Origin of the sequence: Lyngbya confervoides BDU141951 (genome assembly GCF_000817775.3) — a bacterium.
Classification (GTDB): domain Bacteria; phylum Cyanobacteriota; class Cyanobacteriia; order Thermosynechococcales; family Thermosynechococcaceae; genus Lyngbya; species Lyngbya confervoides.
In genome coordinates this window covers 62,565-120,235 of record NZ_JTHE03000106.1, presented here as the reverse complement: position 1 = coordinate 120,235, position 57,671 = coordinate 62,565, and the positions used below count along the sequence as shown (strand labels likewise).

The window sequence follows — 57,671 nt, the reverse complement described above, 5'->3', positions numbered from 1 at the left end:
GCAGATCCATTTTTTGCGCTTCAATTTTAGAAAGGTCCAGGATATCATTAATCAAAGTGAGCAGATGAGTCCCGCACTGATTAATGATTTCAACCCCTTGACGCTCCTTTTTGCCTAGTTTGTCAGACTGTTTCATAATCTGGGCATAGCCTAAAATGCCGTTGAGCGGCGTTCGGAGTTCATGACTCATATTGGCTAGGAACTCACTCTTGGCATAATTCGCCGTATCCGCCGCTTCCTTGGCCTCCTGGAGTTCAGCGGTGCGCTCTTCTACCCGCAGTTCTAACTCCTCAAAGGAATTTTTGAGCTGGTTTGCCATGCGGTGAAATGAGTCGCTCAACACCTCCAGTTCATCAGCATCTTTACGGCCTAAGGTGGCCTTGAGCAGGGGTTGTTGGCATTCGTCAAGGGCTTCCCCTTCTCGTCCGGCCCGACGAGCATCCGTTTGCGAAAGCTTATGACATTCCTCTAGAATTGGCTTTAATCGATGATTGAGCCGTTGCACAAACAGATAAACCACGATGGCAAGAATGATGCCTGCCCCTAAGGCCCCTCCCACTGTGATGGACAAGACTGGCACCAGCACGACAGATTGGGGAACCGAGGCAATCATCATCCAGTTGGTGCCGCGAACGCGCTGATACACCCAATATCGCCCTGAAAAATTAACGACCCCCGATGCCTTGTCGCTCATCTGGGTCCAAACCCGATTGAGGTCAGGAACGTCTTGATAGGTGGCTAGGCGATCTGCCTTAGCCGGATTAGGCGGATAAACCAGCATTTTGCCCTCTTCGCTGAGAATGGCATAGTATCCACCCACCCATTGCTCTGGTGCCTGGGCACGGCTGGCCAGAGCCGTTGCGTTAATGTCCAGTCCCGCCACCCCGAGCAGTTGATGGTTGGTGTCATAAATCGGGGCAGTGGCCGTCGTCATGATAATGCCAGACCATTCGTAAGGCTCTAGCCAGAGAGGTTTTCCTGCATCGACGGGAATGTTGTAATAGTCTTGTTCCTGACAATCGAGATCCACTTCGCAAACATCGGCATAGCGCACCGCCTGATAGGGGGCTGGCAAGGGCTCTCCGATCTGATCGGGCGTTTTCTGATCTAGAAAGTAATAGGGCCAGAAGGTTTTGCGATCGGGGACGAGCTGATAGGGCGCCTGACCAAAATTAAGCGCCATGGTGAGCTTGGAACGGTTCTGGAACAGATTCAGCACGATTTTCTTGTAGCTGTCTGCGTCGGTAATCCCCATCTGATGCATGGTTTTTGTGGCCGCCACGACGCTGAGCATTGACTGTTCTGCCCGTGCTAGCTCTCCCTCAATCAAATGCACCTCTGTACTGAGATTGCCTTCAATTTCATCCAGGGATCGCTTCTCTAGGGCCTGGTAGAAAAAGTAAGACATTGCCGTTAAGCCCACTAAGGCCCCGCTTAAGACATTGAAAAATAGGCTTGAACCAATGGACTTACGGTAGCGACTAAGCATAGGGAAGGTGACTGCAGGAGGGAGTGAACAACATCAAAGGCCGGGTCAATCGGTTAAGAGGGGGTAGGCATTAAGGAGGGGGGAACCGGGGAGGCAGGAGCCGGAAGATACCCAGCCGCAATAAACTGCGACAGGTAACGCTGCAGAAACTCTGCATTCAGAGGGGGACAGGCGATCGCCTTCTGGGCAAGGATTTCCTGCGTTTTTTGGCAGTCCAACTCAAAGGCCCCGAGAGACTTGCGTACAAAGGGCTGGTTGGCAAAAATCATGGCCATAGGGGCCAATACGTTGTCCGTGAATGCATTTTCTGTTGATGCATTTTCTGCCGTAGGGGTTGCTGCTTTGCACAGTTCGCCATACCAGGCCTCGTAGGAAACAGTCGCTAGGTCATAGCCTGTCTGCCGAAGGATCTCCATGAACTCGCTCCAGTCCATGGGATGGGGGTTGGCAATGTGGAAGGCCGTGCCAACGGGTTTCACGGTTTGTCCAAGGAAGACAATGGCCTGAGCAACGTAGTCCACCGGCACCAGATTCAAAAGGACTTCGAGCGTCGGGGCCATTTTAAGCTGGATACAGCCCTTTAACATCTTTGAGACAAAGCTATTGATCGGCGATTCTCCCTGGGTGGCATCCCCGATCAGGTTACTAAATCGGTAGAGGCTCACGGGCAAGCCCCGATCTCCTGCGGCGACCACTAGCTGTTCAGCAATACATTTACTCTGGGCATAGCCACTGGCTAAGGCAGAGGCCGGACCAATCTGATCAGTTTCGCGAATCCTTTGAATTTGGTCCGCTGCCTGGAGGGCAAACACATCCACGGTCGAAATGTAGTGCAGGGGCTTAATCCTGGTCTGGCTTGCAAGACGCAGGACCTCCTGAGTTCCCAGCACGTTGGAGGCCTTGAGGGTGAGGTAGGGATAGATCATATTGACCCAGGCCCCACAGTGATAAATAATATCGATCTTCTCCGCCAGACGCGTAAAGGTTTCTGCCTCAATCCCCAGACGGGGCTGACTCAGGTCTCCCAGCACGAGCTTGATGCGACTTCGATCACTTTCCTGCCAGAGGCCGTAGCGATTTAAGCAGCCTTCTATGCGGGCCTGGGCTTCGGCAAAACTGCTGGCACGAATGAGACAGTGCACATCGGCTCGGGTTTGTTTGAGCAGCTCGTGGAGCAGGTAGGTTCCGAGAAACCCGGTGGCCCCGGTCAAGAATATTTCGGGGACGGGTTCTGTCAAACTGTCTGGAGGCACGATACAAGCGTCTAAAATCGCCTCTTTTTCCAGGTCTAGTGGAGCGATCTCTTGTGCCCCAGAGTCCTGGAGCTGCTGAATCTGCGAGGCTATTCCTTCAACGGTGGGCTGAGCCAGAAAGTTTTCCAGGGGCAGCTGGACTTGAAAGGTCTCATTAATTTGGTAAACCAGTTGTACCGCTAACAGAGAGTGGCCTCCCAGGTCGCAAAAGCGATCGCGGATACCAATCTGTTCGGCCTTGATCCTCAGAAGCTGGCCCAGGATTTCCGTGAGCTGAAACTCCATGGGAGTTCGTGGAGCCTGGTAGGACCCATCTTTAACCTGGTTCCAGGTGGGAATCGGTAGGGCACGCCGGTCAATTTTGCCGCTTGGCGTCATTGGGAAGGCATCCAGGCTGACGATCGCAGAGGGGAGCATATACTCCGGCAGCTGCGATCGCAGGTAGTGACGCAGCTGCCCCACGCGAGTCGCCTCATTGCCCTGGGCCGTTGCGGGTGCCACAAAGTACGCCACTAGCCGCTTATCCCCAGGGACATATTCCCTGGCCAGCACCACGGCTTCTTGCACCTCAGGGTGACGCTCCAGGACTCCTTCAACCTCACCGGGTTCAATGCGAAATCCACGAATTTTTACCTGCTGGTCAATGCGACCTAGATATTCAAGGGATTGATCCGGTAAAAATCGGGCCAAGTCGCCGGTTTTATAGAGCCGATCGCCACTGCTTTTTTCCGAAAATGGGTGGACCATAAATCGCTCTGCCGTCAGGTCAGGACGGTGCAAATACCCCCGAGCCAAACAGGCGCCACCCAGATAAAGCTCACCAGCCACCCCTGGCGCCACAGGCTGTAAGCGCTCATTGAGAATATAGACCTCTGTGCCAGTGATGGGTTGTCCAATGGGAGGCAGGGTGGGCCAGTGTTTGGGATCGCCTTTTAAGGTCTGCGCGGTCACCACATGGGTTTCAGAGGGGCCATAGTGATTGTGCAGCGTGCAGTGGGGCATCCGCTCAAACCAGCGCACAATCGCCTCCGTAATGCGCAGCTGCTCGCCTGCGGTATAAATCTCTTTCATTGCCAGCGGAATTTCAGCTTCCTGCTCGGCAATTTCTGACAGCTGACGCAGGGCCACAAAGGGTAGAAACAGACGCTCAATTTCAGCTTCCCGCAGAAATCGCATCAGATCAATGGGATTGCGACGCAGCTGATCGGGCACCAGTACCAAGGTGCCGCCAGCGGCGAGGGTGGCGAAGATTTCCTGAAAAGAGACATCAAAGCTAATGGGCGTAAACTGTAGCGTTCGCCCTCCCAGGCCAACCGTTGAAACCTTGACCTGCCAGTCAATGAGCTGGCACAGCGGCCCGTGGGGCATGGCGACGCCCTTTGGCTGTCCCGTAGATCCCGATGTATAGATGACGTAGGCCAAGTCCGTCGGCTGTAGGTCCAGATCTAAATTATCCTGGGCATATTCAGCTAGCGCCAGCTGATCAATCGCCAGAATGTCCAGGGGATGATCTTCAAAATCTGTTTCCAGGCTCTGTTGCGTGAGTAAGATGGGCGCTTGAGCGTGGTTGATCATATAGCGCAGACGATCGGGTGGATAGGACAAATCCAGGGGTAAATAGGCCCCTCCCGCCTTAAGAATCGCCAGGAGGGCAATGATCATCTCCAGCGATCGATCCAGGTAAACCCCCACCACAACGTCCGCGGTCACGCCTTTTTCCCGCAGTAGTCTCGCCAGCTGATTTGATTGTTGATTCAGTTGAGCATAGGTCAACTCCTGGCCTTGAAAGGTTACGGCTACCGCATCAGGATAAAGCGAAACTTGATTTTCAAAGAAATCCTGGACGGTCTGTTTTGCGGTCAAATCAAGCATTGGTCTGAACAACAAGGTAAAACAAAAAAATCTAAAACCCCGACTCAATGAGTGAATTCTTTAGGCTACTGAAACGATCAAGCGAGCTTGTGTAAATTCCGGATCAACCTTCTGATTTGAGTCCTGCTTTACTGCCAGCAAACCCTAAAGCATCTCGGTTCTTTTCAGGTATAATCGGTGACTATCATGGCCGGGATCGGTGGTATTACCGAATAATGTTTTTTAGAAGAAAAATAGATGCTAGTCCGCGTTCTCAAGTTTTTTTGCAGCAAAAACTATCCCCTCCCAGGGGGATCGAGGCTGTTCACATCGAGAACGATCCAGATGCGCCCCCCCCCCCTCAGGGTTGCCTATCCGGGGCTGACTCCCGTGCGCCAGCCCCCGCTCATGAGGCCGCTCCTGGCGCTCCTGAGGGGCGGAATACCTCGCCACAAAAAATCTGAGCTGCGGTTCTGCTGCAGCTCCAGATGTTGGCCCTAGGTCAAACTATGGGCCAGACGGTCTATGGAGTGAGAGTGTCAGGCTGGGATTAGGTTGAAGCTGTCCAGGTATTGTCCACGGTAATCGAGGCCCCATTCACAAAACTGGCATCCTCACTGGCTAAAAAGACAGCCACACCGGCAATCTCCTCAGGTTCACAGAACCGTCCCTGCCTCTGCACAATATCGTCGTTGGAGAAATCAATGCCGAGCCGGACGCATTCCTCCATTTCTCGAAGCCCGTGGGGGGTGCGAATAAAGCCTGGAGAGATTGCATTGCAGCGAATGCCCTGATCTCGAAACTCAACGGCAATGGCGCGGGTCAACTGCAAAATTGCACCTTTGGTCGTGCAGTAGGCACTTTCCATGGCAGAGGCGGAAAACCCCGAAATTGAGGCCGTGTTGATGATGACGCCCTTCCCCTTCTCAATCATGCCCGGCAGCACCGCTTGCGTCATGAGAAACATGCTCTTCACGTTGATCGCCATGAGGCGGTCCCAGTCGGCTTCGGTGGTTTCGAGAAAGGGTTTAACGATGACGGTTCCGGCATGATTAAACAGAATATTGATTTCGCCAAAATAAGCCAGGGCTTGCTGGACTGCAGACTGCACCGCCGCTGCTTGCGACACATCCCCAGGGATAAACAGCGCTTTACGCCCAGAGGCCTCAATCTCTTCGACCAGGGAACGTCCGGCGTCCAGTTGAACATCTACAATTGCTACCTGGGCGCCCTCGGCAGCAAAGCGGCGCGAGGCGGCGCGGCCAGCCCCACCAGCCCCACCGCTAATCAAAACCACCTGATTGTTGAATCGTCCTGTTGTCATCGAAGTCTACGGGTATACACCAAGATTGAAGGGAAAGGCGATCGCTAGGGTTTATTTGCGTCTGTCTAACAGATATTCTCTATCCCTGTGTTTTGAAGATACCCAAAGCGCTTCACAAGATTACAGAGTTGGGGTCTCCTCCTAGGCTGGGCTGGCCCTATGGGTTCCGGGGAGAGGATCTTCGAAGTGCCCCAGACTCTAGTGTTGGTATGTGAGACAGGGGATGAAAGCCCTAGACCAGAATAAGGAGCGGGCACCACAGTGTTATCGTGATCAAACCCTCTCTTGATCCAGAAGAGTCCAGCGCAAAAGCATAAGAAATTTCCCGATGGCAATGTCAACTTCTAGACGTTGTCGGGGCATCTTAAGACTAGATTCATCATTTGATTGATGGGTATCTAAGGCAGAATTAAGACAGAAAAATTGGGATAACGCCCCTCCTTGCGTCTGAAAACTGAAGGTGAATGAGAACCTAATTTTAAGTACCTCAGTTTCTCCCTGAAAACAACGTTCATGCGCAATTTTGCTTTTGGGGTCTGCCACCTTTTTGCTCTAGATTCTTTGCCGATCCATTGCCGTCCATTTCCTCTGATCAATGTGTGAGAAAGTGAAACGTATTGCTTCCCCTAGATTCTCTCTGCTCACCAGCGCCGTTGCCCTCGTTCCTGCCGTTGCGATCGCCCTTCCTTCCCAGGCCATCGACCAGGATCCGATCTCGGTCGTTTCCCCCGAAGCTGTGGAGAAGGTCGGTGTCAGTCCTAAAATCCCCCCCGCCCCCTTAGCAGATATCAGCCTCACCCGCTTAACGTCTAATGTGCAAGATCTGCTGTCTGAAACAGAGTCCATGGGCGTCGTCAATTCCGTGTCTCAGCTCTCCGACGTGCAGCCCACGGACTGGGCCTATCAGGCCCTACAGTCCTTAGTGGAGCGCTATGGCTGTCTTGCGGGCTACCCAGAGGGAACCTTTCGGGGCAATCGTGCGGCCACACGCTACGAAATGGCGGCCCTCGTCAATGCCTGCCTGGATAACCTCAGCGATCAGGTTGCAACGCCAGCAGAGTTGGATCAGCTTCGTGCGCTCCAGGAGGAGTTTAAGGCTGAGTTATCAACGCTGCGGGGACAGGTAGATGGGCTCGAAGCAAGAACGGCTCAGCTCGAAGCCAATGAGTTTTCCACCACCACCAAGTTGAACGGACTGGCCGTCTTTCAGACCCAGTTTGGCGATCTCACTCGGGATGGCTTGATTAACCCTGAAACCGGTGCTGCGGTTCCCACTGGCACCACTCGTCCCTCCGTTATTGCCGTCTCTATTCTCAACTTTGACACCAGCTTTACTGGAACTGACCTTCTGCAAACCGCTCTGGCAGCCGGAAATAACGGCCAGGATGCTGCCACTGGCTTGGGCATGACGCTCTACCCTAATGCCTCCGGCAACGCGGGTCAGCCCTACTTTGTCACCCGCGGCACCAGTGCTCTGACGCAATATCCCAATAGCTTTTATCTATTTCGCCTTGCCTATACCTTCCAACCCACCGATAATCTTTCCCTCACGGTCGGGCCTCAGCTTTATCCGGGCGATTTTCTAGATTTTAATAGCTACGCCAACAATCCCTTTAGCGATTTTAATTCCTACTTCTTTACGAATAATCCCTTAATCATTCCCTTTTCCCAAAACTTCCTGGGCGGAGCTGGTGGCGGCTTGAACTGGAACATTGAGGGGGGGCCGGTGAGCCTTCGGGCCGCCTACGTTGCGGCAAATCCGGCGACGGCAACGGCAACGACCAATGGGGGGGGACTATTTGGCGATCCATACCAGGCAAGTGCCGAGGTCGAGTACGCGGACACCTTCGGGGAAAGCGAGAAAAATAACTTTGCAGTCCGGCTGCAGTACACCCATTCAAAAACCTTTGATGTGGAGCAAAATGCGGTTGGGGTCAACGCAGAGATGACTCTGGGCCAGTTGGGCCTCTTTGGCCGCTATGGCTACTCCGATGCCTCGGCCGATGGAACTGCCACGGCTCCGGGTGGACCGATCAATTTCACCGCCCATACCTGGATGGCGGGGGCTGGGGTGACCGATCTAGTCAAGCCCGGATCTCTTCTGGCCGTTGCAGTGGGGCAGCCCTTCATTCATGATTTACCCGCAACCGCTTCCTTTGGACCGAATAACGCGACTCAGACCAACTATGAGGGGTTTTTCCGGCTGCCGATTAATGACAATATTTCTATCACCCCAGGGCTGATGGTGATTACCGAAACCAACAATACCGCCAATCAGCCCTCCCTATTTCAAGGGTATATTCGCACCACCTTCTCTTTCTAGCTAGCCCCCTCCTCAAATCTCAGAATTGTCTTGGTATTCTCAGCATCTAGAATTTCCAAGGCAATGGGACTAGCCTGCAAGTCTTGGGCAACCCATAGGGCCGTGGGATGACTGACAATGTGAGAGAAACTCAGGGTCTCAAGCCCTGCAGAGATCACAATGTCGTCCCCTTTTTGCAGTGGGTCACAGGTGATGGAACTCAACGTCGCATGTTTGGCTAAGGTCTGTACCCCCATGTCTGCGTTACAAATTTCCAGCGTGTAGCGACGACCACGGGACTGCTGGGTCAGCTGATTAAAAAAGTCGACCCAGTGTGATCTTGGGATTTCTTGAGTATTGGCGATTGTCTGATTTAACATGGCACTCCCATCGTGAACCGACTTGAATCACAGAAGAGTCCCCGCCTGTCCTCGGAGCCTTGGGCTATGTTCAACGGCTCATTGCACAGGTCTTGAGCACAAGGTCTTGAGCACAATAGGATGGCTCCGAGTGGACAGAGGCTGGCGGTTCTATTGACACGGTCCTACTCACAATACAGACGCTGTAAAAATCATCTCTATGAGGATAAAGACAATTAGGACAGCGAGAACCCCCAGGACAAAATCGCGATAATCTTTGGGATCAATCAGAGTATGACGCATTCTGATCACCTCGCTGGGCACTCCCCTCTGACTTTATTCTCAGATAAGGGCTGGAGGATGCGTCGAAAAAGACATATAGCTTAAAATTTTGAGCCCAAACTCGCCAAGGAGTTCTGCTGAACCAGCAGGAGATCGAAAGGCGCGCTACGGTGACCGTAGCAGGATATTGCGTTTACTTTTCCTGGGCTTGCAGATCTCCTGAGTAAACTTCAGTAACTAAACCGGAGAGAGGGGGGGTGAGGGTTTCTATAATAATCATGTATTCATGGTTCTGGAGTTTTCAACGATGTCAAAGGAGAACTTCTTTCGGTTCTTGTCTAAGGCTTCAAAGGACGAACAGTTGCAAGAAAAGATTAGCGGTACCGCCAATCCAGAGGATCTCGTCGGCATTGCCCAAGCGGAAGGCTATGACTTTTCCTCTGAACATATTGACGAGGGGCTGTCTGAGTTACAGCAGAAGCCGGGCTTTTTCAGTGCTCTTGCGGCAGCCGTCTTCAAGATTTTTAGCCCTCCCCACGACGACTATCCTGTTACGGGGGTGCAGCCCTTCAGCGGTGACCCGAATCCCAATCCCTAAATTTCCCAATCCCTAAATTTCTGGGAAGTTTAATCCTCTTTTTCGTGGTTTAAGGCTTCCAGTCCGGAAATAATAGTCAATAGCTCTTCCGTAATCGTATTTTGGCGATGTTGATGAAACTGGCGCTGTAGATCGGTTAGATGCTCTGTGATATTGCTTTGAGCCTGCTGCATTGAAACCAGACGACTCATGTTTTCACTAATTAGCGACTCCACGCAGGCCCGGTAGAGGGTGACGAAAAAGTGCTGCCGGAACAGGGCGGAAAATAAGGGTTGACGATCTAGAAAAACCTGGGGACGACAATGGGAGGGCCAGCGCCGAGCGCTGAGGTCTTGAAGGTATGCCAAATCCAGTGGGAACACCGTCTGTTGCCATGGAAAATAGCGATCGCCCTGGCTGGGACGATGGTGAAAGAGCAAAATCTGACCCACCTGATGGGCCTCTCGCCACTGTTCAACCTGGACCACGACGGCTTGCACCATGGCGGCAATACCCTCCACGGAAACCGGTCCCTCAACGCTCGTTTCGATGTCCAGGTTCTTTTCCTGAAGGGCATTTTGAATTCTTGCCCCCACCGCTAAGATGATCGGGGTTTGATCGATAAGCTGGGGCGATCGCCCCACAAATTCCGCCATCTGTTCATTAAATCGACCACACAGACCCTGATCAGACCCAAACACAATCGTCCCGATCCGGGGTTGGGTGGTGAGGGTTAAATCCTGAAGCAAGGTCGGGTGCTGGAGGAGGAGAATCTGCATCCCCAACTCCAGCGTTTGATGATAGTTGTGCAAAGATTCGATGGCTTGGTCATATTGATGGATATTGACCGCCGCCAGGGTTTTCATGGTCTTGACAATGGTGGAAAACTCCTGCGCGCTGCGAATGTCGCGCTTCAACTGTTCAGGATCGAGCATTACCGGTCCTCTTGCGGGGGAGGTGGATCGAGCTCCAGGGCCTTAGGGAGTTGCTGGGACAGCGCCTGCAGCAGTTGCTGTTGATCGGCAGCGGTCAGCGATTTGCCCTGTTGAATGTGATCACACAGGCTGGAAAACTCCTGGACCATCACCCTTCGAATTGTTTCCTGGGCGAGGGCCATCTGCTCCAGGGGAATGGGATCTAAGAGGCCCTGGTTAACGGCCAGGAGAACCGCCACCTGCTCCGCCACGGGAACGGGGGCAAACTGCGGCTGCTGTAAAATGGCCCGCACCCGTCGTCCTCGCTCCAGGGTCTGTTGGGTGGACGCCTCCAGGCGTGTCCCAAAGCGGGCAAAGGATTCCAACTCTTCAAACTGGGAGTAGGTGAGGCGAAGGTCTCCTGTGATCGCTTTGTAAGCTGGGCGTTGGGCCTTTCCTCCCACCCGCGACACGGATTTCCCCACGTCCACCGCTGGGAAGATGCCCTTTTGAAACAACTTTGGCGTTAGATAAATTTGCCCATCGGTGATGGACACAAGATTGGTGGGAATGTAAGCCGCGAGGTTTTGCGCCTCGGTCTCCACAATTGGCAGCGCTGTTAAGGTTCCTCCGCCCAGGTGCGATCGCAGATGGGTGGCTCGTTCTAACAGCCGAGCATGGATGTAAAAAATATCCCCTGGAAAGGCCTCGCGCCCTGGAGGACGTCGCAATAGTAAGGAGAGTTCGCGGTAGGCGCGGGCGTGCTGGGTGAGATCGTCATAGATAATGAGCACATCGCGCCCCTGTTCCATGAAATATTCCGCCATGGTTGTGGCAGCGTAGGGAGTGATGTATTGGAGGCCGGGCGTGGTGTCTCCCCCGGCAACTACGACCACGCAGTTGTCCATGGCCTGGCGCTGGCGCAGTTCCTGGATGAGCTTTGCCGTGGCAGAAATCCGCTGACCGATGGCGCAGTAGACACAAACAACGTTCTTCCCCCGCTGATTCAAAATGGTGTCCACCGCTATGGCTGTTTTCCCGGTTTGGCGATCGCCTAAAATCAACATTCGCTGGCCTCGCCCCACGGGAATCAGCGCATCAATGACCTTAATGCCCGTTTGCAGTGGTTCGGTGACCGGCGCCCGATCCATAATGGCTGGGGCCTCTCGCTCAATGGGACGCCTTTGGGAGAAGGCCACTGCTCCCTGATGATCTAGGGGCCTTCCGGTGGCGTCCAGGACCCGTCCTAGGAGGGCTTCTCCCACGGGGGCATCAAACACCTGCCCGGTGCGCTGCACCTCGCAACCTGCCTGGAGGTCTTGACTGTCCCGGAGGAGAATAATACCCACTTCCGTTGGGTCTAGATTGAAGGCCATGCCCTGATGCTGATGGGGCAACAGCACCCGCTCTTCGGACTGAACATGGGTCAGACCGCTACAGCGGGCAATGCCCTGTCCCAAATAGGTGACGCGTCCCACCTCCTGACTGCGCAGATCAAAGGGATAGTCCCTGGGCGCCTGGCGATAGGCCTGGGTGACATCCTCCCACAGGGGCAGCAGAAAACTAGGAAGACCACTCATGGGTTGAGGCCGATGCATCTGTTAAGGGGAGGGAGAGATCTTGCTGATCGAGAAGCTGGGCGATGGTTTCTTCAAGGTGGTCCAGGTAAGCATCCACCGTCCAGGCTAATTTATAGCCGGGAAGCACCAGCTCTAGCCCGCAGAGGCATTGGGACTGCTGCTTGAATTGCAGGGAAGTCTGGACCTCCTGCAACGCCGGAACCTGGGAGAATAGGGCCTCCGCAATCTGAGCCTGTTGGTCGGGGGCGATCGCAAAGGTGGAGTAAACCACGGGGGGATGGGGCTGATCCAGGACCCGCTGGAGCCGGTCACGTTCCTCCGAGGGAAGCTGCCTGAGTCGTTCGGTAAAAACGTTGACCATTTGCGCTTCTAAATGGGCTTGGGCCAGATCCTGGAGAATCTGGCGCACCGTGTGCATCACCTGCAGCCCCAGTTGCTGACGCAGGGACTTGAGGACGCTGCGCTGCTCCCGCTGGAGGGCTGAGACCCATCTCCCTTTGCGCACCTCAACCTCCTGACGGGCCTCCCGCAGGAGGGATTGTCGATAGGCCTCGGCTTCGAGTTGGGCATGGTGCTCCAGACTGGCCTGCTGGTCAGCAAATTCCTGCTGAAGCTGACGGTAACGGCTGGCCTCTGCCTGGGCGATGGCCTGATCTTGCGCCGCCGCTTGCAATTGTCCATGAATAGCCTGCTCGCGTTTTTGCATGGCCTGCAGAATCGGAGCATAGAGAAATCGCTTCAGCAGGGCCACTAAAACAACAAAATTGACAATTTGAGCAAAGGTCGTGATGGGATCAATTAACACCCGCTAGCCCCCTGCCCCCTGCTCAACCACATAGTTCCAGAAGGGATTGGCAAATAGCAAAATCAGCGTAATCACAAAGCAGTAAATGGCCGTAGATTCCACCAGAGCCATGCCGACAAACAAAACGCGAGTAATCGTATTGGCCTCATCCGGCTGCTGGGCCAGGGCGCTTAAGGCCTGGGATAGGGCTCGGCCTTCCCCTAGCGCCGGGCCAATGGAGCCAATGGCCGTCGTTAAGCCTCCCACCACAATGGAGGCCATGCCAATCAGTGCGATGTTATCCATGCCATTTTTCCTGATCGCCTTGGGGGTTGGACTGTTGAACTTGAGTGACCGCAGCAATGAAAACCATCGCCAAAATTGCAAAGATATAGGCCTGAATTAACCCCGTTAAGAGTCCCATCATCTGCATCACCACCGGCAGGAATAGCGGCATCACTGATAGCAAAATGCCCACAATCATGGTGCCACTCATGACATTTCCAAACAGGCGCACTGCCAGGGCAATAATGCGTGAAATTTCCCCCACGATATTAAAGGGTAACAGGAGGGGGGTCGGCTGCAGGTATTGCATTAAATAGCCTTTCAGACCCTGGTGACGAATCCCATAGAGGGGAACGGCAAAAAACACGCAGAGGGCTAGGGCGGTGGTTGTGGACAACGATCCGGTGGGGGGCTGATATCCCGGAATCACGCTTAACAGATTAGAAGTTGCGATAAAAATAAACAGCGTGCCCACAAAGGGGAGGTAGGGCTCGGGGTTCTGGTTACTAACGTCGCGAATTTGCTCACAGATCCCTAAAACTAGAACCTCTAGGAGATTCTGTCCTCGCCGGATGCGGGGAGATCCGCTCAGATTGCGCGTGATCAAGATTGCTCCGAAGACCAGTAGGGCCATTACCATCCAGGTAAATAGAAGGGTGGCATTCAGCCGCAAGGCTCTCCATTGCCAGAGGATGATTTGATCCGGGGTCACATTCATGGTGCTGACGCGGCGATCGCCTGAATAACCTGGGAGGGAAATATCGTCTCCAAAGTTGAAGGCTATTCTCCCACAGGTCTCTAAGGGGCTAAAGAGAACTCAACAACTTGTCAAGTTTCAAGGGGTCAAGTTTCAAGGAGTCAAGTTTTAAGGAGTCAAGTTTTAAGGAGTCAAGTTTTTGGGCGATCCCGAGGACGAAGGGCTTGAATCAGCAGGGTACGACTGCCTAGAAACCCGACAAAGCTGAGGAGCAACAGGGGCAGAATCTGGGGCGACTCTGCCCGCTGTAAAATCAGGTGAAACCCACCAAGGACGGCTCCCAAACGCAGCAGATAACTCACGGCGACCCGCAGGAAGGGACGTTTGGCCCGATGAATCTCTCGTACCGTCCACCAAAGACCCCCAAAGTACAGTAGTCCCAACAGTCCGCCCCAAACGAGGGTGAGTATCAGCGGAATGGGCAGATGAATCATAGTGCAGTCTCATTCCGCCTCACTCGTGGCGGCTTTCCTTCTGAATCCAGTACCAGGCGTTCCAGCAGCCTAACCCAATCCCAAGCACCAGCAGCATCAGCGTCCAGGAATAGCGACTGGGTAAATGATGATCTAGCCAACGGCCCAGGGCAAGGCCCAAGAGGGTCGGAATCGTCACAGACCAGCCCACCAACCCAAACAGGCCCAACCCAAACCAGACTCGCTTTCTGCCCTGGCGCGCCCGGTGCTTACGATCGGCCTTGTGGGTCACCGTTTGCTGAAAGGAATCTTCGTCGGGGGGACGAGAGGGGAATTGAGACATGGCAGCGCTCCGTTCACGAGCTCACGGTGAGACAGCCTAGTAGCCGACTCCTGAGACAGCCTGCTAGGACAGATCGGTGATAAAGTGTCGCACCAGACCTGCCTCTAATTTTGCCAGGGCCGCGCGAGTTCGTCGTTCTTGTTCATCTAAAGTTTGGAAATGTTGACGAACCTGTCGCTGTAGATCCAGCAGATCCTGACCTTGAATGCCGTGGCGGGTAGAGACTCGCACCTGCTCTCCGCACTTCACCAAAATCCCCTCGTCAATGGCCAAAAACTTCTCCGATCCCTCTGGCGTCAGGTAGGTTAACAGGCCGGGGACTAAAACCGTCAGGCAGTCAATATGACGGGGCAGTAAACAAAATAAACCGTGGGCAGATTCTGCGGTGACCTTGACCACCCCAGTCTGGATGAGAATCTTTTGGGGTAAGCAAACCGTAAGCTGCATGGCAAAGGAAAGACCCAAAGGACGTTATCCGAGAAGGTTCAGGGGAAAGAAGGGTTCAGGTGGAACGAGACTGCGCCTCTTGAATGCGACCAATCAGGTACAGATCCTGCTCTGGAACCTGGGAAAATTCATCGGCCAGGATGCGCTCGCAGCCCTCTAGGGTGTCCTGCAGGGACACCAACCGCCCTGGAACGCCGGTAAATTGCTCCGTCGTAAAAAAGGGCTGGGTTAAAAAGCGCTCCAATCGTCTGGCTCGATACACCGTCTGGCGCTCCTGTTGGGCCAGCTCCTCTAACCCTAGCATGGCAATGATGTCCTTGAGATCTTCGTATTCAGCCAGAGTTCTGCGCACGGCCTGGGCAATTTGATAGTGGCGATCGCCCACCACGCTCGGCGACAGCATTTTTGAAGCAGACTGGAGCGGATCCACGGCGGGGTACAGCCCCTCGCTGGTCCGTTTTCGTGACAGGACAATGGAGGCCGAAAGGTGCGAGAAGATATGCACCGCTGCCGGGTCCGTCAGGTCATCGGCTGGCACATAGACTGCCTGCACGGAGGTGATGGCTCCGCGATCGGTACTGCAGATTCGTTCTTCCAGTTCTGCGAGCTCCGTGGCCAGGGTCGGCTGATATCCGACCCGCGAGGGGATCTGCCCCATCAGTCCCGAAACCTCTGCACCAGCCTGGATAAAGCGGAACACGTTATCAATCATCAGCAGCACATCTCGATGGGCCTGATCTCGAAAATATTCTGCCATGGTCAAGGCCGCATAGCCCACCCGAAACCGCGATCCGGGTGGCTCATTCATCTGGCCAAACACCATGACAGTATTCTCCAAAACCCCGGCCTCCTGCATTTCGCGGTAAAGCTCCTCGCCCTCGCGCGATCGCTCACCAATCCCGCAGAAAATGCTGACGCCTTGATAGCGACTCACGATGTTGTGAATCATCTCGGTGATCAATACGGTTTTGCCGACCCCCGCCCCCCCAAACAGCCCGGCCTTACTGCCTCGCTCCAGGGGAGCCAGCAGATCAATGGCCTTAATCCCCGTGACTAAAATTTCAGTGGTGGTGCTGCGTTGACTGAGGGGCACCGAGCGAGCGTAGATCGACTGACTCTCTCCCTCTAGGGGAGGTTGGTTATCAATGGTGTCTCCAAACACATTGAAGACTCGCCCCAGCAGTTGAGGGCCGATGGGAACCTGGATCGGGTGGCCTGTGTTTATGACGCGATCGCCCCTGGCAATGCCTTGGGTTGGGGTCAGGGCAATACTTCGCACCACCGTCGCACTCAAATAGGTCATCACTTCTAAGGCCATCTTTGGTGCCCGCGCCAGACGAAGCAGATGATGATGTTTCGGCAACGCTTGGGGAAACGACACATCAATGACGCTGCCCCTAACCGCCAAAACAATCCCCTGGCCAGTTTGATCTGGGGATAATCTTTGCGCCTTTGGCCTGTTTGCGGGGGATGGCATTTAAAAAAGTAAACCCGCTTTAAAGGAGACCCCCTTGAGGAGACCCCATTTTAAGGGTGAACCGACCCATCGGGCATCACCGCTCCGGTTAAAGTGGTCTCGCTGGTTTCGGTCATCTCCATACTGGCCCGATTCAGATTGGCTTCACAGAGATTGGCGTCGCATAAATCTGCGCCATTGAGAATGGCTTGGTGCAAGTTGGCCTTCCAAAGTCGTGCCCCACACATTTTAGCGCCCGTCAAATTGGCACCGCGCATATCCGCCTCCGATAGACAGGTGAGGTGCAGCAGGGTATTGCTCATCTCCGCTTCAAGCAGTAGGGACCCGCTGAGATCGGCTTCCCCTAAATGCGCCCCGGTCAAAATGGTGCGACTCAAGGTGGATCCACTGATCGATGCACCTGCCAGGTTTGTCTCGCTCAAATTTGCTTCGCTCAGATTCACTTCACTGAGATTTGCGCCGCGAAGGGAAGCCTGGGAAAAGTTAACCCCTTGGAGTTCGGAACGGCTTAAGTCAATGCCACTCAAGCAAACACCGCTCAAGTCGGAGCCAGATAAGAGGCAAATGCCCCGAAAATCTCGTTCTCCTGCCCGGTAGCGATCTATTAACTCCGTAGCCGTAATGGATACCTTGTCCGATGACGGAATTGCATTCATGAATCAAATCCTGCACGATGCCTCAAGATTCACGCTCTAAGTTAAACCCCTAGGAGGTCACCCCCCCTACATCCCCCTGACTGCTTAGGCGAGTTTTTATTTTAAAGGCTAATCCTTGGGGCGGACTTCTTCGGCTGCGCGTTCGAGCATGGATTGCTCTAGTTGCTTTTCATGGAGACGCTTCTCCGCCAGGATTTCGCGCGCCTGTTCCGCCAGGGTTTCCTCCTCTATCTCGTGGGGTTCCGATTGTGCCCGACTGACCATATTCTCATGGAGATGTTCTTCCTGTTTTCGGTCTTGGGTCAACCGCTCCCGCGCTTGTTTCTTAACATTCATCGTTGACTCTTGGAACTTTTGAGACTACTGGATCAAACTATACCGTTGCCAATTTAAGATTGACATGAAACCCCGTAAAAATGTGATAAACGATACAGAAGTCAATCTTCTCAAGAAAGCTTGACTTGGGGCAGACCCTGGTTGTGAACCGGGGGGATTCCCTAAGCTTGGTAAGCTAGATTTACGGTTGTATTTACGGAAAGCTATGACGATGCCACAACAGGAGGCGGTTTCCCTGAACACAGACTCGCTGAACCTATTTTCAGCTAAATCTATGAAATTTTGGGGATTAGGCGGCACTGCTTTAGCTGGCCTCCTGCTGTTTCCCCATGGACCTGGCGGATCCCTGGTGACTGAGCTTTCTGTTTTGGGCCTGGGAGCCTTTTTAATCTGGAATCGGTTTCGGCCTCGGCCCCTTCCGCTGGCGCAGCGCCCCGATGTGCTGACCCAGGACCATCTTAGCCACCAATGGATGGCCCTGGAATCCTCGCTTGCCACCCTGGAAGCTGAGGCTGGGAGTCCCCTCGCCCTGACCCAGCCCTTTCGGGCAGCAGTGGCGCAGCTCAAGGCAGAGTGCGATCGCACGGTGGTGCGGATTGTCGTAGTGGGAGAACAGGGCGTGGGCAAAACAACCCTGGTGCGCCATTTGCAAACCCATTGGCTCCCCCAGCAGTCTCAAGCCTATGTCCTCAGCGAGGGCGGAACGGGTGACTGTTCTGAAGCCCCGCTGCCAGTGGATCTGGCCCAGGCGGATCTCATCCTGTTCATGACCCAGGGAGATCTCACTGAAGCTGAGCAACGTCGGATTCAGGCCCTGCGATCGCACCGCAAACCCCTGCTGCTGCTGTTGAACAAGGGCGATCAATTTCTGCCCCCGCAGCAAGAGGCTCTGTTACAACAGTTACGGCAGAACCTCCAGGGCAGCGTGGCTGCAGCCCATGTCATGACCGTGGCCGTTCAGCCTCATCCAATTTTGGTGCGACGCCATGGTGCGGAGGGCCAGGTCCAGGAAGTCTCTGAGCAGCCTTGCCCCCAACTCCAGCCCCTCTGGGAGGCGTTCGCCGAACAGTTTCAAGCCGAGTCGCGTCAGCAGATCATCTGGCAACAGATCTACGGATCGGCCCAGCAGCTTCAGCAGGAGATCCAGCGATGCTTGAACTCGCTGCGGCGTCAGCGCGCCCTGCCCCTTCTGGAAAAGTATCAGTGGATTTCCGCCTCAGCGGCCTTTGCCAGCCCGCTGCCCTCCACGGATATGATTGCCGCCGCGGCGATTACGGGGAAGCTGGTGACCGATTTAGGTGCGCTGTACGGGCATCAATTTAGCCTCGACGAAGCTCAAAATATTGCTGCCATTTTGGCCCAAACGCTGCTCAAGCTGGGCCTAATTGAGCTATCGAGTCAACTGCTGGGGGCCGTCCTCAAAAGTCACGCGGCTACCTACGTGGCGGGGGGCTTTATTCAGGGCCTCAGTATTGCCTACCTGACGCAGATTGCTGGACTGAGCTTGATTGAGCATTTTGAAGCGATGAGTCTGCAGGGGGAACAGGGACCCTCGGGTCGCTTCTGCCTTTCCCAGATCAGCCAGATTGTTGAGCGAATTTTTGCCCAACATCAGCGGGGTGATTTTTTAAAGGGACTGGTAACCCAGGGTCTCCGTAAGATCCAACCTGCAGCGGTATGACAGAGGCCCCTCTGCCTGGGGTGGCCTCGCCCCTGCGCGATCGCACCCTGTATTGTTTGCAGCAGTGTCTCGGGCAGTACGAAGATGGCCTACAGGTTGCGCTGAATCCGGATCTGCAGCCCCATGTGGCACAGCTGAAAACCCTTCGCCATAAGGTGGGAAAGGGCCTCTTACAGGTTGCCGTCTTTGGCTATGTCAGCCGGGGAAAGTCTGCCCTGCTCAATGCCCTGCTGGGGGAGCCCCTCTTGCCGATTGGGGCGCTCAACGGTGTCACCCAATGGCCTCGGTCAGTGCGCTGGCAGCCCTTTCCAGAGGAGTTCGCTTGGGCCGAATGGCACATTGAACTGGTGGATACTCCCGGCCTTGGAGAAATTGAGGGGGCCACGCGGGCACAGATGGCGATGGAGATTGCCCAAACGGCCGATGTCCTTCTGTTTGTGATTGCCGGAAAGCCCAACGCCTCGGAGTTAGCGTCCCTGGCACAGCTGCAGATCACGGAGAAGCCCTTGCTGCTGGTGTCTAATAAATCGGACCTCTATCCCCAGTTGACGCCGCTGCAGATCTGGGACGCCTTAAGGCCGGTGTCTCTCCAGCATTGGATCCGCCCTGCGGATATCCTGTGCGCAGCTGCTAACCCAGCCCCCCAACAGGTTCGCAACGAGTGGCCCGACGGTCGAATTACGGAGGAATGGCGAATCCCCCCGCCTCAGGTGGAGGAATTACGGCAGCGACTAATTCACTTTTTACAGCAGGAGGGGGTCCAAAGTCTTCTGAAAAATACGCTGCAGCAGGCGGAAGTGGCCCAGCGGGCGATGGCGCAATCCATTCTTAAACAGCAGGAAGCGGCTGCCCAGGATCTGCAACTGCGGTTTGCCCTCCTCAAGGCTGGTGCGGTGGCCCTGATCCCACTGGCGTGGATCGATGTGCCCCTGAGCCTACTGCTGGATCTGCTGCTCGTGCGATCGCTGGTGAGACTCTACAACCTGCCCACGGCCCGGCAAAATGTGGAAGCGCTGTGGCGAACCCTCTTTTTTAGTGGATTTGGGCTGCTTTTATGCGAGTTAGGCTCGGGTCTGCTGTTGGGATTGGGCCATGCCGTGGCCGGAGATCTGACCAATCTGAGCGGGGCCTTGCTGTGGGCCAGCACCGCCATGGTGCAGGGACTGGCGGCCCTGTATGGTACGCAAAGGGTGGGGGCTGCCACCCAGCATTATTTGCGCGAGGGCTGTACCTGGATGCCCTGGGGAGCCAGTGAACTGCTGGCCCAACTGGGCCAGATCGCCCCGGCTGAGGCCTCCCCCAACACCCCAAATCCGGTCGCTTCACCTGCAGACTCCTGTGACGGAGATCACCTTTGAGGGGGAACGACGCTCACAGGATTCTCACCTTTGCCATGGGATAGTATCGATAGCTCAGTTAACCCTGAGCATTCAATGGGGAACACACTTCAACCGACAAGCTCTTTTGGGTTTGTCGGCTTTATTATGGACCGACTTTAATGAATTTTTGACTCAAGACGCCACTGGATTCATTAACGCTGAAACTCGGTCAATTAATTCTGTGGTCGAAAATCCCTTGGTGAGATAGGCCGTGGCCCCCACCCGCAGGGCCTCTTTGCTCCATTCCTCCGAAAGCCGTGAGGAGGACACCAAAATGGGAAAGACCATCGCCGCCTTCCGGCAGTGATCGACCAGGGTAAACCCGTCCATCTGGGGCATCTCAATGTCCGTAATCATCAGCCCCGGTTGTCCGTTTGCCTGCAGCCAGTTCCAGGCTTCCAGGCCATCGCGGCAGGTGTGAACCTGGTAGCCATAGTTCATCAAACTCACCTCCAAGCGGCGCCGCAGAAGCGCTGCATCGTCGACCACCAAAATTAGATTTGAGGCGCTGGCCTGGGGCACTGCCCCCGATCCCTGTGCCTCAGCGGCCAGGGTCAACTGGTCAGCCGCTGAAGACAGCAGCAGCGTGGCTAATTGCTGCGCTTCAATCACGGCGATGACTTCTCCAGTGGGCAACACAGTGGTTCCCATCAGACCCGCCGGAGGAGCCAAGGGACTGGGAATCGGGTTGATCAGCAGTTCAAGTTCCTCGATGAGATCGTCGATGACCAGCCAGAGCGCGCCACTGGAGGAGCTGCTAGCGGGATTGGGAATCCGCAAACAGATGAGGGTGTCCATTTTTTCTGCCGACATCGAAGCTGGCGGATACTGGGCCTGCCAATATTGAAGCAGGGGCAGCATCGGCTCTGGCTCTCCTGCGGAGACTCTCCGCCAGGGCGCAGCGGTGTTCTCGGTGACTGGGGTCATCTCACAGGTCTCATCCCAAAGCTGCATGGTTTGAATGTTGTCCATGGGAATGGCAAAGGTCCTTTCCCCGGCTTTGGCCACCAGGCAGGGAACCAGGAGGTGGGGGACAGGCACCTTTAAGTCAAAGGTGGTTCCCTGGCCAAGACGCGTTGTCAGCGTCAGGCTGCCGCCCAGGTCGCGCACCTGATGCAGCACGACATCCATCCCCACGCCGCGACCAGAAACGGCACTCACGTTTTCCTGGGAGCTAAATCCACTCTGGCACAGCACTGCGAGAAGTTGAGCATCACTGGTGGTATCGGTGAGGGGCAACCCCTTTTTCTGGGCAATGGCGCTAATTTTTTGGCGATCAATTCCCCGACCGTTGTCCGTTAAGGAGAGCAGGTAGTGGTTCCCCTGGCGCTGGAGTGAAAGGGTCAAGGTGGGATCGTCGGTTTTCCCAGCTTGAACTCGCTCCTGGGGGGAGTCCAGGCCATGGTCATAGGCGTTGCGGATCAGGTGCAGCAGCGCTGGCTCCAGAGCCTGAACGGTTCCGGCATCTAGGGTCTGACTTTCTCCCTGGATGATCAAGGTGGCGGGTTTGCCCATGCGGTTTATGAGGTCTCGTACCACGGCCCGCAGCCGGAAGGCCACAGACTTAAAGGACACCAGGCGGCTTTCCTCAATGGAATGCTGAAGAGCCTTAATGTTGAGATCAAGGTGCTCAAACTCCTGGCGTGTTTGTTGGGCGATGGAGGCAGCCTCCGCCCCCAGTTCTCCCAAACGCAGGCTGTTTTCCAGAAGGCGATTGATCGCGGTGTAACCGTTGCGATAGGTTTCCACCTTTGGCCCCTGTTGGTTCGACGTTTGGCGCAGATCGCGCATGAGGGCATAGTCGTCCTGAAGGGCGCGCAGTTGGGTAATGTAGCCCGCACTTTCCTCCGCGAGCTGCACCATGTTCGCAATTTGCTGATACAAAGACTGATAGCGTCCCTGGGCGGATCGGGCAGAGAGCAAAATATCCACCAGGGTTTGGGCGGATCGGTCGAGGCGCTCTAGGGGCACGGGAATTTGGGGGAGCTTACTGGCACTGGCAGGTTGGGCCAATGCGCGCTCAGGCGTCTGGGCAACCGCTGGGGCCGGCATCGCTGGGGCCGCTGGCTCAATTACCCACTCTGGCAGATCCTCGTCTGGTTTGGTGTCGCCTGAGGCCTGCTGGGTCAACCCCGGCGTTGCTGGATCTGCCAGGATCGTCTCTGGCTCTAGCATCGCTGGGTCTTGAGGATCCGAAACGCCCTGATCTGGCGACGCTAGCGGTAGGGAAGACCCCTCAAACTGCTGCAGGGCTGCTTCCAGCAGTTGCCCATCTTTCCAGAGGGTGGACTCTTCCAGGGCCGGTTCTGCAAGGGAGATAAGATTCTCCTCGTCAGGGTCTGAGGTCTCGGATAATCCAGGCTCCTCGGTCAGGGTTAGCGCTTCCTCTGCCAGGGCGACAATCCAATCAAATTCCCCGGAGGGGTCATCGGTCAGCGCTGCCGCAGCCGAGTCTTGGGCGGCTTCGACATTCTCTGGCAAATCGAGGTCCCAAGGCGCTGCCGGGGCTTCTGTGGAGGCCAGATCAGCCTCCCAAAGATCAAACATCTCCAGATCGGCCCCCAGGGGTGACTCTGCCGGGGGAGTCGTCACCAGATTTGCGTTGCTCAGTGCCTCTTGGGCTGCCTCGGACAGATCGCCAGCGGCCAGGGCACATTGCTTCAGTAGGGGTAAGAAGGTCTGACAGCGCGATCGCCAGATCGGAGCGTCCGATTCCAGGAGCAGTTGATAGAGCGGCTCTAGCAACTGCTGCCATCCAGATCCCATCTCTAAATTTTTGCCGACGCCCGCTAACCCTGCGAGGACCTGAGTGGCGATGTCCGCCAGATTGCCAGGCACCCCGCCGACCTCTGGCAGTTGCTCAACGGCCATCTCTAGATCGAGCACCATCAGATCGAATCCCTGGTTGGCAAAATCCTGACAAAGCTGTTGATGCTCATCCACCTGTTCCAGGTAGAGCTGTTTGACCTGATCGTGCAGCTGCTGGAGACGATCTAAAGAGGTTTGCAGGGCGGCCTGCCCTTCGTGATTGGAGAGGAGAAGGCTGCTAGTGACCACTTCTCCGGCTTCGGCCAAGATACGGCTAAGCTTGCCGTCGGCAAGCTCAGGTGCGGTTTGCAGATATCGTAAATCTGACAGTAAATCTTCCAGTTGCGTGGTGGTAGCAAGGACGGCGTCTGCCCCCACCGTTACGGCCCCTCCCTTAATGGTGTGAATACTGCGATAGATCTCTTGAATATCCTCGCGCCAGCGATGGGGGGTGAGGTTCTGGGTCAGATGCAGGTAGGATTGCAGGTATGTTTGAGTATCCACCTCAAACATGCTGCGTAGCTCTTGCTGAAGAGCTTCCTCCGCGAGATTAATCTCGACGTCAGCGGCAGGGATGAAATCTGGCATGGTGAAACGGTAAGGTCAAGGGGGCAAGAACTAGGCAGTTATCAGGGGCTGTTCAGCTTCAAAGCCAGCCACAGGGGAATAATCGGCATCGGCATCCAGGAGGTTCACCGTATCTTCAGCGGCCGGGGTCGCTGCGCTCAGCGGGGCAATCCAGGGCGTAGCGGCGGTGGACTCGGCATTCAGGGTGAAGAACTGCATCCGATCTAGCAGTTGCTGAGCAATTTTCTCCATTTTTTGAGCCTGTTGCTGGGTTAAACGGGACTGCTGCTCTGTTTTCGTACCGTCTCCTTGAATGTCTTCGATCGATTGCAGCGTGCGTGCGGCAGCACTGGCGATCGCCTCGCTGGACTGGGTGACCTGCTGACCCAACTGGGTCATTTGCTGGGTCACCCGCTTTAGATTGGTGAAGGAGTGGCTGGATCGATCCACCCGCTGGGTAAACTGGTCCACCAGCTGGTTAATCTCCTGGGTATCGTCTTGAATGCCAGAAACCGCCGATTGAATTTGCTGGGTCCGCTGCTGGAGCGTTTCCAGACTCTGGTTGGTCTGGGCGGCCAGATCGTTAACCTGACCGGCAATGGCCTCAAACTCTCGGGCAACGGTGGCAAACTGCTCCGGGTCGCGCTGTTCTGCAGCTCGGGAGGCCACCATGGAGGCATTGAAGGCCAGAACGCGCGTCAGGGAAGCCACCCGCTTCTGGGCTTGGGCAAACTGGGTCGCCATTTCCACAAAGGCATTCAGCGAGGTGACGCGACGGGTAATTTGCTGCGTCCCGATCCGCAGGCTCTGGAACCCATCGGTCATGGCGGTCATTTCCGACTCGCCCTGTTCCACCTCTGCTTGGGCCACCTGGAATGATTCGCTGGAGACCTTGGCCTGCTCCAGGGTATCCTGGGACAGCCGGTTCACCGCTTCCATCAGCTGCTGCACCCGCTGCACCGACTCCACCTGCTGCTGCGCCAGCTGACTGGTGGCGGCCGCTAAGGCTTCCACATCGTTAGCTCCCAAGTTCACCTGATTGGCCGTGGCATTCACGGTGGCAATGACCCGCGACATTTCCTCAATAAATTGGTTCAGCATGTCCGCCACTAGGCCCGTGATGCGATCGCTCACCGCTGCTTGGGCCGTAAAATCCCCGGCTTCCAAGCTGGACACAATGTCCAGTAGATGCCCCACATCTTGCTCTAGCACCTGGTTGGTTTCCTGCGTGGATTGGGCCTGCTGGGCCAGATCTTGCTGGGTACTTTCCAGGGCCGCATAGGCCGACTGGAGCGATTGCTGGGAGGCTTTGAGTTCTGCCTCTGCTTCTTCCCGGCGTCGGATGTCCTGACGCACCACGTACAAAATAAAGGACCAGCCCGCCACCAGGAACACACAGCTAATGCCGGTAAAGGACACCGCCCACAGCAGGCGATTGCTATAGTCTGACAGCTCCTGATCAATACCCTGCCTCACTTCGGCAATGGTGTTCTGGATTGCGTTAGAGTAAATTTTCTTATTGTCTTGGTAGTCAGTTCCCAAGAGAAGCTGAAAGGCCTCTTCCTTCTGGCCCTGCTTAATTAATTGAAAGGCTTGCTCTTCAATCTGAATCAAGCGGTCGTTGGCCGCGTCGGTTTTTTCCGATTCGGCCTTGGACTGTCCTGTGGACATCTGGGTCACAATATCAAGGGCCTTGGAAAGCTTGGGTTCATTTTCCCAGTAACGCGCCTCCCACATGGGATCGCCGGTGCTGGCTGCCATGCGAGCCGACATGGTTAGCACTTCATCCAGATAGACCACCTCATCGCTGGTGCTGCGTAGCTGCACCTGATTGGTGACGGAATTCTTAAATCCTTGATAGGTGGTCCAGACATTCCAGGTGGAAGATCCCAGGAGAACCACACTCAGCGCAACAGAGGTGGCAACGGTTTCTACCACATGGGTTTTAATGGCGTGGGCAAGGGGGGTAGAGGACAATCTGGAGAACTGGGACTTCATAGGGATAGCATCAATAGGAGGATAGCGTCAGGCAGATAAGGGTACCGATTGAGCATGGGGAGGGTTCCAGGGATAGTTCAAGCGGCCCTGATTCTAAACCGGTACAGCCTCAGGGGAAGCCTCGGCCCCGCTGGGCTCCGCGGGGGGGACCAGCGCTTCTGGAGTCTCCGAGTCGGAGGCGGCTGGAAGCTGGAAGAATTGAACGGTCTCTAGCAGCTTTCTAGATCGCTGCTTCATCTCCAGGGATCGTTTCAGGGTGGAGGCCATACGAGCCGTGGCGCGCTCGGATCGCTCGGAGATCTCTTGCAGGGCGCTGCGGGTATTTTCCGTGGCGGTGATAATCTTTTCATTGCCCTGGGCAACGGCGTTCCCAGATTTTTCCACCTCGGATGCTTTGGTTTGCACCTCGGTGAAGGCATGGGTGGATTGGGATACGCCGGCACTAAATTCACTCACCAGGCCATTGAGGTTTTGCACTTCTCGATCCACTTCAGACACCACACCGTGGATGTGGGCTGTCCGTTGCTGAAGCGACTCAAGTCCCAGGTTGGTTTGCTGGGCTAACTGTCGTACCTGGTTGGCAATGGTTTCAAACTCCCGCGCCACCTGCTGGAACAACTCCGGATTTCGCTGCTCGGCTGCTTTGGCTGCTACCAGGGAGGCGTTCAGGGCCAGCACCTGGGTTAAGGAGGCGGTTTGGTTTTGCTCCTGCACAAATTCATCGGCAAGACTCACAAATTCTCCCAGGGTTTTGATCCGCTGCACCATGCGATCGCTGCCCACCTGAAGCACCTCAATGCCCTGGTTCATCTGGGCGATTGCCCCTTGACCTTCTTCCACCACGGCGCGCACATCCCCAAGGGTTTCCTGGGTTTGGGCCACCTGACCAAGGGATTGCTGTGCTAGATCCCAAACCTGCTCGAGCAGTCCCTGCATGGCCATAACGTCCTGGGCTTGCTTTTCAATATCCTGGGCTACGCTGGTGGCGTCGTTGGCCACGGTGGTGGCGCTTCCTGAGGTGGCCTGAGCGGTCTCAGAAACCTGCGAGAGGATTCGCACCAGGTTTTCAATCAGGCGATTGAGAGTATCAGAAATGAGGCCCGTTTCTCGATCGCTCACCTCCGCCTCTACGGTCAGGTTCCCCGCTTCAATATCCAGCACCACATCTAGAATGTGGCCAATATCCTGCTGGAGCTGTTGGGATTGCTCGATGGTGGCCTGCTCCTGTTCCGCAATGCGAGAGGACTGCTCCTGCACCAGCTGCATTTTGACCGAGAGTTCCTCATTGGTTTGCTGGAGAGAATCCTGGGATCTGCGCAGGGCCTGTTCGGCGCGCAGGCGATCGCTTAAGTAGGTGCGCAATAGCCAAACCACGATCGCGCCGCTGAGGAGCAACAGTGGCAAGCTCACCCCGGCAAAGATTAAAGACTGCTGCAGCTGTTGGCTGTAGTTGCGCTGGAGTGAGAGGATTTCGTCGGCCACAACCTCAATGGTTTTTTCCACGCCTTCGGAATAGATCTCCTTTTGGGTTTGGTATTCTGCACTCAGCAGTAGTTGAAAGGCTTCCTCCTTCCGTCCGGCCTTCACTAGCTCAAAGGCCTTCTCCTCCATGGCAATGAGCTTTTCGTTGGCAGCATCCGTTTGCTGGGTTTGGGATTGGGCGACCGCTGGCACCAGCTTCGAGACCTGCTCGATGGCATTGGTCAGCTCCGGCTCGTTTTCCCAATAGCGCTGTTCCCACTTCGGATCGGCGGTGCTGGCCGCCATCCGCGCCGACATGGTGAGAACCTCATCGTAATAGACGATTTTATCGCTGAGACGCTGCAGCGTAAATTCGCGATCGATGGTGGTTTGAAACCCCCGGTAGAGCTGCCAGACGTTCCAGGTGGAGGCCCCAAATAACAGAACAGCTCCGGTCACAGAGGTGGCAATCGCCCCGCGCAGATGACTCAAGACAAAGGCTTTGAGTGAGTTAGGCGAGGAACCCTTGGGACCTGAATCGGAGGCGATGGCCGGGTTCACGGATGGATAGTCAGCAGTCATAGGATAAACTCATCTTAAAAAGACTAGGGGCCGGGGGAGGCCATCGATATCAATGCCCTCAATGATCAATGCCCTCAATGATCAATGCCTTAAACGGGATGCCAACGCTGGGGCTGACAGTCCGCCAGGGGCAGATCCTGAAGCTGAAACACCTGCACCTGAGGTCGCTGTTGGAAATCGGTGTCGGTGAGGGTTCCCAAAATTCGATCCACCAGAACCGCCACGCCCTGAAACTGCTGGGCCTTATCGTTTAATCGAATGGCCCGCAGGGTGTCTTGCCCTCCCCAGGCTGCCGGTGAAGTTGTCGCAGTTGCGTTTGGCCCCGCCAAGGGACAGCTCAACAATGGCACCATCTCCCCGCGATGATTCACCAGTCCCAGGATATGGGGGCCATAAAAGGGCAACTTGAAGATCTGGCTGCGCGATAGGATGAGGACTTCGTCCACCCAGCTGCTTGGGAATACCACCTCCTGGGTCTGCACCTGGGTCAGAATGCCTTCCACGGGGGCTGCATCTGCCGGGGATTCGCCCACCAAAGCGGCAGGATTGCGAAGATTAGAAACAGCGGGTTGGTCCATGGGTCAGCCATTCTCAGGAACTTTAGCAGGGTTTAGCAGGGTATCAGGTCTGGAGACTAGGCCTCAGGAGAGTAGGTCTCTGGAGACTAGGCTGGTTGCAGCAGCGTTGCCAGCTTTTCCTTCGTGGCAGGCTTGACCATATAGTGGTTGGCACCAGATCGCTTCAGACCATAACTGACCTCCAGGGGAGTGCCTTTGCTGGAGTAAAGCACGACGCGCTGATTCGCGGTGGCTGGATTGGCCCGGAGCTCACGTAGAAACTTGTAGCCGTCCTGTTCCGGCATAACAATATCTAAAAACAGGTAGTCATAGGCTTGCTGAGACACCTGGTTGATTACGCCCTGGGTGCTGGAGTAGGCATCTACCTCGTAGCCAAGGGATTCAAGCAAACTTGTCAAATGGTGACGATCCACTGAGCTGTCATCAATAATCAGAACTTTCACAACAAGACTCCTGGTAGGGTTTTCAAGCAAGAGAGGGGAAATAAAAAAGCGGACAGAAACATTCAGGTTCGGACCTGAACTACACCAACAGATCGCTCGAAAGAGGAGCGAGCTCGCGGAGGATGTCCCGGAGCTCTTGACGAAATTCCGGCACATCCTCGGCGGATCGAGGTTTAGCTAAAAATTTGCAGCTCGCCCACTGAGCGCGCCACTGGTTCGAAACGGACTTCTCGGCGGTCAGCATCACCAGAGGAATCTGAGCCAGGTCGGGTTCGCGGCGAATCTTTTTAATCAAATCAAACCCGGACACCTCTGGCATGTTGATATCTAGAAAGATGACCCTGGGCACCACCTGCGCCAGTTGGCTGACCGCGTTTACGGATTCATGGGAGGCATGGACAATGTAGCCCCAATGCTCCAGAAGGGTGCGAAACTGACGCACCAACACAGGTGAATCATCCACGATATAGATCTCTGGAATTTCGCTGCTTCCCTGGACGATTCCAGAGGGGCGATCGCTCTTGCACCCCTGGACCTGGATAATGTCTTGCTGAATCAAGGCGGAAAAGGACTTAGCCACCATCAGGCTGTCCTTTCCCATGGATTGAGCAATTTCAACGATGTTATTCCCGTCCTGAATTAAATTCTTCAGGGTCTGCCACTGGTTCTCTTGCAGCTTTTTGCCAGGTCCCTCGCGATCGGCCAGGGTGAGGGTTGTACTCAGTGTTGGAATATATTGCCGATGGGTGGCCCATTCCACGCGGCGACGAATGGACTCCAGCAGCATTGAGTTCACTTCAAACCCGTCAAAGGGAATGTAATCCTCAAATTGAGGATAGGGCGTGAAGAAGGCGCTCCCGTCCGTAGAATCAAGCAAGTATTGATCTAGCACATTGAGAAAGTAGGTGTGAAACGCCTGCTCAATCTCCGCCAGGGTGACCACGCCGGCAACCACCAGCTGCCGCAGGGTCTGCTTCAGTTGGAGATCTTGGGGGAGGAGCCCGGCTGATTTCAGGGCCTTGAGATGGGGGCCTAGTTTCCCTTTGCGAAGTCCTGAGAAGCGCAGCATTACCTCGATAAAGTGCTGGCAGGTGGGAACTTCGGCCCCGGAAAAGACTAACTGCCCATTGAGAAGACAAAGCACCCATTGCGCTGCTTCTCGGTCATCAGCAGCCTCAAAGTGAATGGTCCAGTAGCCGGTCAAGGCTCTTTTCGTGGCTTGACGGAGGTGACTGGTGAGCTCAGCGGATTTAAAGTTAAACCTTAAATCCGCTGAGTCCAGATGATTGGTTGGTTGAGAAGCAGCAAGAGTCATAGGGGAATTTCTGAGCGTTCTTACTCATCAGTGCGCCATTTACGAAGGAACGTCGGTTGAAATACTTAAGTTCTGCAAACCTGGTGTTCCGAGGCCCATAGATTCATAATTCCCAGCGGGAAGGGAGATGTATCAAAGGGCCTGCTTTTGCTCCTGCTCTAGATCCTGGCCTGTAGGCTCCGTCAACAACCCTGGCCAGACCGGCAAAGGGAGGGTCGGGGGATGGGGGGAGATGCGGGATGGGGGGGATTCGGGCCCTCCAGGACTTGGAGGCATATCTTATCTGTTAGGCTACGACCATGACAGCGTTTCCAGCTCGACTCCATGTGTTGCTTGCCAGGGATGCCCCCCTCGGGGTGGTGATTCGCCGTGGGCCAGCGAAGCAGGTGGCGACGGTGTTGTGGGATCGGCGGGGCGATCGCTGGGATCTAGGCCAATGGATGAAAGGGCGCATCTACGAGCGGCGCTGCGATCTGTCGCCAGACGGGAAATACCTGATTTATTTTGCGATGAATGGGCATTGGCAATCGCCGACTCGAGGATCCTGGACGGCCATCTCCCGTGCGCCCTACCTGAAGGCGCTGGCGCTGTTTCCCCAGGGGCACTGTTGGCTTGGGGGAGGACTGTGGACCGGACCGCGTCGCTGCTGGCTCAATGGCTGCGGACTCCACGGGGCGATGGGGACCATGCCAGAGGGGGTAGAACAGGAGGCGGATCCGCCTGCGCATTCGGTGGGGGGAGAATGTTTAAGCGTGTATTTTCCCCGGCTGCATCGGGATGGCTGGCACTGGGTGGATCGCAGCCAGGCGGGACAGGTGGATCGGCGAGACATCTGGGAGAAGGCGCGAGGGGATCAGTGGCGGCTGCGAAAAATTGCCCACGCCCAGGTCAATCCAGGGCCGGGCCGGGGCTGCTACTGGGATGAGCATGAGCTGCTGCATCCGGCAACGGGGCAGTGGCTGGAGTTCCCGGATTGGGAATGGGCGGAATGGGATGGGCCTCGGTTGGTTTGGGCCAGCGGCGGAAAGCTGTGGACCGGAACCTTAGGGGAGGCCGGATTGGTGGGGGAGCGAGTGCTGTACGACTTCAATGGTATGAGCTTTGAGGCCCGTCAGGCACCTGATTAGTTGCGGCACTGGATAGGCCGGCACCTGATTTATGCAGATCCGCCAGACTAAACCGCTAGTCCCGTGGAGATGCGATGCCCTTGGGTTGTGCGACTCCCTAGCGACCTGAGCTGCCGCCACGAACCAGTGTGCCGCCCAGCCCTACTCCCAGGGCTAACCCCATCACGGTGCTAACGGAAATGAAAAATAGCGATCGCTGGCGCGGGATGGAAGCCTCCAGACGCTGCTCTAGATGGCGAACCGTTGCCAATAGAGTCTGGGGATCATTGCCCCCTAGCTGCGGGAATTCCTGTGTCGTTTCCGGGTGCAAACGGGGCACCGAATCAGGCGCTGGCCTCGGCGCCTGGGAGGGGGAGGCAGCGGGGGGGCGATCGCGGGTGAGGGGCTGGCGATCGCAGATCGCCGCCGCGATCTGCTGCTCTAGATCCTGTCGCTGCGCCTCTAGCTGCTGAATGGTGGTCCGGTGTTCATTCCCACGGGATATCTCCGCCGCCAGCTTGCGCTGTAGATCCTGCAGGCGGGCATCTAATTCGTGAACCAGCGTCATATACTGATCCTTCAGGGTCCTTTCCTGATCTAACAGGCTCTGGAGCTGACGGATGGTGGATCGGGGCGGGTCCAGATACCGCTTGCGTTTGAGAACCGTTAGATCTCTCACTTGATGGCTCGGACCAAACTCCGTGCGCAGGGGCTTGGGATTGTTTGATGACGGGGCCGGTTGAGGGAACGGATAGCCCTTTCGTTGCCGATTGACCTTGGCGGTGAAGCACACCTCATCCCCTGGCTTAAGATTGAGTACCGCCCATTCCTGCCGAAATCGGAACCACCAGTGGTCAGGAAACACATCGCGGTTGGTCTTGACGAGCCGTAAATTGCGAACACACACCGTCATGACGGCTCCCTGCTTGGAATCAAAGGAGCCAAAGCGATCGATGACTCCTTTAAACCGATGAACCTGCCCCCTTACCGTAGCCAGTGGTACTGTCGGCATCTGGTTTCCTCCTCAATATGACGCTTCAGGGGTCCTTTTTTAGTGGGTCCTGTTACAGACCAAACCGCCCCGTCGTCACAATAGGAGCCAGCCGTCACGACTCTCGGTCGATTCCGTCTGCAGTTCTCGTAGGATAGACAAGCTTACTGCAACTTAGCACAAGCTGCGGGACATTAAGCATCAATGTTTAACGTTTAAAGTATTGTAATATTTAGCCCTGCCCCCAAAAGTTATGGTTGCTCCCGTCCCTGAACAACCACAGCTACAGGACCTGCTCAGAGTCGCGCTCGAACAAATGAAATCGCTTTAGGTCAAAGAGAAGATCCAGCCGTTCACCGGAAGAAATCTGCGCCCTGGGGTCAATTCTAGCCACCAGTTCCTGGCCATCGGCCAGGGTGAAGTAAACAATGCGCTCATGGCCCATAGGCTCGACCACGCCAACGGTGGCGCCAACGGCAAACGGCTCAATTCCAGGGGGGAGATAGGCCGGATGGTAGATGCTCTCAGGGCGAATCCCAAAAATGACTGCCGGATTGGGGGCGGCCCGGTAGCGCCCCTGCAGCGACTCAGGAATGGGCAGGGTGAGACCGGCTGTTTTAATTACCAAAGCGGCGTTCTCCTCTTGCAGGGTTGCGTTCAGGAAGTTCATGGAGGGACTGCCTAAAAATCCAGCCACAAAAACATTTTGGGGTGCTTCGTACACCCGTTCTGGCCGGTCCACCTGCTGCAGAACCCCCTGGTTCATCACGGCAATGCGCGTGCCCATGGTCATGGCCTCCACCTGATCGTGGGTCACATAGACGAAGGTGGTTCCTAAACTCTGGTGGAGTTTGCTCAATTCAGCGCGGGCTTGCACCCTCAGCTTGGCATCCAGGTTGGACAGCGGTTCATCCATTAAAAATACGGCTGGATTGCGGACAATTGCCCGACCCACGGCCACGCGCTGCCGCTGCCCTCCCGAAAGCTGTCGCGGCTTGCGATCGAGCAGGGCCTCAATGCCCAACTGCTGCGCCGCCGCCTGAACCCGCTGCCGGATTTCGGCCTTGGGAATGCCCTTGAGATCTAGACTAAAGGCCATATTCTCAAACACCGTCATGTGCGGATAGAGGGCGTAGGACTGAAACACCATGGCAATGTCTCGATCCTTGGGGGAAACGTCATTGACGCGGGTATTGCCAATTAAGATGTTCCCTGCGCTGATGTCTTCCAGCCCTGCCAGCATGCGCAGGGTCGTGGTTTTCCCGCAGCCGGAAGGCCCCACCAGCACCAGAAACTCCCGATCGTCAATGTCTAAATTCAAATGGTTGACCGCCACAAAGCCGTTTTCATAGCGCTTAGAAACCTGTTCAAATACAACCTTAGCCATGGCTTATCCCTTCACTGATCCGGCAAGCAGCCCGCGCACAAAATAGCGTTGCAGGGCAAAAAAGACAAATAGAGGCACGATCATGGAAATAAAGGCCCCGGCTGTCAACAGATGCCAGTCTTGGCCGCGATCGCCCACAAGATTACGCAGCACCAGGGTTACAGGTGCCACCGACTGATTCCCCCCCAGGTAAACCAGCGCCACCAGCAGATCGTTCCAGACCCACAAAAACTGAAATACGGCAAAGGAGGCGATCGCTGGCATCGAGAGCGGCACCACCAGTCGGGTGAAGATTTTTAGGTGGGAGGCACCATCTACTGCTGCCGCCTCAATTAGATCGCGCGGTAGCGCGGCAATATAATTGCGCAACAGATAAATTCCAAGGGGCAAACCATAGGCGGCATGGGCCAGCCACACGGCCACAAAGGTGCCCGCTAGATCCAACGCGTTGTAAGTGCGCAGGATCGGGATCAGGGTCATTTGCAGCGGCACCACCAGCAGCCCCACAATCGCCGCAAACAGCGCCTGGCGTCCGGGAAACTCCATCCAGGCCAGGGCGTAGGCCGCAAAGGTGGCAATTGAGATGGGAATCACCGTGGCCGGAATGGAGATGACCAGACTATTGAGAAAGGCCTGCCCCATCCCCTGGCTGGTGATCACGTCCCCATAGTTGCCCAGATGAAACTGGCTCAGGTCCCAGGGGGGCTGAAAAACGGTCCACCAGCCGCTCTCTAGCAAATCATCGCGCCGCCGAAAGGAGCTAATCAACAGGCCCAGGGTGGGCAGACTCCACAGCAGGGCCAGGGTGACCACCGCCAGGTGAACCGGCGCCCGGGCCAGAAATTTTTCCAAGGACGACTGCTGGCGGGGAAACGAGCGCTGAGGTGAGGTCATCGGTTCAACTCCTGCTGGCGAAAACGACGAATATTGGTCACCATGACCGGAATGACGGCTAGAAGTAAAATGGTGGCGATCGCGCTACCCCGCCCAAAGTCTCGATAGGTAAACATTTCCTTAATCATGCGGCTGGCAATTACATCGGTGTCCAGTTTGCCGCCAGTCATCACAAACACAATATCAAACACCTTGAGCACAAAGACCACCATGGTGGTGGTCACCACCGTCAGGGTGGGGCGAATGATCGGAATCATCACCCGCCAAAAAATCTGGAGTTCATTGGCCCCATCCATGCGGGCCGCTTCAATGACATCCTTGGGCACCCCCTTTACCGCGGAGGAGAGCAGCACCATGCAAAACCCCGTGTAGAGCCAAATCATGATCGCAATCAGGGCCAAGTTATTGAAGGTGCGATCCACCAGCCATCCCACTGGATCTGCTCCAAATCCAGTCACCAGGGCGTTCAGCAAGCCAATTTGTTCATAGCCCGAGGGCTGAAAGGCATAGACAAAGCGCCAGATGACGCTCGCGCCCACGAAGGAAATGGCCATGGGCAAAAAGATGAGCGATTTTGCCACCGCCTCGTAGCGAACCCGATCCACCAGCACCGCAATCACCAGCCCCAGGCTCACGCTCAGGCCCGTCACCAGCACCAGCCACAGCAGATTATTGCGAAAGGCAATGAGCATATCCTCATTGGTGAAGGCAAAGATATAGTTCTTGACCCCCACAAAATCTAGGGAGCGGCGATCAAAAAAGCTGATATAGAGAGTGCGCAGGGTCGGAAGCACCAGGTAAGCCGTGAGTAATAACACCGCTGGCCCCATATAGACCCAGGGCAACAATCGCTGACGCCAGGGCTTGGGAAACCGCTCCACCAGCAAATTTAGGCCATAGAAAAGCGCCACGACCCCCCCGGACCCAATTAGAATCGCCAGAAGGGCATTCAAGATACGCAAGAGGTTCTCCGTCATTGTTCTTCGCTCCTCAATTCGCTCCTCAATACACACTCAACCTGAGGTGGCTCCGCTTGACTGCGAGTCTGGCTTCCCTGAGCCCGGTTTCCCTGAGCCCGGTTTCCCTGAGCTCAACTTCCTCTGGCCAGGCTACACTCAGGCAAGCTTCTCCTGGTCAGACTCTACCTAGGCAAGCTTCACCCAGGCAAGCTTTATCTGGGCAAGCTTCACCCAGGTCGGCCTTCCCCACACCTCACTGAGGCCAGCTAGCCTCAATACTCTCCAGCACCTCATTCACCGATTGTCCCGAGACGTAATCCACAATCCCGGACCAAAAGGTGCCTGTCCCCACAGCCCCTGGCATCAGGTCAGATCCGTCAAAGCGAATGGTCTCGGCAGAGGTGAGAATTTCGGCCTGCTTCCGCGTCACTGCATTGGGATACACCTCCAGTCCCACCTGTTGATGGGGCGAGAGAAATCCCCCAAGCTCGGCCCAAATTTCGTGGGGTTCCGGTGATGCTAGATATTCCATCAGCGCCCGCGCCTGCGGTGTATCGTTAAACATGCCAAACACATCCCCGGCCACCAGGACCGGAGCCCCAAATTGCGGGTTAATCTCCGGCAGGACAAAGACATCAACATCTTGATTTAGATCCACCGTTTCGGGAAAAAAGCTAGCGATGAAATTGGCTTGACGGTGTAGATAGCAGCGAGGCGGATTGTCAAATAACCCCCGCGGCGCATCCCCAAAGGGCGTACTAATGGCGCCCACGTTGCCCCCCACCACATACTGCGGATTAAGCGCTACTTGGCCAAAGGTTTCAAAGGCGGTTTTGACGCGACTATCGTTAAAGGGAATCTGATGGGAGGTCCACTGGTCGTAGACCTCTGGACCTGCGGTGCGCAGCATAATATCCTCAACCCAATCCGTTCCCGGCCAGCCAGTGGCGCTCCCGCTCTCCAGGCCCAGACACCAGGGCGTTCCCCCGTCGGCCACCATTTGATCGCTGAGTGCCATCAGCTCTGACCAAGTCTTCGGAGTCTGGTATCCCTGAGCCTCAAACACATCCGGACGGTACCAAACCAGGCTCTTGACGGAGGCGCGGTACCAGATGCCGTAGAGTGTATCCTCCACGGTCCCTAAATCCAGCCAGGTTTGGGGGTAGGCCTCCTGCAGCGTTTGAGGCTCTAAAAAGGAGGTGATGGGCACCAGTTTTCCCTCCTTGGCAAAGCCCGCCATCAGCCCAGGCTGGGGAAACATGGCCACATCGGGGGCATCTCCCGACTCGACCCGGACGGGCAACAGGGTCGCAAAGGCGTCGGTTCCCTCGTACACGACATCGATGCCTGTTTTTTCCTCAAAGGGGGCCAGGGCTTGTTCTAGCTTCTGCTGCTGCTCTCCCACCACCACCCCCAAGATCGTGACGGTGTTGCCGCTCTCTGAGCTACCGCCGCCACAGCCTGACAGCAGCAGGGTCAAAAGCAGGGTGGAACTCAGCACGTATTTCATAGAAACAGTCCTCGGTTGCGTCAGACGGGCGTATTTTAACGTGTTTCCGCCGCCGCTCTGATCCGGGTTGGCGATCTGGACGGTTTCTAAGCGCGATCCTCAAGGCTGATTGTCTGGGTTCCAGAGGGACTGGACATGCGCCAATCTTAGCCCTGGATAGGTATCTGGGGAAGGGTGAAGAAAAAGGTAGTGCCCTGGTGCGGCTCGGATTCGACCCAAATCTGTCCCTGGTGACGATCGACAATTTTTTTGCAGGTGGCCAACCCAATGCCGGTTCCCGGATATTCCTCACGCGTGTGGAGGCGATGAAAGATTTGAAAAATACTGTGAGCGTCTGCTGCGGCAATGCCAATGCCGTTATCCTGGACCCCAAAGATCCACTCGCCCTGTTTTTGCACAGCGGAGATATGGATACGGGGCCTTTGACCGGCGGGTTGATATTTAATGGCGTTGCTCAATAGATTTTGAAACAGCTGTCCGAGCTGGGTTTCATTGCCATAGATCGTGGGTAGGGGATCTGTGGTGATGGTGGCTTGGGTACGGTGGATGGCGGGCTGGAGATCCAGGAGCACCTGATCTAGTACGGCTTCACAGTCTACACATTCCACGGGCTTGGGCGCGCTGTTAATTCGTGAATAGTGGAGTAAATCCCGAATCAGACGCGACATGTGCTTGCTGGCATTGATAATGTCGCCCACGTATTGATGAATCGGTTCATCGGGGCGATCGCCATAGAGGGCGTCAATAATGCCGGCAAATCCTAAGACGACCTGTAGCGGCTGCTGCAAGTCGTGGGAGACCACGTAGGCAAACTGCTCCAGTTCCTGATTCGAGCGCACCAGTTCCTGGTTCAGATGCTGCAGTTGATCTAGGTTCTGCTGACGCTCGATGGCGTAATGAATGGCTCGAATCAGCCAGCTGCGCTGGAGTTCTCCCTTCGGTAGGTAGTCCTGGGCGCCCTCGCGCAGGGCCGCGATCGCCACGGCCTCATCATCTAATCCGGTGAGGACCAAGATCGGCGTTTCGGGATTCGCCTGTTGAATCGCCTTCACCGTCTCTAGGCCTGAGCTGTCGGGGAGCGATAAATCCAGCAAAATAGCGTCAAAGCAATGCTGATCGAGGCTGTGAAGGGCAGCGCGTAAATCCTCGCAGTGGGTGAGCTGTATCTGCGTCTCCTGCACCAGCAACTTCCGCAGCAGATAGGCATCTGCCCGATTATCTTCCACCAGAAGGAGCTGGAGCGCGTCATGACTCATCGTGATTGCAACAACCCAAGGACATTAGAAGACAACGTTGACGGTTTCGTCTTCAGGTTAATCGGGTTTGAGGGTGGCGGGCAACTCCACTGCCGATTAAATGGGGGTGGGCAACTGCACAATGGTGAGCCAGAACTCTTCAATGGACTGCACCACGCTCGTAAATTGCCGAAGGGTGACCGGCTTGGTGATATAGCAGTTGGCGCGTAGGGCATAGCTTTTCAAAATGTCCTCTTCTGCGGCGGAGGTGGTTAAAATGACCACGGGAATGGAGGCAAAATCTGCATCCTGTTTAATTTCAGCGAGTACCTTACGGCCATCTTTTTTAGGCAAATTGAGATCTAGCAAAATTAGATCTGGGCGAGGGGCCTGGGCATAGGGACCCAAACGGCGCAGAAACTGCATGGCCTCTACCCCATCTTCAACAATGTGCAGGTGGTTCAGGACCTTTGCCCGCTCGAAGGTTTTGGCGGTTAGCTTGGCGTCGCTGGGAGAGTCCTCCACAAGCAAAATATCGACGGGTCTAGAAGCTTGGATATCCATGCTGATGTTTTAAGAGGCGGGCTGCGGCGTGTAAACCGAGGGATCCACCGGCAGGGTGAAATAAAAGCATGCCCCTTGATCTGGGGTGGAGTCAACCCAGATGCGCCCCCCGTGACGCTGAACAATTTTACGACAAATGGCTAGACCAATCCCGGTTCCTTCGTAGGTTTGCCGACGGTGCAGTCGTTGAAAAATCACAAAAATCTGATCGAAATATTCTGGGCTAATACCAATTCCATTATCGCGCACATAGAACTGCCATTCACTCGGGTAGCGCTGAACGCCGATGTGAATTTGCGGCGGCGGCTGTCCCCGAAATTTCAAGGCGTTGCCAATCAGGTTTTGAAATAGTTGATAGAGTTGGGACGGGTCGGCTTGGACCACGGGTAAGGGGTCATAGCTCACCTGGGCTTCACCTTCGGCGATCGCCAGGGACAGACTTTCCAGGACCGACTGCAGCACCGTAGTGCAGGATATGGACTGGAAGGCCTTGCCCCGCCTTCCCACCTGGGAATAGGTGAGCAGATCCTTAATGAGCTGCTGCATCCGGGCCGCGCCATCGACGATGAACTCAATGTATTCATTGGCCTCGGATCCCAGGCGATCGCGATATTCCAGGGCGAGCAGTTCGGTAAAGCTGCTAATCGTGCGCAGGGGCTCTTGCAAATCATGGGAGGCCACGTAGGCAAACTGCTCCAACTCGGCGTTGGAACGCTCCAGGTCTTGGGCGCGTTCCTCCAGGGCGCGGGTGCGTTCTCGCACCTTGGATTCTAGCTGTTCATTGACCTGGCGTAGGGCCTCCTCCGCCTCATGGCGCTCCGTAATGTCTGTGTGGGTTCCAATCATCCGCAGTGGCCGCCCCTGGTCATCGCGTTCCACCACCTGACCCCGGTTTAAAATCCATTTGTAGGATCCGTCCTTACAGCGGACGCGGTGTTCGTTCTGATAGAGGGCGCTCTCCCCCTGGAGATGGCGATTGAGGGCCGCATGGCACTGTTCTCGGTCCGCCGGATGTATCCGCTTCTCCCATTCCCATCGATGGGGGCCAATCTCTGGGTCTCCATAGCCGAGCATGGCTTTCCACTGGTGTGAAAAAAACACCTCCTGGGTTTGCAGATTCCAATCCCACACCCCCTCGCCAGCCCCTTCCAGGGCAAATTGCCAGCGGGCTTCGCTGGCCCGCAGGGCCTCCTCCACCTGCTTTCGCTCCGTAATATCGCTGATGGACCCGGCCATGCGCGTGGGCTGCCCTTGGGCATCCCAAATGGCCTGGCCACGGGCGTAAATCCAGCGATAGTCTCCCCCCTTGGCCCGCAGGCGATATTCCACGGCATAGGGAACCCCCTGTTCCAGATGGGCCGTCAGGGCCGCTAAAATGCGATCGCGATCCGCTGGGTGCAGTCGTGACTCAAAGACGCTGAACTGGGTGTCCAGCTCGTGATCCTGGTAGCCCAGGATGGCCTTGCATCGGGGAGAGTAGTAGACCTCATTGGTGAGAACATTCCAATCCCAGATGCCGTCCTGGGAACCCTGAACCGCGAGGGTATAGCGTTCCTGACTTTCTCGCAGGGCAGCTTCGGCTTGCTCTAGCTTACGCAGCTTTTCACTGAGTAAGGCGTTGAGGCGTTGGAGTTCCAGCGGTTGGGGATCCATGGGATGACCTGGGACGAATGAAGGGGGACGCGATGGCCTGGGACCCATTACTGGGGATCAGCCGGGGGCAATGGACGGGGGTTATGTTTAAAGTATGCCTCTAGCACCTGTAAGGTCATGGGACCGGCCACGGACCCGCCACCGCCGCCGGTATTTTCCCCGAAGGCCACCACCACAATTTCTGGCTGATCATAGGGGGCAAAGGCCCCAAACCAGGTGTGGGACCGACGCGGCGGGTCCTCTCCGGTGCCGCTCTTGCCGGCGGCAGGGGGAATGGTGGGAACGTTCAGGGCGGGTCCGGTGCCGCCGGTGACCACGGCTCTCATGCCCTGACGCAGCACGGCAAGGGTGCTGGGCTTCAGATGTAGCGGCAGGGGTGGGCCCTGGGCCGCAGAGTCGGTTAAATGGGGCCGGATGCGATACCCTCCGTTGGCTGGCACTGCAAAGACCACCGCCGACTGCAGGGGGGTCATTTGCACCGCACCCTGGCCAATGGCGATCATGACTGAATCTGCCGGGAACCACTGGACGCCCAGGGTGGCCTCTTTCCAGGCTGGCGTCGGGATAAAGCCCGCGGCTTCTCCTGGCAGATCGATACCGGTGGGTTCACCGACCCCTAGCTTTTTGGCCCATTGGATCACCGTTTCCGGCTTAGATCGCACGGCAACTTGCCCAAAAAAGGTATTGCTACTCCACTGCAGGGCTGTCACGAAGCCAATGGGGCCAAAGCCTGCACCATTCCAGTCGCTCACCCCATGCACTGCCGGATAGGTCATGAGGATGGAGTTGGGTTGGAAGGTTCCTGATTCTAAGCCCGCGATCGCCGTAATCACCTTGAAGGTGCTGGCGGGCGGAAAGCCCTGGGTGGCGCGGTTCACAAAGGGGAAGGTCTGACCTTGCAGGGCTTTCCATTCCGCTTCGCTCATGGACTTAGAAAACCAGTTGGGGTTAAAGGCGGGTTTACTCGCCATGGCTAAGACTGCGCCCGTGCGCGGATCAAGGGCCACAATAGCCCCCTGCTTGTCCGCCAGTGCCTTTTCTGCGGCTTTTTGCACATCCAGATCCAGGGTGAGGGTCAGGGATTGACCTGCGCGGGCGGGTTTTTCTCCCAGAATGCGCACCACCTGACCCGATCCGTTGACCTCCACCTGTTCGCCGCCCCACTGTCCGTGTAAGGTGCGATCGTGAGTATATTCCACCCCCAACTGCCCCACCAGGTCTCCCAGGCGATAGGCCTGTTCCGATGGGTTGGCTGCCGCCAGATCCTGATTCCAGCGATCAAGCTGCTGTTCATTAATTTCGCCAATGTAGCCCAGCACGTGGGCGGCCAAGTCCCCGTGGGGATACACTCGCACTGGCTCTTTCCCAATGTGAATACCCACCAGATCATTCCGGCGTTCGGCCAGGGCCACCACCTGGGAAAAGCTCAAATTTTTAGCCACCCGCGACAGGTATTGAGAATATCCATCACCCTGGCGGACCTTTGCCATCAGGTCTGGGGGCGTCAGGTGGAGGACACGACTCAAAATCGCCAGCGTTTGCGGCCATTCTGGCTCCTCGGCGGCCCCCGGCCAGACAAACAGGGAATAGTTAAACTCGCTATTGGCCAGAAGGCGTCCCTTCCGGTCTAAAATTTTCCCGCGCTCCGGGGCCTCCGGAATGACCCGAATGCGATTTTCCTCTGCCAATTCCTGGTTCCGGCTCCCTTCGATGAGCTGCAGCATCACCAGTCGCGGCAGAATCAATCCAAACAGCAGCAGCGTCACAAAGCCCAATACTACCGCTGTGCGACTGTTTTCACGTCCCAGTTGTCGATCCGGGGCAATGCGGTATTTCTGGGACTGAGGGGCCTGCTGTTGTAGCACCATAGGAGGATCTGGGAGGAGGGGCATCTCAATTTCCATGCTAGTGCAGCCCCAGGATCCTCGTTAGATCCTGGTGGTGAGGGAAGCGGAGAGGCGAGTGGCCGCAGAACTACCCCGGACTGAGGCGATGCGTTTCCCTCCGGTTTTCCCAACGCTTCGTGACAGCTGTTGCTAGGTCCCTTATGCTTTGCATAGATCCTCCGATATTTTGCCTCCCTTTACCCGACCCCGTTTCTACCCATTCCCATGCCTTCAGTACTCTCTTTTCTCCAAACCCTCAGTCCCTGGTGGGTGGGGGCTGGGGTCACCGGACTGCTCATTTTGGTGGCGATCGCCTTACCCAAGAAAATCCTCACCCCTGCTGGGTTAGCCCATGCCTGGGTCCTGGGCACCATAACCTGGGGGGGATTGGGGTGGCCTGGTTTTGTCCTGATAATGTTCTATTTGGGAGCGGGGTCAGCGGTGACCTTTGTGGGGATGGATCAAAAGGAAGCGGCGGGGATTGCCGAGGAGCGATCGGGGCAGCGAGGGCCGGGAAATCTCTGGGGATCGGCCTTGACCGGGACGGTGTGTACCCTATCAGCCTTAATCTGGCCGCAATATTTAGCCCTGTTGAAGCTTGGTTTTGTGGCCAGCTTCGCCACCAAGCTCTCGGATACCTGTGCTTCAGAGGTGGGAAAGGCCTACGGAAGACGAACCTACTTAATTACCACCTTTCAGCCGGTGCCCCCAGGCACAGAGGGAGCCGTTAGCTTAGAGGGAACGATGGCGGGAATGGCGGGATCGGTGGCGGTGGCACTCTTTGGCTGGATCACAGGCCTGATTGAACCGATGGGGATCGTGGGATGTGCGATCGCGGCATTTGTGGCCACCAACATCGAGAGTGTCTTGGGTGCAACCATTGAAGAGAAGATCCCGGTTTACCCGCATCACGTTGTAAATATCATCAACACGGCGATCGGGGCGATTGGAGCAATTATCCTGGTATTGCTCAAAGACCCAAAGTGAACGAAGAGAAGGTATTTTCCCAGCGAAAGGAATCAAAAAAGGTATGTAGCCATATGGTTACTATCTCCAGGATGCAAAAAATGAAGTACACAGCGCGCTAAAAATGACTAAATCAAGCAAAAGCTGTAGGTGCAAAGCGATTATCATGACACTTGAAGGGTAGGCGCGCCATTGTAAAAGTGTTAAATTATCCGGTGAAAGTAAAAAACGAAAGTGTTAGTTAAGATTTCTCCCAAAGAGATAGGGAGAGAGCAGTTTAACCGGGGGGGGAGGCAATGTAAACCAAGATATTGCCTAGATACGTGAAATTACCACTGCTTAAATAATTCAATTGAGATAAGCTATTGAGAGCTTGTAGGTCAAGCTCTCAATAGCAATCCTTTTCGAAACATGAGAAAGAGGATCAATCCTGGCAAGGCTTTCAGAACTAACCTCTCTCACAATTCAAGTCGGATTGCTAAATAGCTTATCAGTTCATATTTAACTAATTGAATAGTAATTAAGAAATCATGCAGATAGCAAACAGTAATGACTTTTTTGAACAAGAGAAGTATTACATAAAAAGTGGAGAAAAAGCATTATTTCTTCTACAACAGAAATATTCTAAAATTCGTCTAAGTAATATTCAATCCCGAATTTTTATTGAATCATGGAATGGGAAAACATATAAAGAGATGTCCGCAATCACTTGTTATGATGCTCATTATCTTAGAGACGTAGGTCACAAAGTATGGAAGGAATTATCTAAGATAACAGGTGAAAGCATAAATAAAAACAACATAAACTCCGTTATTAATAAAATACTATTTCAATCACCCCAATCAGACTCAATACGCCGTGGAGAAAAAGAAGTCCAAAAAGATATTAAATACCAGCCAATCACAAAGAAAAGAATATCTTTTCTTTGTGAACGTGTAAAATCGTCAATAGTTTTACATCCGTATGAATTTAAGCAAATCACCGAAGATCTCATGCTTTCCAAATGCCAACTTCTTGGAGTATTTGGTATGCCTGGGTCTGGAAAAACTACTATAATTAGGCAAGTTTTAAAGTCTGTAATGGAAAATTTTGATGCTAAAGTAGTAATATCGATAAGAAATGTATCGAGTTTTGAGGATTTTGTTGACAGTCTCGTCCTTCAGTTGACAGGAAAAACAAATGATGTTGAAAGATCCATAGAGGAAAAATTTATTACATTTATAGATTTGATTACAGAAAATAAACATCTTATAGTCATTGATGATTGGGAGTTAACTTTATTTACTTCAAATTTAAACACAAACTACAAAGAAAGTTTTCACTGGTATGGAAAGTTCTTGAGGCATATCACTGAAAATCCACACAAAAGTAAAATAGTCGTCCTTAGTACGGAAATTCCACCAGGAGTATTTTTAAGTAATAACGAGTTTTATGTTAAATCGTATGTTCTTAGAGGCGTTGATGTAGAGCTCGCAGAATTATTCCTTGAAGAAACTGGATTTAGTAAGTACTTCTCAAAGGAACAAATTAACAAACTAGTAGAAGTGTACAGTGGCAATCTTTATTCGATAGCGCAAGCTTGTAGTGTAATACAAAAAGATTTTAGCGGTCGAACGGATATATTTCTGAGTAAAAATGAGTACATGTTTGGAAACATTTCCCGCCGATTAGAACAGCAATACACTAGGTTGAGTACACAGGAAAAAAGAATACTGATAGGGCTTATTCCATATGAAAGCCCTATCAGTATTGAAGAGATTGCAAACTCGTTTTGGTTGATTGGATTCGAGAATGTTATCTTAAGCGCAGTAAACTCTTTATTTAATAAATGTCTGCTTTATAATTCGAGTGGATTAATTCGCTTGCCAAACATTTTAAAGGAATACATTATTCAAAGAATGAGAGCAGGGAACTTGATTGATCTCAAGGTTTTCTAAACTGTTTTTACAAAAAATGTAGTTGCACAAATTACTTTTATTCGTATTATGATAAGTTGTCTATAGCCAGTAGCCTTTGATTTTTAATATTGTCATGCCATATTTATAAGTGTAAGAAAATTTAGGAATTATGAGAAATATAATCGACTTTTCTTTAGAGAATGACTTGGAATATTGGACAGCAATTCAAGAATGGTTAGAGGAGATTACTCAGTATAACGATGTGATAATTTCTGATCTAATTATTAGACTTAAGTCAATAAATCAGTGAATGCTGATGATCATTAAACTCTAAAAATATTTGTTAGTATGCAGCTAGTTCTAAAATGTTACATCTTGGAATAATATGTCTTAAGAAAGGATCTTTAGTAAGAGCGAAGCAGATCAAAATTGTTTCTTGTCTAGAAGGCGACCATATTTTAACCAGCATGTGTGATTACCCTTCATCTTTTAAGAAATATAATGTTGGCCAAACAGTAATTGTTGATATAGATCATAGTTTAAGTATTAAATATATTGAGGCAGCGAGTAAACATGCTCTTTCTATTATTAGTAGAAATGCTGATACAACCACTTTTCAAAACATAAAAAAAAATGATTTTCAGAGGATAGATTTAGAAGAATCCCGAGTTTTACTTGATAGGTCTAAACAAAATCAAAGTAATATTATTAATTATAATGCTATAAGGAGGATGAGAATTTCTCAAGGTCTAAATAGAGTAAATATAAACAAGCTACCTGATCAATATAATGAAAATGAATTAGGCCCTTATGAGATATCCCTACCTCATGCGAGTGTAGACGGGTTACAGTTGCAAGAACACAAACTCCCAACCCTTAAATATGAATCCATCTTGGATGTAGATACGAAAAATATTGTTGGTGTCCATGCGTGTTGCTACAATAAGCTTTTTCCCGTTGATCGAAATAGAGATCATCCGAAAGCTCAACTTGATCTAAAAAATCATAAATTTATATTGGTTAGGAAAGTTATAGAAAAACTCAATAGTTGGCATCGACTAGGATATGCTCCGTTGTATATAACCTTAGACTTATCTTTTATAAATCCAGATATTCTAGACATTGATTTTTTCAAGACTATTAGATCTTATCAAAATGTAAATAACCTAAGACTAAAATATTTTGATGTTCAACTTCTTTCTAACTTTGACATGCAACGAAAATATCATGGTGTAGATACATCTATATATGATGTTGCTTTCAATCTAGAATTAGAAATATTACGTTTTAATGAAGATAATTTTCTTGAAATTTTGGAAAATAGGTGCATAAAAATTATTTCTTTAAATGTAAAAAGATTTAATTGTTTTACGAATAATAGTGATAATAAAATAACTAATAATTTGAAGAATATTATTCAGCTGACCAGACTCTATAATATTGATTTCTTGTGTACGGGTATAGAGCATCTTCAAGAACTAAAATTACTTCAATCGTTAGGCTGTAATTTGTTTCGAGGGACTTTAATCGATCCGCCGTTGAGTGAATCAGAGATGTCTGATGTTCTTGCTGCTAACTGGTTTGCTCGTCGACGAGATCTGAAGAAACAATCATGAGTCAATGTATTTTTGATCACAAAATTGAGAGAGATAAACGTATATATGAGTAGTAACTCAGGTATTGTCTCAAGTCACATTGAAGTAACAAAAAGTATTCAAGATGAGGAAAAGTATGTTAATGTTCTTCCTATACTAGACACTCTTAAAAGACGATCTCCAATTATTATATCCTGTGCTGCTCTTGTTTCATTTTCAGCACTTCTATTTAATTTTACAAAACCATCAATTTATGAAGGAAAGTTTGAAATCTTGGTGAAGTCTAGTAGCCCAGAAAGTAGTATTGCTTCTGCATTGTCTAGTGACTCTAATCAAGCGGTTCCACAGGAAACGCTTGATACGTCTAAAGACTCAAGTATAGACGAGTCAACTCTACTTCAGCTCTTACAAAGTCCATTATTTTTTGAGCCCATATACGAAAATGTTAAGCCTGATTTTCCAAGCATTAAGCTAAATCAAATAGTAAGTAATATGGTGGTGAGTCAAAAGAGTGTGGGGAGGACCGCTACAGATGTTTTCGAAATAAAATATCAATCATCAGATCCTGAGCTCGTCAGTAAGGTTCTCTCAGAAACAGCGCAAGCATACCTCAATTATAGTTATGACCAACGTCGTGAGTATTATACTAGCTCCATTGAGTTTCTAGATTCTCAGATGCCAAAGGTCGAGTTGAAAGTTCAAAATCTTGAAAGAGATTTGCAAATTTTTCGGGAAAAAAATATTATTTTTGACCCTGATGAATCTGTGAAATCAATAACAACCCGTCTGAATCAAATCGAGCAAAGCATAAATGAAAATACAATTAATTTACTTGAGTCTCAGAAACTCCTTGAGTCTTTGCTTGTGCGTACTGATAACAATTCTTTTACAGCAGAAGCGGGATCTGTTTTAAGCGATTCTCCTGAGTATCAAAAGGTGATAAACGAATTGCTAGAATTAGAAATTCAGTATAAAACGCTGAGTCAGCAACTCACTGATGATCACCCAAAACTCATCGAGGTTAGAAGAAATATCTCAGAACTCAATGATATTTTAAACCGAGTCGCTCAATCGAATCTAGGTTCTAAGCTTAATTCTCAAGTTGATATCAGTAATAATGATGTTCCATACCAAAACAGCTTAAGGAAGGGACTAAGCCAAAAAATAGTAGAGACTGAGCTTGAGGTTAAAGCTCTTAGAACTCGTCAAGAAGGTCTTTTAGATGAACAAAGACGCTTACGAACATTATTTTCTCAGCTCCCTCAGTTAACCCGTCAATATCAGACTGTACAAAGACAGTTGGATTTGTCTAACGAACAACTCAATCGATTTCTCAAGATCCGTGAGAATTTAATGCTTAGTTTATCTCGCGAAGAGATTCCTTGGAAGATTGTTGCGCCTGTTGCTGTATACGAAGCAAGCTCTTCAAGTTTAATTCAAAGACTTATTCTTGGATCTCTTCTTGGAGTTATTTTTGGCATCGGTTTGTCTCTAATAGTAGATCGATTTTATGGAGTTGTATTTAATCTCAACACATTAACTTCACTCAGTAAGTGGCCTATATTAGCGAGTGTCCCTTATGTTGAAGAATTATCTTATAGTTTGCTTCGCTTTTTCGACACAGCAAAAAATTCTCCAATGGAAAGCCTTAGCTATAATTACTTGCGTGCCTTGAATGAAATATTTAGGTCATGTTACTCTCAAATACGATTAGCCAAGCCTGATGAACACATTCAGTCAATTGTAGTAACATCATTAATTGCTGAAGAAGGTAAAACGACGGTATCTTTACATTTGGCAGAAGCAGCAGCAGCCATGGGCTGTCGTGTCTTACTTGTTGATGCTGATTTAAGAAAAGAGCCTACCTCACTTTCTGACAAGAGTGTTCCTGAATTTTGTCCTCCTGGTTTGAGTGAACTTGTAAGCGAACAAGCTACTTTATCAGATTTGATTTCAGAGTATGATGACTACCCTAACTTATACTTTCTCTCCTCTGGGCTAATTCCTACTGATCCAGCAGGTTTGCTAGGCTCGAATAGAATGTCAACAATAATGAATGAGATTAAAAATTCGTTTGATCTCATAATTTACGATTCTTCACCTCTCCTTTTTGCCGATCCACTCTTGCTCTCCTCAAATTGTGATGGAATTTTACTCGTAACTCGTCTCGGATATACTCCTTTATCTGACTTCAAATACCTTGATAAAAGACTAGCCTCTCTTTCACGAAAAGTACTAGGTGTGGTTGCAAACGATGTGAAGAATTCATCTCAACAAGTTTATAGCTTATATGCAGAAGGGCATCAGTCAACAAAGACTGGTAATTGGGAAAGAATAGGATCTAATTTTCAAGTAAGATAAAAAACCTGACTTTTTCCTTTAATTAGTCTAGTTGACCTTTTTAAAACCTAGGTCTTTAACCTTGCTAATTTGTGCCTGATCCACTGAATTTTATGATTTACTTTGGCTCTATCGGGATTGCTGAGAGGTGTTTTACTCGAAATGCTTAAACCCCTGGTATGGAAAAGCTTTCAGCCTTAGAAGTGCGAATCATCTTAAACTTGAATTCCTGAAAGTCTTTGCAGCCTATTGACACGATCTACCTCTCTGAGAACACCTATTAACCTTCACTTTTTACATCTCTTGTGTGATTCTCAAGTATCTCCGATTTTAAGCACCTATACTTTACTGGCGATATTTTTTGTAAACTAATATGTCAAGCTAGACTACACCTACGGAATGCAAGAGAAAAACTGCAGTAAAGTCATGACATTTTCATGTTTGTTATGTCGATAGAACCGTGCTAAATATTTAGAGAAGATAATTTATGTGTGTTTTAAGTTTAGAAGTTCTACGAACAGTTATTGATGACTAGCTATCATGTTCTCTGGTAGTAACAAATGAACAGTGACTCGGTGGATTACGGTCAAGTTGGATTTGTCGATATCTCCTCTGAAATAGCTATATTTGAAGCTCAGCGGGGATTTTCACTTATCGCCAACTCTTCTTTTTATCACGAAAACCTATTGCCCAGCTACAATCTTCTAGTTGTTGATTCTTCAATTGATGATTACCAGCATTTTCTTCGTGAGCCTAAAGCGGATACTACAGAAGTATTGGTCCTGGACGCAAGTCTTGATGGCTTAAGACAGATATCGAACCTCTTGGAAAACAGGGATTATTTGGTTTCAAGCATTACCATACTTTCGCATGGTGATAATAGCTTGCTCCAGTTAGGGGCATCTGTCTTAGATAGTAAAAGCTTGGAATTATATCGAGATGAAATTTCTGGATGGTCTCGTTACTTAGGCAGTGACGCTGATATTTTAATTTATGCATGTGATCTTGCACAAGATGCCCTAGGTAAAAAATTTGTTGATCGGTTTGCAGAGTTGACTGGGGCTGATATAGCTGCTTCGACTGACTTGACCGGTTCGACTACATTAGGAGGGGATTGGGAACTTGAGTATCTGAGTGGAGATGTCCACATTGAGACCTTATCATGGACCTCTTCTACGTTATTAGAAGAATATGATGGACTTCTTGCATCCTTAATTGTAGCCAACCAAACATCCAATAGCATTTCATTACAAGCCCCCAATGGTAGTGGCGGCTTTACTTCTCCGACGACTCTGGCTGTATCTGGCACAGGGCCATCGACGGTCACCTTGGGGGACATCAACGGTGATGGACTGGAGGATATTCTCACCACCAACGTAGGGTCTAGCAACATTTCCCTGTTTACCAATAATGGTGTTGGCGGGTTTAATACACCCCAAACCTTTGCCGTCGGTGCTGCTCCCACACAGTTGGCGGTGGCTGATGTCAATAGAGATGGTCGATTAGATGTCTTAGCCCTCAAAAACGCGACAAATAACTTCTCCGTCCTGCTTAACAATGGCACTGGTGGGTTTGCCGCTGCTCAAAACTTTGCAACTGGAACTGGCCCGGTGGGCATTGGTGTCGCTGATGTGAACGGAGATGGAAACATTGATGTTTTTACCGCCAACCTCAATACCACCAATGTGACCGTTAACCTTGGGAATGGTGCGGGTAGTTTCGGCGCAGCCACTGCCACTTCTACCGTTGGAAGTCTTCCGGTCGATATGACCACAGGGGATCTCAATGGCGACGGTCGCATGGACTTTGTGGTTGCCAACCGGAGCAGTCGTAATGTTTCTGTGGGTCTAGGAAACGGCACAGGCGGCTTCACCGTTACGAACTATGGGGCAGGGGCTCGTCCAAATGTAGTGATCTTGGGCGATGTCAATAATGATGGAGCGCTAGATATTGCGACCGCTAACACAAGCAGCACTCAAGGCTCCATCTTGCTGAACAACGGGAATGGAGGATTTGGTGGGCCGACCCCCATTGAGATTGGCTCCACGGCTACTGATATCGCTTTTGGGGATGTCAATGATGATGGCAACCTGGATTTACTGGCAAGCGCCACCGCTGTTAACCAGATTGCTGTTCTTCTGGGTAATGGCAGTGGAGGCTTTGCGGCTCAGCCACCTTTGACAACCGCAGTTGCTCCTGCAGGTCTGGCGTTTGCCAGCATTGTTCCTGATACTACGGCTCCAGTACTACAGGGTGCTGTGGTGAATGGTTCCACTCTGACCCTAACTTATAATGAATCCTTAGATGGAGGGTCTGACCCAGCCGGTGGGGCATATGCAGTGACGGTGAATGGGATAGCCCGAGCGGTCGATAGTGTGGATGCCAATGGTACAACGGTGACCCTGACGCTAGCCAGTGCGGTGGCAGCAGGTGAGACCGTGGCGTTAAGCTATACTCCTCCTGCGACGAACCCGGTTCAAGATGTGGCTGGAAACGATGCGATCGCCCTCACAAACCGAACGGTGACCAATACGACGGCTCCTCCTGCGGATACAACGCCTCCAGTGTTCCAAAGTGCGGTGGTGAATGGCAGCGTTGTGACATTAACGTACAACGAAGCATTAGATGGAGCGTCTGACCCAGCCGCTGGGGCATATGCAGTGACGGTGAATGGGATAGCCCGAGCGGTCGACAGTGTGGATGCCAATGGTACAACGGTGACCCTGACGCTAGCCAATGCGGTGGCAGCAGGTGAGACAGTGGTGTTGAGCTATACCCCGCCTGCAACAAATCCGGTTCAAGATGTAGCGGGGAATGACGCGATCGCCCTCACGACCCAATCGGTGACCAATACCACGGTTCCTCCTGCAGATACAACGCCTCCAGTGTTCCAAAGCGCGGTGGTGAATGGCAGCGTTGTGACATTAACGTATAACGAAGTATTAGATGGAGCGTCTGACCCAGCCGGTGGGGCATATGCCGTGATAGTGAATGGGGTTGCCCGAGTAGTCAATAGTGTGGATGCCAATGGCATAACGGTAACTCTGACCCTAGCCAGTGCGGTGGCAGCAGGTGAGACAGTAGCGTTGAGCTATACCCCGCCTGCGACGAACCCGGTTCAAGATGTGGCTGGGAACGATGCGATCGCCCTCACGGCTCAAACCGTTACCAACATCACCCTACCCCCCGCAGATACAACCGCCCCCATATTGCAAACGGCGATTGTCAATGGCACCAGTCTTGTCTTGACCTACAACGAAGTCCTGGATGGCGCATCGGATCCTGCTACGGGAGCCTACAGTGTGGTGGTTAATGGGACACAGCGGACGGTCAATGGCGTAGATGCCAACGGCACTACCGTTATCCTTACCCTCGCCAGTGCAGTGGCAGCAGGGGATACGGTCGCCGTGAGTTACACCGTTCCCGGCACGAACCCGGTTCAAGACTTAGCGGGAAATGACGCGATCGCCCTCACGGCTCAGACCGTGACCAACACCACCCTCCCCACCCCTTCCGGTGGAGGCTCACCGACCCTAATCGTGGCTAATCAGGGGGCAAACAGTGTCTCCCTGTATGCAACCAATAGCTCGGGTGGATTTTACACACCGACAACCCTAGCCGTGGGAGGAGTTGGCCCCACCACCGTAACCCTAGGCGACATCAACGGTGATGGGTTAGAGGATATGCTCACCACCAACAGCAGTTCCAATAACATTTCCCTGTTGATCAATAATGGTGCCGGTGGATTTAACACCCCCCAAACCTTTGCCCTCAGCGCAGCCCCTACCCAGTTAGATGTAGCAGATGTCAATCGAGATAGTCGCTTAGATGTCCTCGCCCTCCACAACGCAACCAATAGTTTCTCTGTCCTGCTCAACAATGGCACAGGTGGGTTTGCCGCTGCTCAGACCTTCGCCACCGGAACGGGCCCAGTTGGCATCGGTGCCGCTGATCTGAATGGCGATGGAAACATTGATGTGTTTACTGCCAACCTGAATACCGCCAATGTCAGCGTTAACCTTGGCAACGGTGTAGGTGGTTTCAGCGTCCCCACTGCCACTGCTACGGTGGGGAGTCTCTCCGTCGATATGGTCACTGGGGATCTCAATAGTGACGGTCGTATGGACTTTGTGGTTGCCAACCGCAGCAGCCGTAACGTCTCCGTTGGTTTAGGGAATGGTACTGGGGGCTTCACCGTTACCAATTATGGTGCGGCGGCTCGGCCCAACATCGTAACCTTAGGCGATATTAACAACGATGGATCACTAGACATCGTAACCGTTAACGCAGGTAGCACCCAAAGCTCTATCCTCTTAAATAGCGGCAATGGTGGATTTGGTGGGGCAACTCCCGTCCAGCTTAGCATCACCGCCACGGATATCTTGCTAGGGGACATCAATGATGACGGTAATTTAGATTTGCTTGCCAGTAACACCAGTGCCAATCAAGTCGCCGCGTTCCTGGGGAATGGCAACGGAGGCTTTACCCCTCAAACCCCTCTGGCAACCGCAGCCGCTCCAGCAGGTTTAGCCTTTGCCAGCATTATTCCTGATACGACTGCTCCTATTCTCCAGGGTGCAGTGGTGAATGGGTCTACCTTGACCCTGACCTATAATGAAGCCTTAGATGGAGCGTCCGACCCCGCTGGTGGTGCCTACACCGTAACCGTGAATGGCGCTCAACGCACGGTAACTAGCGCAAATGCTAATGGCACAACCGTTACCCTTACCCTAGCTAGTCCGGTGGTAGGCGGTGAGACCGTTGCTATTAGCTATGTGGTACCGGGCACTAATCCGATTCAAGATGCGGTGGGTAATGATGCGATCGCCTTCACGGGTCAAGCCGTCACCAATACCAGTCCGGCCCCGGATACCACCCCCCCTGTGTTACAGACCGCTACGGTGAATGGCTCTACCCTAACCCTAACCTATAACGAAGCTTTAGATGGGGCATCCGACCCCGCTGGTAGTGCCTATACCGTGACCGTCAATGGGGTTCAGCGCACCGTCAATAGTGTGGACGCTAACGGTACAGCAGTAACCCTAAATCTAGCTAGCCCCGTGGTGAATGGTGAGACGGTTGTAATTAGCTACGCGGTACCAGGGACTAATCCAATCCAGGACGTAGCGGGCAATGACGCGATCGCTCTTACCAACCAAACCGTCACTAACACCACTACCCCCAGCAACCCAGGTGGTGGTTCGGGTTCTGGTTTAAATAGCTTAGTCGTTGCCAACCGCTTTGATAGCTCCATCTCCATATTTGAAAGTGATGGTGCAGGCGGATTTAGCACTCAAACCACCTTCTCTACAGGTGGAAACCAACCCTTTGCCGTAGCAATGGCTGACATTAATGGCGATGGTCTCAATGATGTAGTCGTTGCTAACCGAGGCTCCGGTGACATTGCTCTTCTGATTAACGATGGCACAGGCGGTTTCCTGGCTCCCCAACTCTTTGCCGTTGGCAACCAGCCTACCCATATCGTTCTCAAAGATATTAACGGCGATGGTATCCCTGATGCGATTGTTGCGAACAACAGTTCTGACACGGTTTCCATCCTCCTCGGTAATACCAGCGGTAGCTTTAACCCCCAAACCACCCTTGCAACAGGCGACGGGCCTTGGGAAGTGGTCATCGCTGACCTCAATGGGGATAGCAACCTTGATTTGATCACCGTACACTTTGTAGGCGAAACGGTAACGGTTAACTTGGGTGACGGCCAAGGAAACTTTGCAGCTACTTCCGGAACTTACGCTGTAGGGAGTCGCCCAGAAGGGTTAGTGCTAGAGGATGTTAATAATGACAATATTCTGGACTTCGTAGTTAGTAACGCTAGCTCTCGTAATGTTTCCGTGGCCCTTGGGAATGGTAGCGGTGGATTTGGTGCCGTGATTGAGTATCCAACAGGCAGCAATACCTCTAGTCCTCTTGCTCTAGGGGATGTCAACAATGATGGCTTTGCCGACATCGTAGTGGGCAACAGCGGTAGCGATAACGTCTCCATCATGCTCAACAACGGCAATGGCACATTCGGTGCAGCCACCTTCTTCGCCCTAGGCGACAGTCCCTTTGATATTGTGTTGCAAGACATCAACGGAGATGGCAACCTTGACATCCTGTCCGCCGATGCTAACTCCAACACAGTGACAGTGCTTGCTGGAACGGGCACCGGAAGTTTCAGCCCATTCACGATCTTAGCTGCAGGCACCGCCCCCGTTGATATGGTCTTCGGTTCTCTCAGCAGTGGTACAGGTGAAACTGGTGAAGGCACTCCAACCCTTGTAAATGCGATCGTCAGCGGTACAACCACCAACAGCACTGTCAAGTTGATTTACAGTGAGCGCTTGAATGGAGAGGCTGATCCCAGTGCCAGTGACTACACCGTACTGGTCAATGGCGTAGCCCGTACCATCTCTTCTGTCGATATCCTCCCCGGAACCGATGCCAAAGGCACAAACGTCATCTTAAGAATGGCCAATCCTATTCTGCTGGGTGACGTTGTTACGGTCAGCTATACACCCGGCGCAACCGCTGTGCAAGATTTAGAAGGTAATGCCGCCGCAGGGTTCACAAATCAGTCTGTCGTTAACTTGCGTGATTTTACGTTGACCTACGACTTCATGACCGTTGCGGATGTATTTGACTTTACTGAGTTTGGTTACACCTACGACTACGGCTACCTCAATGACTTTAGTGTTCTTCCTAGCACAGCCGCGAACCAAGATGGGCTAGATGTTCGTAAGAATGCTGCCGATATGACTCCAGAGGAAATCGATGCCTACATCAATGCCATACTGACCCTGAAAGACACCACGATTCTGACGAACAATGGAATTGAAATTAGTCTCTACGATCAGTTTGTTGCGGTTCACTTAGCCAGCGGAGATGCGATCGGGCGGATGGCTCCCGACGGTACCACGATGGTTAACCCCGCCCACAACGGTCCTGCCTTTATGGCCTGGCACCGTCTACTACTGGCGGAGTATGAAAATGCCCTGCAAGCAGTTAACCCTAGTGTCTCCCTCCCGTTCTGGGATTGGACAGATCTTAATTCAACCCTCAACATTGTCCTGGAAGATAACTTTATGGGGTCAGATCCCACTATCAACGGTGACATCCAAACGGGCTACTTTGCCCTAGCCAATGGTTGGGCTATGCGAAATGACTTGAGTGATGGTCGTTGGCTAGGTGTGGATGCTACTCCAGAGGGGATTGGTCGAGGCAGTCGTGTCAACAATCCGGGCACTTGGCGCCCAGGCATAGAAAATATGCTCCAAATGGATGCCTTTAACCTTTTTGCCAACAACGTCGAGCGCGGTACCGGTGCCCATAACAATGCCCATGGTTATATCGGTGGCATCATGGCTAACGTATCAGCTTCTCCCAACGATCCGATCTTCTGGATGTTGCACTCTAATGTAGACAGACTCTGGGCTGAGTGGCAGGTTGATGACCATTGGGGTACTAGTTTCTACGCAGCTAGTGGGCAAAATTACGGTCATAATTTGAATGATCCACTTTTCCTGTGGGATAACGGTGCGGTTCCTATTGCTGAAGATCTCCGAGACCTACTGGTACGATCGCCGGGAAGCACGACATGGGTAACGAATGGTAGTGGGACTATTGCGGGTGACTTGACCAATGATGGAACAGTAGCGCCTGGTAATTCTCCGGGTTTGCTCAACATTCAGGGAGACTATACTCAAACCGCTAATGGTGAACTGACCATTGAATTAGCAGGACGGAATCCAGAAACCCAATACGACGTTCTCAAAGTGGATGGCACTGCGAAGTTAGACGGCACCCTCAACTTTTACTTTCTGGGTGATTTTGCTCCAAAGTACGGTGTGTTTACCTTCTTAAAAGCAGATGCAATCGAAGGATCCTTCAGCGACATCAACATTTTTGGTCTTGATGAGGCCATTAACTACAAAGTCTTCAAGTCCCGTGATGGCAAGTCTTTCAAAATTAAAATGATGGGTCTCTGCGAAGAGGGTCTGGTAGATTACGGCATTGCTCAAACAGCCCAAGCCCTTTACAACGATACGGATCTGAGTTTGTATAACCCTCGTTTTGGTCGCGGTCTGGATATGTACATCTATGGCTACAGTGACATGCATGGCTGGGATCTAAATGGTGAGGCAGCCTTGTTTGATCATTCCAGTCACGGTGGTGAGACAAATTGGTATCTACCCTATGATGTGGATATTAATGAATGGGCGACGCTTCTCTCTAACGGTGCAACGATTCCTCAAGAATATATGACCCCCATGGATCATTCAGACCACGATCATTCAGACCACGATCATTCTGATCATCAGCATGATGACACCTGTTTCTGTGATACAGACGAGGATCATTCAGAGCACGATCATTCAGACCACGACATGGGGGATATGACTGGAGGCATGGATGATCATTCAGAGCACGATCATGATCATCAGCA

The 57,671-nt window shown here is 52.8% G+C and carries 40 protein-coding genes and 1 pseudogene (1 of these 41 only partly in view); 11 read left to right on the top strand and 30 right to left on the bottom strand.

What is annotated here, in order from left to right; genetic code table 11:
• From QQ91_RS19175 to QQ91_RS19165, 3 genes are all read right to left on the bottom strand, one after another.
• Positions 1-1,489 carry the 5' portion of a hybrid sensor histidine kinase/response regulator gene (locus QQ91_RS19175; protein ID WP_166277518.1) on the bottom strand. The gene continues 1,202 nt to the left of window position 1, outside the view, so the window shows 1,489 of its 2,691 coding nt (coding positions 1-1,489); its start codon is at positions 1,487-1,489; its stop codon lies beyond the left edge, outside the window.
• 53 nt (positions 1,490-1,542) lie between these two features.
• The gene (locus QQ91_RS19170) at positions 1,543-4,614 is read right to left on the bottom strand and encodes an amino acid adenylation domain-containing protein (RefSeq protein ID WP_166277516.1); all 3,072 of its coding nucleotides are present in this window, start codon (positions 4,612-4,614) and stop codon (positions 1,543-1,545) included.
• A gap of 529 nt (positions 4,615-5,143) precedes the next feature.
• On the bottom strand, positions 5,144-5,917 hold the full coding sequence (locus QQ91_RS19165; protein WP_166277513.1) for an SDR family NAD(P)-dependent oxidoreductase: 774 nt from the start codon (positions 5,915-5,917) through the stop codon (positions 5,144-5,146).
• A 607-nt stretch (positions 5,918-6,524) separates the two neighbouring features.
• Here QQ91_RS19165 and QQ91_RS19160 point away from each other — a divergent pair.
• On the top strand, positions 6,525-8,240 hold the full coding sequence (locus QQ91_RS19160) for an iron uptake porin (protein WP_250833408.1): 1,716 nt from the start codon (positions 6,525-6,527) through the stop codon (positions 8,238-8,240).
• Here the strand turns inward: QQ91_RS19160 and QQ91_RS19155 are convergent.
• Entirely contained in the window at positions 8,237-8,599 is a 363-nt protein-coding gene (locus QQ91_RS19155; RefSeq protein ID WP_166277507.1) for a DUF5335 family protein, read from the bottom strand. The genes QQ91_RS19160 and QQ91_RS19155 overlap by 4 nt on opposite strands.
• A gap of 568 nt (positions 8,600-9,167) precedes the next feature.
• On the opposite strand from QQ91_RS19155, the gene QQ91_RS21745 reads away from it, so the two are divergent.
• A complete protein-coding gene (locus QQ91_RS21745) occupies positions 9,168-9,458 on the top strand; it encodes a Nif11-like leader peptide family RiPP precursor (protein ID WP_166277504.1) in 291 nt (96 codons plus the stop codon).
• Positions 9,459-9,487: 29 nt separating this feature from the next.
• Here the strand turns inward: QQ91_RS21745 and QQ91_RS19140 are convergent, their stop codons facing one another.
• From QQ91_RS19140 to QQ91_RS19090, 11 genes are all read right to left on the bottom strand, one after another.
• On the bottom strand, positions 9,488-10,372 hold the full coding sequence (locus QQ91_RS19140; RefSeq protein ID WP_166277501.1) for a F0F1 ATP synthase subunit gamma: 885 nt from the start codon (positions 10,370-10,372) through the stop codon (positions 9,488-9,490).
• On the bottom strand, positions 10,372-11,931 hold the full coding sequence (locus QQ91_RS19135; protein ID WP_166277499.1) for an alternate F1F0 ATPase, F1 subunit alpha: 1,560 nt from the start codon (positions 11,929-11,931) through the stop codon (positions 10,372-10,374). The genes QQ91_RS19140 and QQ91_RS19135 overlap by 1 nt, the downstream gene beginning before the upstream one ends.
• Positions 11,915-12,736, bottom strand: coding sequence for a F0F1 ATP synthase subunit B family protein (locus QQ91_RS19130; RefSeq protein ID WP_166277496.1), 822 nt, complete (start codon positions 12,734-12,736; stop codon positions 11,915-11,917). Before QQ91_RS19130 ends, QQ91_RS19135 begins: the two co-directional genes overlap by 17 nt.
• A 3-nt stretch (positions 12,737-12,739) precedes the next feature.
• Positions 12,740-13,021: a F0F1 ATP synthase subunit C gene (locus tag QQ91_RS19125; RefSeq protein ID WP_166277493.1), complete on the bottom strand. Its 282-nt coding sequence runs from the start codon at positions 13,019-13,021 to the stop codon at positions 12,740-12,742.
• Positions 13,014-13,718, bottom strand: a complete 705-nt coding sequence (locus QQ91_RS19120) for a F0F1 ATP synthase subunit A (protein WP_166277491.1) — start codon at positions 13,716-13,718, stop codon at positions 13,014-13,016. The genes QQ91_RS19125 and QQ91_RS19120 overlap by 8 nt, the downstream gene beginning before the upstream one ends.
• Positions 13,719-13,888: 170 nt before the next feature.
• Positions 13,889-14,191, bottom strand: a complete 303-nt coding sequence (locus tag QQ91_RS19115) for an ATP synthase subunit I (protein WP_166277488.1) — start codon at positions 14,189-14,191, stop codon at positions 13,889-13,891.
• Positions 14,192-14,210: 19 nt separating this feature from the next.
• Positions 14,211-14,513: an AtpZ/AtpI family protein gene (locus QQ91_RS19110; RefSeq protein WP_166277485.1), complete on the bottom strand. Its 303-nt coding sequence runs from the start codon at positions 14,511-14,513 to the stop codon at positions 14,211-14,213.
• Positions 14,514-14,576: 63 nt separating this feature from the next.
• Entirely contained in the window at positions 14,577-14,960 is a 384-nt protein-coding gene (locus QQ91_RS19105; protein WP_166277482.1) for a F0F1 ATP synthase subunit epsilon, read from the bottom strand.
• Positions 14,961-15,015: 55 nt separating this feature from the next.
• On the bottom strand, positions 15,016-16,437 hold the full coding sequence (atpD, locus tag QQ91_RS19100; protein ID WP_166277479.1) for a F0F1 ATP synthase subunit beta: 1,422 nt from the start codon (positions 16,435-16,437) through the stop codon (positions 15,016-15,018).
• 50 nt (positions 16,438-16,487) lie between these two features.
• Positions 16,488-17,093: a pentapeptide repeat-containing protein gene (locus tag QQ91_RS19095; protein WP_166277477.1), complete on the bottom strand. Its 606-nt coding sequence runs from the start codon at positions 17,091-17,093 to the stop codon at positions 16,488-16,490.
• A 108-nt stretch (positions 17,094-17,201) separates the two neighbouring features.
• On the bottom strand, positions 17,202-17,429 hold the full coding sequence (locus tag QQ91_RS19090) for a hypothetical protein (RefSeq protein ID WP_166277475.1): 228 nt from the start codon (positions 17,427-17,429) through the stop codon (positions 17,202-17,204).
• 205 nt (positions 17,430-17,634) lie between these two features.
• On the opposite strand from QQ91_RS19090, the gene QQ91_RS19085 reads away from it, so the two are divergent.
• Positions 17,635-19,110: a DUF697 domain-containing protein gene (locus tag QQ91_RS19085; RefSeq protein ID WP_166277473.1), complete on the top strand. Its 1,476-nt coding sequence runs from the start codon at positions 17,635-17,637 to the stop codon at positions 19,108-19,110.
• A complete protein-coding gene (locus QQ91_RS19080; RefSeq protein ID WP_166277471.1) occupies positions 19,107-20,468 on the top strand; it encodes a DUF697 domain-containing protein in 1,362 nt (453 codons plus the stop codon). The genes QQ91_RS19085 and QQ91_RS19080 overlap by 4 nt, the downstream gene beginning before the upstream one ends.
• Positions 20,469-20,621: 153 nt before the next feature.
• Here the strand turns inward: QQ91_RS19080 and QQ91_RS19075 are convergent, their stop codons facing one another.
• The 6 genes from QQ91_RS19075 to QQ91_RS19050 all read right to left on the bottom strand — a co-directional run bounded on the left by QQ91_RS19075 (position 20,622) and on the right by QQ91_RS19050 (position 30,241).
• Positions 20,622-23,885: a response regulator gene (locus QQ91_RS19075; RefSeq protein ID WP_166277469.1), complete on the bottom strand. Its 3,264-nt coding sequence runs from the start codon at positions 23,883-23,885 to the stop codon at positions 20,622-20,624.
• Positions 23,886-23,915: 30 nt separating this feature from the next.
• Positions 23,916-25,862, bottom strand: a complete 1,947-nt coding sequence (locus QQ91_RS19070; protein ID WP_166277467.1) for a methyl-accepting chemotaxis protein — start codon at positions 25,860-25,862, stop codon at positions 23,916-23,918.
• A gap of 93 nt (positions 25,863-25,955) precedes the next feature.
• Positions 25,956-27,905: a methyl-accepting chemotaxis protein gene (locus QQ91_RS19065; RefSeq protein ID WP_166277465.1), complete on the bottom strand. Its 1,950-nt coding sequence runs from the start codon at positions 27,903-27,905 to the stop codon at positions 25,956-25,958.
• Between the two features lie 89 nt (positions 27,906-27,994).
• Positions 27,995-28,483, bottom strand: coding sequence for a chemotaxis protein CheW (locus tag QQ91_RS19060; RefSeq protein WP_166277463.1), 489 nt, complete (start codon positions 28,481-28,483; stop codon positions 27,995-27,997).
• Between the two features lie 86 nt (positions 28,484-28,569).
• Complete coding sequence (locus QQ91_RS19055) at positions 28,570-28,926, bottom strand: response regulator (protein WP_166277461.1); 357 nt, start codon at positions 28,924-28,926, stop codon at positions 28,570-28,572.
• A 79-nt stretch (positions 28,927-29,005) separates the two neighbouring features.
• On the bottom strand, positions 29,006-30,241 hold the full coding sequence (locus QQ91_RS19050; RefSeq protein WP_166277458.1) for a response regulator: 1,236 nt from the start codon (positions 30,239-30,241) through the stop codon (positions 29,006-29,008).
• A gap of 299 nt (positions 30,242-30,540) precedes the next feature.
• On the opposite strand from QQ91_RS19050, the gene QQ91_RS19045 reads away from it, so the two are divergent.
• A complete protein-coding gene (locus QQ91_RS19045) occupies positions 30,541-31,368 on the top strand; it encodes a hypothetical protein (protein WP_166277456.1) in 828 nt (275 codons plus the stop codon).
• Between the two features lie 97 nt (positions 31,369-31,465).
• Here QQ91_RS19045 and QQ91_RS19040 read toward each other — a convergent pair whose 3' ends face one another.
• The 9 genes from QQ91_RS19040 to mrdA form a co-directional block, all read right to left on the bottom strand.
• Complete coding sequence (locus QQ91_RS19040) at positions 31,466-32,359, bottom strand: coiled-coil domain-containing protein (protein ID WP_166277454.1); 894 nt, start codon at positions 32,357-32,359, stop codon at positions 31,466-31,468.
• 262 nt (positions 32,360-32,621) lie between these two features.
• Positions 32,622-33,725 (bottom strand): ABC transporter ATP-binding protein, encoded by a 1,104-nt coding sequence (locus QQ91_RS19035; RefSeq protein WP_166277452.1) that lies wholly within the window; start codon positions 33,723-33,725, stop codon positions 32,622-32,624.
• 3 nt (positions 33,726-33,728) lie between these two features.
• On the bottom strand, positions 33,729-34,619 hold the full coding sequence (locus QQ91_RS19030) for a carbohydrate ABC transporter permease (RefSeq protein ID WP_166277450.1): 891 nt from the start codon (positions 34,617-34,619) through the stop codon (positions 33,729-33,731).
• Positions 34,616-35,596 carry a carbohydrate ABC transporter permease gene (locus QQ91_RS19025; protein ID WP_166277448.1) on the bottom strand — a complete coding sequence of 327 codons (981 nt, stop codon included), beginning with the start codon at positions 35,594-35,596 and terminating at the stop codon, positions 34,616-34,618. The genes QQ91_RS19030 and QQ91_RS19025 overlap by 4 nt, the downstream gene beginning before the upstream one ends.
• Positions 35,597-35,831: 235 nt before the next feature.
• The gene (locus QQ91_RS19020) at positions 35,832-37,088 is read right to left on the bottom strand and encodes an ABC transporter substrate-binding protein (protein WP_166277446.1); all 1,257 of its coding nucleotides are present in this window, start codon (positions 37,086-37,088) and stop codon (positions 35,832-35,834) included.
• A gap of 146 nt (positions 37,089-37,234) precedes the next feature.
• The gene (locus QQ91_RS19015) at positions 37,235-38,344 is read right to left on the bottom strand and encodes a sensor histidine kinase (RefSeq protein ID WP_166277445.1); all 1,110 of its coding nucleotides are present in this window, start codon (positions 38,342-38,344) and stop codon (positions 37,235-37,237) included.
• Positions 38,345-38,440: 96 nt separating this feature from the next.
• Complete coding sequence (locus tag QQ91_RS19010) at positions 38,441-38,887, bottom strand: response regulator (RefSeq protein ID WP_166277443.1); 447 nt, start codon at positions 38,885-38,887, stop codon at positions 38,441-38,443.
• A gap of 9 nt (positions 38,888-38,896) precedes the next feature.
• Complete coding sequence (locus QQ91_RS19005; RefSeq protein WP_166277441.1) at positions 38,897-40,540, bottom strand: PAS domain-containing sensor histidine kinase; 1,644 nt, start codon at positions 40,538-40,540, stop codon at positions 38,897-38,899.
• Between the two features lie 47 nt (positions 40,541-40,587).
• Positions 40,588-42,432, bottom strand: a complete 1,845-nt coding sequence (mrdA, locus tag QQ91_RS19000) for a penicillin-binding protein 2 (RefSeq protein ID WP_236095968.1) — start codon at positions 42,430-42,432, stop codon at positions 40,588-40,590.
• A 219-nt stretch (positions 42,433-42,651) separates the two neighbouring features.
• On the opposite strand from mrdA, the gene QQ91_RS18995 reads away from it, so the two are divergent.
• From QQ91_RS18995 to QQ91_RS18975, 6 genes and pseudogenes are all read left to right on the top strand, one after another.
• A complete protein-coding gene (locus tag QQ91_RS18995; protein ID WP_166277427.1) occupies positions 42,652-43,413 on the top strand; it encodes a TIGR00297 family protein in 762 nt (253 codons plus the stop codon).
• A gap of 509 nt (positions 43,414-43,922) precedes the next feature.
• Positions 43,923-45,329 (top strand): helix-turn-helix domain-containing protein, encoded by a 1,407-nt coding sequence (locus QQ91_RS18990; protein WP_166277424.1) that lies wholly within the window; start codon positions 43,923-43,925, stop codon positions 45,327-45,329.
• A gap of 326 nt (positions 45,330-45,655) precedes the next feature.
• Positions 45,656-46,906 carry a hypothetical protein gene (locus QQ91_RS18985; protein ID WP_166277421.1) on the top strand — a complete coding sequence of 417 codons (1,251 nt, stop codon included), beginning with the start codon at positions 45,656-45,658 and terminating at the stop codon, positions 46,904-46,906.
• 45 nt (positions 46,907-46,951) lie between these two features.
• A complete protein-coding gene (locus QQ91_RS18980) occupies positions 46,952-49,246 on the top strand; it encodes a GumC family protein (protein ID WP_166277418.1) in 2,295 nt (764 codons plus the stop codon).
• Positions 49,247-49,785: 539 nt separating this feature from the next.
• A pseudogene (locus tag QQ91_RS21865) lies at positions 49,786-50,532 on the top strand (DUF4347 domain-containing protein); the annotation flags it as partial.
• A gap of 21 nt (positions 50,533-50,553) precedes the next feature.
• The coding region (locus QQ91_RS18975; RefSeq protein WP_236095967.1) for an FG-GAP-like repeat-containing protein at positions 50,554-57,671 on the top strand (7,118 nt) is incomplete at its 3' end.

Coding starts and splice junctions, on each gene's coding strand:
- QQ91_RS19170 (WP_166277516.1), bottom strand. CDS start 4,614: ATGCTTGATTTGACCGCAAAACAGACCGTCCAGGATTTCTTTGAAAAT.
- QQ91_RS19165 (WP_166277513.1), bottom strand. CDS start 5,917: ATGACAACAGGACGATTCAACAATCAGGTGGTTTTGATTAGCGGTGGG.
- QQ91_RS19155 (WP_166277507.1), bottom strand. CDS start 8,599: ATGTTAAATCAGACAATCGCCAATACTCAAGAAATCCCAAGATCACAC.
- QQ91_RS21745 (WP_166277504.1), top strand. CDS start 9,168: ATGTCAAAGGAGAACTTCTTTCGGTTCTTGTCTAAGGCTTCAAAGGAC.
- QQ91_RS19140 (WP_166277501.1), bottom strand. CDS start 10,372: ATGCTCGATCCTGAACAGTTGAAGCGCGACATTCGCAGCGCGCAGGAG.
- QQ91_RS19135 (WP_166277499.1), bottom strand. CDS start 11,931: ATGAGTGGTCTTCCTAGTTTTCTGCTGCCCCTGTGGGAGGATGTCACC.
- QQ91_RS19125 (WP_166277493.1), bottom strand. CDS start 13,021: ATGGATAACATCGCACTGATTGGCATGGCCTCCATTGTGGTGGGAGGC.
- QQ91_RS19120 (WP_166277491.1), bottom strand. CDS start 13,718: ATGAATGTGACCCCGGATCAAATCATCCTCTGGCAATGGAGAGCCTTG.
- QQ91_RS19115 (WP_166277488.1), bottom strand. CDS start 14,191: ATGATTCATCTGCCCATTCCGCTGATACTCACCCTCGTTTGGGGCGGA.
- QQ91_RS19110 (WP_166277485.1), bottom strand. CDS start 14,513: ATGTCTCAATTCCCCTCTCGTCCCCCCGACGAAGATTCCTTTCAGCAA.
- QQ91_RS19105 (WP_166277482.1), bottom strand. CDS start 14,960: ATGCAGCTTACGGTTTGCTTACCCCAAAAGATTCTCATCCAGACTGGG.
- atpD (WP_166277479.1), bottom strand. CDS start 16,437: ATGCCATCCCCCGCAAACAGGCCAAAGGCGCAAAGATTATCCCCAGAT.
- QQ91_RS19095 (WP_166277477.1), bottom strand. CDS start 17,093: ATGAATGCAATTCCGTCATCGGACAAGGTATCCATTACGGCTACGGAG.
- QQ91_RS19090 (WP_166277475.1), bottom strand. CDS start 17,429: ATGAATGTTAAGAAACAAGCGCGGGAGCGGTTGACCCAAGACCGAAAA.
- QQ91_RS19085 (WP_166277473.1), top strand. CDS start 17,635: ATGACGATGCCACAACAGGAGGCGGTTTCCCTGAACACAGACTCGCTG.
- QQ91_RS19080 (WP_166277471.1), top strand. CDS start 19,107: ATGACAGAGGCCCCTCTGCCTGGGGTGGCCTCGCCCCTGCGCGATCGC.
- QQ91_RS19075 (WP_166277469.1), bottom strand. CDS start 23,885: ATGCCAGATTTCATCCCTGCCGCTGACGTCGAGATTAATCTCGCGGAG.
- QQ91_RS19070 (WP_166277467.1), bottom strand. CDS start 25,862: ATGAAGTCCCAGTTCTCCAGATTGTCCTCTACCCCCCTTGCCCACGCC.
- QQ91_RS19065 (WP_166277465.1), bottom strand. CDS start 27,905: ATGACTGCTGACTATCCATCCGTGAACCCGGCCATCGCCTCCGATTCA.
- QQ91_RS19060 (WP_166277463.1), bottom strand. CDS start 28,483: ATGGACCAACCCGCTGTTTCTAATCTTCGCAATCCTGCCGCTTTGGTG.
- QQ91_RS19050 (WP_166277458.1), bottom strand. CDS start 30,241: ATGACTCTTGCTGCTTCTCAACCAACCAATCATCTGGACTCAGCGGAT.
- QQ91_RS19045 (WP_166277456.1), top strand. CDS start 30,541: ATGACAGCGTTTCCAGCTCGACTCCATGTGTTGCTTGCCAGGGATGCC.
- QQ91_RS19040 (WP_166277454.1), bottom strand. CDS start 32,359: ATGCCGACAGTACCACTGGCTACGGTAAGGGGGCAGGTTCATCGGTTT.
- QQ91_RS19035 (WP_166277452.1), bottom strand. CDS start 33,725: ATGGCTAAGGTTGTATTTGAACAGGTTTCTAAGCGCTATGAAAACGGC.
- QQ91_RS19030 (WP_166277450.1), bottom strand. CDS start 34,619: ATGACCTCACCTCAGCGCTCGTTTCCCCGCCAGCAGTCGTCCTTGGAA.
- QQ91_RS19025 (WP_166277448.1), bottom strand. CDS start 35,596: ATGACGGAGAACCTCTTGCGTATCTTGAATGCCCTTCTGGCGATTCTA.
- QQ91_RS19020 (WP_166277446.1), bottom strand. CDS start 37,088: ATGAAATACGTGCTGAGTTCCACCCTGCTTTTGACCCTGCTGCTGTCA.
- QQ91_RS19015 (WP_166277445.1), bottom strand. CDS start 38,344: ATGAGTCATGACGCGCTCCAGCTCCTTCTGGTGGAAGATAATCGGGCA.
- QQ91_RS19010 (WP_166277443.1), bottom strand. CDS start 38,887: ATGGATATCCAAGCTTCTAGACCCGTCGATATTTTGCTTGTGGAGGAC.
- QQ91_RS19005 (WP_166277441.1), bottom strand. CDS start 40,540: ATGGATCCCCAACCGCTGGAACTCCAACGCCTCAACGCCTTACTCAGT.
- mrdA (WP_236095968.1), bottom strand. CDS start 42,432: ATGCCCCTCCTCCCAGATCCTCCTATGGTGCTACAACAGCAGGCCCCT.
- QQ91_RS18995 (WP_166277427.1), top strand. CDS start 42,652: ATGCCTTCAGTACTCTCTTTTCTCCAAACCCTCAGTCCCTGGTGGGTG.
- QQ91_RS18990 (WP_166277424.1), top strand. CDS start 43,923: ATGCAGATAGCAAACAGTAATGACTTTTTTGAACAAGAGAAGTATTAC.
- QQ91_RS18985 (WP_166277421.1), top strand. CDS start 45,656: ATGTTACATCTTGGAATAATATGTCTTAAGAAAGGATCTTTAGTAAGA.
- QQ91_RS18980 (WP_166277418.1), top strand. CDS start 46,952: ATGAGTAGTAACTCAGGTATTGTCTCAAGTCACATTGAAGTAACAAAA.